Origin of the sequence: Leptospira sanjuanensis (assembly GCF_022267325.1) — a bacterium.
GTDB lineage: Bacteria > Spirochaetota > Leptospiria > Leptospirales > Leptospiraceae > Leptospira > Leptospira sanjuanensis.
The window spans coordinates 690,725-748,395 of record NZ_JAIZBG010000001.1 but is presented as its reverse complement, the minus strand read 5'-3'; the positions used below and the strand labels follow the sequence as shown (position 1 = coordinate 748,395).

Here is a 57,671-nt window from a genome sequence, read left to right as displayed (position 1 = left end):
ATGCTAACTGAGGATTATAACTCAAGTCTATTTCTCTTAAATTCTGGAGTTCCCCAATTGCGACAGGTAAATTTGTAAGTTGATTTTGACTCAAGTTTAATACCTGCAAACTCTTTAGTTGCCCTATTTCCTCTGGAATATCGGTTAATTTATTCTGAAAAATGCTCAACTCCTGAAGGTTTTGAAGTTGCTTAATTTCACTCGGAAGAGTTACAAGTTCATTATTATCTAAAATGAGTTTCTGTAAATTTTGAAGTTTTCCAATCTCTCCCGAAAGGATTGATAGGTCATTACCTTGTAGACTCAAATATGTTAGATTTTTTAATCGTGAGATTTCTGATGGAAGATCTTTGAGTTTATTTCCACTAAAATTAAATTCAACCAAACCTGTAAGTTGTTCGATCTCTTTGGGGAAGGCTACGAAGGGATTTAAACCCAAATTCAAAGTTCTTAAATTTTTGAGTTGTCCAATTTCAATCGGAAGGGTTTCTATATTGTTTTTAAATAAATTTAACGATCTTAAGTTTTGAAGTTTTTCGATATCTCTGGGTAAAGTTGCCAACTCCTGCCAACTTAAATTCAATTCTCGGACTTTTAGAGGATTGTCTAATGCTTTAGTTAAATCCGAGTAGCATCCCACCGTAGTCGCTTCCGCTTGTAGCTCGGGAAGAAGACAAAGAAAGACTAAGATTAAAATGCTTTGAAATAAATGTATGAGGGTTAAAAGAATACTTCGATGATTTATCGAAGAAAAAGTAATTAAAATCACAAGATCTCCTTTTCGAAACTAATGTTGTTTCAGTAAAAGGGTGTCCTGATTGAGTTGTTTTATTGCAAATTAAGTAGAAAAGAAAGAGTTATAAACGGAATTATTCGATCTGTAAATAAAGCCCGAGAGTAAAGATTACTTTCTCGCTTTCTATCAACCTAATCTCAACCGAATTAGAAGAGTTGATATTAGGAAGAAACAACTGACGGTTTGTTAGATTCTCAATACGATCAGAGATTACCCCGTCTACGAACAATTCCGCCGTAACCCCTTCGTTCTTTGTTAAACTTAACGATAATAGCTGTTCTTCAGGGTGATCGCTTGGAAGAACCGTTAAAGTCAATTCACGATCCAGTATTTTTCTGCTGATGCTTACTGGTCCCTGTTTACTCGGATCTCCACTCATGATAATACTCCTAAAATCAAGAGCGTTTTGATCTGAAGTTGTGACTACCACCTGATCGCCTTTAAATCGAACCAGGATACGCAAATAGTTAGATTCTTTTTTAGGAAGAATCGAAGATATTAAACGATCTTCTACTTCCTTAGGGATCTTTTGTCCTTTTGATTCCAAAAATAATGCCTCTTTCAGAGATACGTATTTCAAGAATGTTTCTTTCGATTCCCGTAATGAATATTCAACTAGTTCGCGGTCTTCAGCAGAAAGTTTGTTTTCGATATAGTTTCGAAGAAACTCTTCTGTAATTCGCTCGTGATCTTCTGGAGAGGTTCCCATTTAGTTCTTATTATTGCAGAGTGTCAGAATTTTCTATTAGTGTTTTGATCTTTTTCACGGCTCGACTGTGCATCGATAGAACTGTGTTTTGATTGATCTTTAACATTTCGGAAATTTCTCTGAATTTTAGTCCTCGAAAGCGAAAATAAATAATCTCTCGGGAGGTTAAATCCAAATTTGATATCAAGTCTTCAAAATTAGAGAACATCTCCTGGTAGAGCCTGTCAGCTTCGGATTTTTCCCATGCCTCCCAGGATTTCCGGATCATTGCTTGATCCATTTCCTCGTTTTCTATGAAGGATGCTTCTCTACGTCGCTGATTGCTTTTATATTCGTTTCTAAGGGTGTTTTTAGCTATCTGGATGATATAACTTCTAAATTCGGCTTCTGTTGATCCCTTAAAATTCCTTAGAAGACGATATTCCTCTTCGACCAATTTGATTAAGACTTTTTGAAAAATATCTTCCGAGTCATCCTTTCCATTTAGATTAACGATAGTTCCAGTCAGGATGCGATCGTATCTTTGGATAAACTCACGCCACGAAGATTCGTTTGATAAAATACAACCATCGATTATTCTACGGAATTCCTCGTTACTTCTATTCGTCAAAATCTACCTCTCAATATTAGAATTGTCAGAAGTGAGTTAAAAGCGGAATATATCAGTCAAAACGGAAATTGTCAAGCATAACTTGAGATCTAAATCTCTATATAGAAATTCAAATAAACTCGGAATTAAAAAACGAGGTAGGATGCATCAATGCGTTTTAAAGGTATTCCATTGCGCTTTGAATTTACAAGCTACGTACGCTTCAAGAATATGAAGGTGAAAGTTATCCGATTCTTGTATGAATGAAATTCTCCAATCTTTTCTCATTCTTTTTTGAACAGAAATTCCCAACGGATCAAAGTCTAATGTTTTTCGTTGCCCGATATGATTGTTTTCTTTTGCTGCAATTAGATAGGCCAGGCTTGCCGAAAAATGATTAGTCGAAAGAAAATGCTGTTTTATTCTAACAAGAACATTCTTTGAAATACCGACATATTGTACTTTATTACGAAAAGACAAAATATATAGTCCTTTAAAATCGATATTCTCTTTTTTCCCTTTAGAAACATCGAGCTCAACATCTGGAATCGTTAGATTTTTATTGAGAACATACTTACCTTTACTTTCTGAATAGGAATAAATATCAGAAAATTTAAAAGAAGCTGTCCTCGCTCTATTCGCTTTCTTTTTCGCAATATCAACTATGTCTTTAAAATCTGGAATTTCTTCATTTAAAAAATTTTTAGCCACCATTTCCCAAACCTATTTAGACTCATTATTATCAAATTTTATAAATTCATAATACTCTTTAGCTTTTTTCATACGATCATATGAGTAAACAGAAGGATGGGGCAAATTAAATATTGCTCCGTTATCAAAGAATCTTTTCATCCGATTCTTGACTTCATTGCCCCAAGAGATAATTCGATAATTTAAAAAACCTTCCTTGACCTTATTAATAATAGAGACAAGGCTTTCTGCCTTTTCTTCATACAATCTGTTCTCCAAAAAACTCCCGGACTGCCAACTATATGGAAACCTGTATCCAGGAATTAAATTAAACATTAATACAAGATTTTTTTCACAATCGAAATCTAACAAACATTGATTGTACTTTATACCTTCCTTAGTCATTGGATAGATTTGAAATATCGAATTAAACTCATATCCATTTCCGACAAGTGGATACCAATCATGGCCGATTATTATTAAAAGATTTGAAAGCGTTTTATTTCCATTCCAATTAAGGATTAAATCATCTGAGAATTTATTTAAACCTATTGTGGTACCAATCTCGGTCTCTCGAACCAATTTATTTAATGCATCAATTTCAGAAAACTCTTTCCAGTTTGCATTATTTATCTCTCCAGCAGCGTTAATTTTATTCAACTTATCCCTTAAACTTTTTACCTTTATTTCATTTTCGCAATACTTCTCTATCGGCTGCATAAAGTCAGATGTTATAAAAGGTAGATATCCGAGACTTTCATAGTTTCAATTTTTTATATCCGCGTATGCGTTATATTCATTAATGCATTCCCTAAATATTAATTTATAACGATCCAGAATAAGCTTAACTTGTTCCTCTGAATAAAATCCTTCTACTGTCATAAAATATCCTTACTTTTCAATTTTTAATAAATTCCGTTCCAACCTAGACTCTTCCAAAATGAGAAATTCTTTCGTTGAAAGATCGCAGCTTTTACAAAGAACTCGGAAATACCAAGAATGGACTGCCTTATCAAACCTTTTTGTAAAATCTAATCCGTACCGGTGATTACAGTTAGGACACACTTTCAAAGGGATTCCATTTGTTAAAAACTTAGTCATAATATTCTCTGAATTCGATTTATAATACTCAGACTTTCTACTGAGAAAGGATAACGGATATAATTTCATACTTTCCTTTGTAAAAATCATTTTCGAAATCCGTTACAAAGTACCAACCAAGACTTGGAAAATAATAACCACGACTTTTACTTCCTGGCGTTCCTTCTAACTTTGTCTTACAGGTAATCATAATCGCATTACCAGGGATGTTTTTATGAATTTCACTTGCTTGCATGACCTTTCCAGTCTTACAAGTGGATAAATATTCTGCATAATGGTTCTCTGATTTGATTTCAGTTCGATACTTTTCCCTGAAAGAAAATATTGTGTTGGGTCTTTCTAAATTACTCAGATTAGGAAGATTCACCTCCACTAACACTCGTTTATGCAATCCAGCGTTCGAAAGTTGCCACAATTGAAAAAAACCTAACAGGCTGAGTTCCTTAGCGCCATCTTGCCCCTCTTTCAAAATGTAGAGAGTATCAACACTTTTAAAATAATGCACTTCAATTTTAGGAAGATCCTTCTTTCCTTGAAATTCAGATTGAATCTGCACTACCATAGATTGTATTTTTAGTTTTGGAACTTGAAAGCTTTCAACACTTTTGCGAAGCTCCTCTTTCACAGAATTCGAAACTTCTGGATCACGATTTGTTGAATGTTTAAGTAAAATCGCCGTTGCAGAAGCAAACAGAAATGCGGCAAATAGTAGTTTAATTTTATTTGATTTGATTTGATTTGATTTGATTTCATTCACTCTACTAGGAAACCAAATTGTTTAATGTAAAGTTTTTTCTGAATCATATAAAATACAAATCATAATTCCGTAGAAAGCGAACCCTTTAAATATTGAATTGATTTAGGGATTTCTTGCAACTTTTCTATTCATCTTCCTCACCGAAACATCGCAAGCCTCATCCCAACTTTTCTGGTATCGATCAGGAAATTTACTTCTCGCAATTATCATTACTTTATTCCAATTTAAAAGATCTTGATTCCCTGGCTTTCTTAGATACCGTTTTCTTAACCTATCAAGTTGCTTTGCGATTTTATACTTTTCAACTTTAAAGTTAGGCTCTTGATTTTGATTTCTTCTTCCTTTTAACTTCTGCACTTGCATCCGGGAAGCATGAATCCAGAGTCCGTCTTTGATCTTAATGAACTTCCCTTGATTCATCTTTTTCAAAATCCGCGATTCAGTTTCTTGCCAAGCCGTATAAATATCATAGCTAAATTTAAGTTTTACTTTCTGTAATCTAAGATAACCTTTCCAAGGATCGACGTTTCTTTCACTTTTCTCTTTTAAAAATAACTGAAACAATTTGATCTTATTTCTGTTAAGACATTGGGACCACGTTCGTTCTCTTACATCTTCCCTAACCCTATACCAAGCCCATTTAATCCTTTGACAATGTCTGATTCGAACGGAATCGACAATATTTCGAATCCAATGATTAGGAAACTGATTTTCAGCCTTCCGATTTTTCAACTCCTTACCTTCTTCATTTTCTTTTCAGAGACAGAGTATCCTTTTTCAAATCCTCTAAAACGAATGATCTCAGCCGCTATTTCTATAATCTCTTCCTCGGAAATATGACGAGCAAGATAGGAAATTGTTTTGTCCACAAGGTAGTGGTTTTCCTTTTCAGAAATTCCGACTTTCTTAAACGGTTCTCTCAGTTCTATTTCAGCAGTCAACGGTGTTAATATTCGACCCGTTAACGCACACTTACGATCATATTTTTCGAGAAGTTCGTAAAAATCATTTGCAGTAAATTTAAACGTAGCTTTCGGTTTTATGTTCTTTTCTGTCTTAGCCATTCAGATCTCCTAATAATTCCATTCTTCGTTTCTTATTGATTCCGTATTTATTCCTTCCGCCAAAGGTAGGGTTCTCAAAAACAATATCGATGTTTTCCTCTACTTTTTCGTTGTTCTCATATTTGTCCCTATCAAACGTATAAAGGACATCAGGTAATTCAGAGATGAGTTTCTTAAGTATGAACTGTTTCCTCTCGTATTTGTTCTTTCCAACTTGTTTGATATCCGCGATTCCGAGTTTGGCCCACCTTTGGATAATTCGAAAGACCGGCATGTGCGTTGCTAATTCTTTAAAGTCGTGTTGCAATAGATTGTAATCACTTTCATAACTCATTTGATTCCAAATCGAATACGCAATGGAGTTATAGAACTTTTCTTTTTGTTTTCGAAGAATCGGACCTGATTCCATAAAATCCAAATAATCAATGTGAGCCTGTTTGAGTGGAAAGAAATGATTCTCATCGAACAAGAATCGGAATTTTTTACTGATACTTTTCCTGCTTCGACTGTGATCCGAATGAATTCTCGTGAAGGTCGTCGGCGATGAATAAAGTAGATTTTGTCTCTTTTTAAGAAGATTTATGGGTTCCTTGCCAGTTACACGGGTTTTGTTAGAAATCCTATACTTACTCCCTACATTCCGCAATATTCCTAACTTCTTCTTACCAACGAGCCTTTCTAAACCATAGACTCGAATCCCTTTCAAAGCCGAATATTCATTCAGATAAAGAATACTATTCTCTGGTCGTATATAACTGTAAGACGCTAAAAAAGAATACTTAATCGATCGCTGAGTTCCTTCAGCCACTTGAGTATGAATTCCATTCTCAGACCAGCGATTCTTTCCCCAGACATTTCTCTTTGTATCCTTAGCTCTTTTAGAATGATTGATACTTCTAAAGTTCTTGTTGTATCGTTCCATCCAAGGAATACCTTCATCCGCGAACAAAGGAACATCTTCAGGTAAGAAATCAAACAAAGGTTGAAGTGTTTTCTGCTTTTGATCAGGGACAGAGGATAGTATTACTGGACCACCTTTAATCGCAATCGTATGACAAAGAGTTCCGATCTGATATTTACCTCTCTCTTCAGCTACTGAATCTGTTAAATAGATAGAAGCTGTCTGACCTTTATGCTTAAATCTCTTCCGATATCCATTGGCTCTTTGAGAAGCTGAGAATAAGGCAAGCGTATCTGTATGAACAACTGGCTTGCCTTCAATAAAAGGCTTTAAATCCCCTGTTTCTGGCAGTTTTTTACCCTTCCAAGCTTTCTTTAGATCCTTGACCATTTCTTCCTTAATCAAAGGAATCAAATCGCTACAGAAGATCTGAAGCCTTCTTTTCAACAACGTTCCGGTATTCTTTGAAACTGATAACCTTCTACAGATTGCTGAAGCTGATAGACCTAATGGAAAGAGTTCAATTGACTCAATCAGTAAATAGCTAAATACCCATAATGGAAGTTTCAAATGTTCTAAAGGAGTTCCAGAAGTCCTTGATTCTAAATAATTACACTTAGGACAACGAATCACATTCTCTCTGGTAGAAACTTCTTTGCTAAGTGGAATTTTACACTGTGGGCAACTTTTAGGATAGAGAGTGGATAATAGATTCTTAGTGATTTGAGTATAATAGTCAGTATTTAAGTGAGGGAACTTTTGAGAAAAGCGATCTTTGGCCGACAGTGATTTAGATGGTTTAAAAGCGGAATGCGAAGGAGACTGGATATATTGTAGTGATTCTTTTCTTACAAAAGCTGTGGAAATCTCGGCTCCGAGGACGTTTCGCAGAAACGGGTTGGAGGTGGGATTTGGTGTTGTGCGAAATGTAAGAAAAGAATAACTACAATATATCCACAGTCAAGTAAGTCAGGTCGTCCGGGATCTTAGAAGAGGAAAAAGATTTCACCGTGGAAAGAATTTCTTCGTTCAAATTCCGGGGATTTCGGGAGAAATTATTCTTTAAAACTTCCAAAAGTCTGCGCTCTCCGAAAATTTCCCGTTGCGGACTCAAAGCTTCCGTAATCCCGTCCGTATAAAAAAAGAATCGATCTCCCGTTTTCAATGCGATCGTATAGGTTTCGGGTTCGATCGTTTTCATCATCCCGAGTATCATTCCTCTTCCTTTTAAAAACTCCGGCTCGGCCGGTTCTTCCCGAATCAAAACGGGGGGAGGATGACCCGCGATCGAATAGCGAAATTCGTCCCGTTCGAGATCGTACAAACATACGAGAGCGGAGATGAAATTTTTTTCCAAAACCTGAAACATCCGGTTGTTGAGTTCGGAAAGAATCTTGGAAGGTTCATCCAGTTTTCTGCTGAGTTCCAAAAACGAAACCTTGAGCATCGACGAAACCAAAGCGGACGCAACCCCGTGTCCGAGAACGTCGCAAAGAATGAACATTACCTTTTTCTCATCAAGAATATGATAGTCCAAGAAGTCGCCTCCAATCTGATCGACCGGAATATAAACCGAATTTACGGAAAGACGATGAATTCTTCCGTCGAGCTGCGGAATCAAACGCGTCTGAAGATTGGCGGCCATTTCCAATTCCTCGTGGAGAATCCGATTCTGCCTTCTGAGTTCGGCCGTTCTTTGTTCCACCTTTCCTTCGAGATTGGCGTTGAGTTTTTTGAGTTCGGCGTGCGCCCTTGCGTTTTGATACGAAATACTCACCGCGCCCGAAATCAAAAGAGCGAAAAATCCGTACTGCGATAAGAACATATTTCTTCCCGTAAGATTGTCGAGAACTACGTCGATGATCGCAAAGAGCGCGAGTAGTCCGACCCCGCCTACCATAATCAAGGCTTCCATCACCTTCTTTCTCAGTTCTTCGTAGAACATGGGAATCAAAAGAACGGCCATGAACACGAGAAGTCCCTGCCACGCATAAACGAGAAGCGCCCTTTGTGTTCCGTCGAGTTCGAGTAAATGCAGCGAACCGATCACAAGACTGGACTTCATTACGATCTTGGCCGCGGTCCCCGTTTTTTTACGGAACAACGCATACAAAAAATATAATATACAAGCCGGGAAAACGCTCTGCGAAGAAAAGAAGGATCTTGTCAAAAGCCCGAAGGGAACTTCGGCGTAGTGCATTTTGTGCAGAAGAGGAATTCTCCAGAAGACGAACAAAAACGCGGACAAGGAAAGAAAGATGCTCGCTCTCGAATGCCTGTTCAACGAATACGAAATCGACTGTTGCAGAAAAACTCCGAGAAACAAAACGATCAGCACGAGCTGCAGAGCGTCTTCCTGAATCAACGCATCCTTGAGTTCGTCAAAGTCGCCTAACTTGGGTATGCTGCGGAAGATCCCGCAGTGAAATCCTAATTCTCTGCATTCGATCTCGACTCGGATCGTATTCGGTTTTCCTTTTTCGATCCATTCCAAAGGAATCTTATACAATCGGCTTCGAAACCACGCCGCTGCATACGGATCGATTTCTCCCGTCTTTCCGATGAGCTTATCGTTGAAATAAACCTTGTCCGCGGATTGAATCCGATCCAGAAAAATTCCCTGGGAACCCGCGGGAGACATTAGCGGATATTCCACTCGAACTCTGTAAACGCCTTTGATCGGAATCTCGAAACCTTGATTCGTCAAACCGACTCCGGGAAGAATCATCTGAAAATTCTCTTTGCCTTCGTGTTTGAATTCCCAACCTTCGTTGAGAGGTTGTACTTTTTCAGGATCGATCGGGTTCGAGTATACGTCGAAAGCGATCAGACATAATAGGAAATATCCGAAGAGAATCGGTTTCATAGGGAAGGAGGCATCAACCTATTCCCGCGCGGATGGATGTAAAGTGAAATTTAGATCGAAGGAATCAAATCAAGCGCGTCGTTCGGAATCTCGCTCACCGCTTTCGACAAAAGATCGCTCGTATAATTCGAATACATGTTCTCCGTAAGAATTCTTCGGAAACTGCGCGCTCCTTTTTCTCCGTGAAACAAACCGAGCATGTGACGAAGCGCGTGATGCGGTTTTCCGCCCTGCTTCTCTTTGAGAATCACTTCTTCAATGTATTCCTGCATGCGTTCCACGACTTCCCTTCTGCTCAAGGAAGGTTTGTCGTCTCCGTAAAACAGAGAATCGATTTCGGAAAATAGATACGGAGTTTCGTAGGCCGCGCGGCCGATCATCACGCCGTCGTTCCACCGAAGTCGTTCCTTCATTTCGGATAGCGTTCGGATTCCTCCGTTGATCTCGATCAAAAGATCGGGGAATTCTTTCTTTAAGGTTTCTACGTCCGCATAACGCAGAGGAGGAACTTGACGGTTTTGCGCCGGTGAAAGTCCGCCTAAGATCGCGATTCTTGCGTGCACGATAAATCGCCTGACGCCCGCTTGGCGAACACAATCGATAAATCGAACTAAATCCTCGTAGGATTCTTTACCGGGAATTCCGATTCTGCATTTCACCGTTACCGGAATCGAAGTAACCGCGTCCATCGCGGATACGAGTTCCGCGACCCGTTCGGGTGTTTCCATCAAACACGCACCGAAGTTTCCTTCCCGAACCCGATCGCTCGGACAACCCACGTTCAGATTGATTTCGGAATACCCGTAATCTTCGCAAATTTTAGAAGATTCCGCGAGTGAGTTTGCGTCGTCACCGCCCAACTGAACCGCAAGAGGAAGTTCTTGCGCGCTGTACGACAAAAAGCGATTCCGATCTCCCCGCAGGATCGCGCCAGTGTGAATCATCTCCGTATAAAGAAACGTATGTCTGGAAATCAGTCTTAAGAAATATCGGAAATGACGATCCGTCCAATCCATCATCGGCGCCAAAGAAACAGGGGTTGGCTTCGGAATTTTAGAAGTCGGAACGATCATGTAAGAGCTCGCTACCAGAATTTTTTTGCAAGCCGCTTCGGTCAAGGAACCTCCTCGGCAATTACGGCTTGGAAATCGGAAAGAATCGGAAAAGAATGTCCTGACCGATGGATTTTCTCCGGACGAAACGCAAACGAATCACATACAAGCGATGGATTTTCCTATCGCTCGCAGGATTCTGTCTCGGATGTCTTTCATCCTGCAAAACCTTAGAATCCTTTTTCGAATCGATCATTTTGACCGGAGGCGTGGACTCCACCCAATTGAATTTTTTCGCGAAATACAATCCCTTGGAAGAATGGATTCGTTCCAACGGAGGACTTAAGGTTCCGGAACGGGACGTCCGCCCCGTAAATCACGATCCTCCGAAATCGGTTCCATTTTACACGATCGGTTCCATCCCGAGAAGACTTCCCGGCGCGCCCTATTCCGGTTATTTAGCCGTCTTCAATTACTTCGCGTACGGTTTTACCGTGACATCCCCGAGAACGTTCCGAGGAGATCTTTTGAACTTTCCGGACGACGGGAGAATTTCTTCCAATCTGTTGGAACAGACATTTTTCGGATTGTATCCGCTTCCCGATCCTTTCGGAAGAAAGGCGGAATATCTCTATATGGATTACCAAGCCTATGCGACCTTTTATCTCGGTTTTATCGCTTCGCAAAACTGGAACTTCGGAATCGGCGTCAACCTGGGTTACAGCGTTTACGATTTCGACATATTAGAAAAAGGTTATAGAGTTTCTACGGCGAGAAATCAGACCAGGGCCATCGCCGGGTTCAAATTGTTATACGAATACAATATCGGCCGGTTTTTCGAGGATACGATCTTTTATAACGTCTATCTTTATTTGGAAGCTTCGACCATCGGGAACATCGAGAACAGCGATCGGGACTCGTTCCATATAGGAAACTTCGGGAAAACTCCGATCACACAAACCATTCCCGCCTCCAATGCGGAAGGGTATCACGATCTTTATCTGACCATGTCCACGCTTCGAATCGGAGTCCGCAAAGAAATCCAGTTATCCAGACCGACTATGGACGATCTTCTCCGCAAAGACAGAGAACCCCCCAAAGAATCCGTTCCTCCGAAAGAAACACAACCTCTGCCTCCGAGAATTTAATGCTTTCCTGGAAAGAAAATTTAACCCCCGTATCTGCCGAGTTCGACGACATTTACTTTTCCCCGGAAAACGGACTGAAGGAAACCGAACACGTCTTCATTCAGGGAAACGATCTTCCCGAAAGATGGAAGAATTCGAATATTCAAAATTCGTTTAGCATCTTGGAGCTAGGGTTCGGAACTGGGCTGAACTTTTTTACGACCTGGAAAGAATATCTCGAATACAAGGACCGGTTCCGCCTCCATTTTTTATCGATCGAAAAATTTCCTCTTAAAAAGGAAGAGATCACCAAGGCCCTTTCCGTTTTTCCGGAATTGAAGGAAATCACGGACGAATTTCTGAATTCGTATCGAGACTTGATACCCGGAATGAATTACTTTCGTTTTTTGAACGGGAGAATCCATCTTACCCTGTTTCTGGGCGACGTTACCGATGCGTTACGCGAAATTTCCGGCAAAGCGGACGCGATATTTTTAGACGGGTTCGCTCCTTCCAAAAACCCGGATATGTGGCAAATCGAAACTCTACAAAATCTCAAAAACTTCTGCAAAATCGGGACCACGGTTTCCACGTTTACGGTCGCCAGAATCGTTCGAGATTCCTTGTCGGCCGCCGGTTTCACCTTGGAAAAACGTCCCGGCTTCGGGAGAAAACGGGAAATGTTGACCGGAAAAATCACGGAAGACGCATTCGAAAATTATAATATACCTCCGAACGAATCGGAAACGTTCCGTCAAACGTCTTCCCCGAACGAACTTGAATCAAAAATTGACGGTCAAGATCGAAAGAATTTCTTTTCCGAAACGGCCGAGCTTACCCCCTCGGAAAAACCCTGGTGCGTTCGGAATTATCCGAAAACGAAAATCGAAACCGCCGTGATCATCGGAGCGGGAATTGCGGGATCCGCTCTCGCCTATTCCTTATCCCAGCGCGGAATCAGAGTGACTTTGATCGATCCGTCCGGAATCGCCAACGAAGCATCGGGAATTCCCAGCGCGATCTCGCATCCGCACCTTACGAAAATTCCCGGAGCCGTCAGCTCATTCACGTTACGCGCCTTTCGATACGCGCTTCAGTTCCTTTCTTCGTTTGCAAACGAGAATGAATTCAAACCTTGTGGACTCTTTCACGGAGTCACGGAAGAAATGAATTCGGAACGATTTCGAAACGGCATAACAAATCATCGCCTCTCAGAAGAGATCGTATCCTGGATTTCGAAACATCAAGATCAGTCGAACGTCAAAAAGGACGATCCGACCAAAATCCGAAGCGCACCGCTGACCGAGGAGATTGGAGAAGGAATTTTTTTCCCGAAAGGATTCTGGACCCAACCCGCGGCGATCGCGAAAAAATGCGCAAAACAACCCGGAATCGAATTCATACAAGCGGCTGTGACCGAGGTCGTTCGGTCGACTCCGACATCGCCGGGCAATTCGGAACGTCCTTCCTGGAAACTCAAACTCCAAAATACCGACCGGGAAGTACATTCTGATTCTATAATATTCTGTAATTCTCATTCGATCGGAGAACTGCTCGCGCCCCTATTCGACGGAAAAGAACCCTTCCCGATCAAAAAAGTCCGCGGACAACTTCTCGTTTTGAAAGAAACGAAAACTTCCTCCGAATTGGAGCACATTCTCTGCGCCGAACACTACTTTACGCCGTCCATTCACGGAGAACACGTCTTGGGTTCCACCTTTGACGAATTCGATCTAGACCGGAATCCGCGCCCCAAAGACACGGAACAATTGCTCGAATATCTTCGGAACAAATATCCGAGTTTACACTGGGATCAAGGCTCCGTTCTTTCCGAGCGGGTCGGATTCCGCGCGCAAACACCGGACCGTTTTCCCGTATTGGGACCGGTCTTTGATCCGAGAACCTTTGCGACAATCTACAAGGAAATCGAACTTCCCCGCAACCGATCCAAAAAATATCCTCGTTTACAACCGATCCCCGGCCTCTATGTTTTCGGAGGATTGGGCTCCCGAGGAATTTTAAGTTCTTTTTTGGGTGCGGAGATTCTCGCATCCTTGATACTGGGAGAACCCGCTCCCGTCGAATCGTCCCTACTGGAATTTTTGCATCCCGCTCGGTTCCTCTATCGGAAGGTTCGCAAATGACATGAGTTCGCGGTAACTTAATTCGATGAATTCGCCGGAAAACAATCACATTCAAAATTTAGAATCTTCTTTGAAGGAAGTATGGGGGCTGCCCCGTTTCCGCAAAGGTCAAAGAGAAGCGATCGAATCCGTTCTAGTCGGGAACGATACGTTGGTCATTCTTCCCACCGGAGGAGGAAAATCGCTGATCTATCAATTGCCCGCGGTTCTAGACGAATCGACTTTAACGCTCGTCATTTCTCCGTTGATCGCGTTGATGAAGGATCAAGTCGATTCCCTCAAAGCGAAAGGGATCGCCGCCGAATACTGCAACTCGACGCAGGACGATCTCGAACAATTGAGAATTTTGAGCCGCGCCGCCACGGGTAAAATCCGCATCCTTTATCTTTCCCCCGAAAAAGCGCTGAGCAGACAAGTATTCGAAATTCTTCCCAAACTTCCTTTGGGAAGAATCGCGGTCGACGAAGCGCATTGCGTTTCCCAATGGGGGCACGACTTCCGGCCGGAATACCGCAAACTCTACGAACTGAGAAATAAATTTCCGAAAAAGATTCCAATCATCGCGTTAACCGCCACAGCGACGTCCCGAGTCGTCAAAGACATATCGGATTCTCTCGGTTTAAAAGAACCGAATCTGATCAAAGGAAGTTTTTATCGCGAAAATCTCAACTTCTCGATCCGATTTCCGCAAAACGAAACCTCGAGAGAAAGCGAACTTCTCAAACTTCTCATCCAAGGGAACTTTCAAAAAACCGCGAGCGGAAGAGCGATCATCTACTGCGCGACAAGACAAAAGGTGGAATCGGTTTACGAATTTCTAAAGAAGAACGGATTCAAAGTCGGAAAGTATCACGCGGGAAGAACGGATTCCAGCAGGGAAAAAACGCAGGACGGTTACAGCGCGGGGAAGACGAACGTGCTCGTCGCAACGAACGCGTTCGGAATGGGACTCGACAGTCCCGATGTCCGCCTTGTGGTCCACTATCAATCTCCCGCGTCTTTGGAAAGTTATTATCAGGAAGCGGGACGAGCGGGACGGGACGGAAAGTCCTCGGATTGTATCCTCTTTTATCACCCGTCCGATCTCGTGACGCAGAGTTTTATCATCGGAAAGGAAAGCAACCGTAAGGGTGGAGAAACTCTTCTTTCTTTCGTGAAAGAATATGCAATTTCCGGCAAGTGCCGTCAGCAGATTCTTTGTTCGTATTTCGGAGAGGAAATTTCCGCTTGCGAAACCTGCGACATCTGTTTGGAAAAGGAAACTCCGAATTCTTCTGCGGAAAACGGAAGAGAACGATTCCTAAAACGCGAAGAGGATAAAAAACAAAAAAGGGAAGAAAAGGAACGATACGATTTTTCGGACGAAGAATTGAATACGATCGAGGAAGTTCTCGAACAAATCCCCGGCAAATTCGGCAAACGAATGATCGCGGGAGTTCTGCGCGGCTCGAGATCGAACGAAATTCTCAGAAAGAAATTGGATCGTTTATCCCAATACGGATCGCTGCGATCCGTTCCGGAAGAAGCGATCTTAAAGACTCTCGACGAATGGATCGCGGAAAAAAAAGTCAGAATCGTCGGAGATAAATATCCGAAACTCATTCTCGCATCGACCGTAATCGTTAGAACTCCGCGCAAAAAAAAGGATCCGAACGAACAAACCGACGCCGAAAAAAAATCCCTTCCCGCAAAAAACGTAATCCAGGAATTAAAGAATTATCGGGATCGAGAAGCAAGGCGCAGAAAGTGGAAGAAGTTTATGGTGCTTCAAAATCCGGTCATCGTTCAGATCGCAAAAGCCATGCCCGAAACGACGGAAGAACTTTCCCTCATCAAAGGAATGGGTTCCGCCAAGGTTGAAAAATTCGGAAACGATATTCTACGTATATTAGAAAAGTGGAAATAAATTCGGGCAACATTTCCGCGGTTCGATTGTATTTTTAGACCGGATTCGTGGTAGTTCCCACAACGCGGACCTTGTTACGGCTGATTCTACCGTTTTAGAACAATTTGTGGTAGTTCCCACATTTTTCAATTTTCTTCACAGTGGACGAGCTTCCAATCTATCGTCGCGACCGGTAAGCCGCCGCTCAACATCCGGAGTTCCGACTTTTTTCAAAAAAGCTTCTCTTTTTAAGTTTATACAGTTATAACTTGAACTGTACGCAAACATCACTTTCACATTGTTACCAAAACCGAAGAAAGCTTTTTCTCAAATCCTGTCTCAGTCGTCTTGGAACCTCTCTATATTTCTTTCGTGATTTCATTGGAGGTTTTACACGATGAAACAAAATAAAAAGAAACATAACGGAAGAATGATACAGGTTACGGCTTTTGTAACCGCATTGTTGTTCACGATCACGAGTTGCAAGAAGGATAAAAAGGACGATACCTTGGAGCTGTTGTTGGCCGCTTCGGTTTTAAACGGACCGAACGGAACGGCGACATTTAATTTTTCCAATACAAACGGTTTGCTCGCGGCAAGAACTCAAGATTCTTCCCATTTTTTAACTCTTCCGAACTCGATCGGAGTAGGTTCCGGATTTCTAACGGATTTGGGCGGGGAAGATCCGCAAACGTACGGAGACGGGGCCGGTGATGGATTCAATGATAAGTTTTTAACCCCCGAAGCAGTGGGAATTCAAGTCTGCAAAATCGTAGCCTATAAATCCGTCGCGAAAGGCGGTCCCGAAAGAGGAAAAGAGACATTAGAAAATGCTAATTTTGTTTCCTTTGACATCGCGGGAATGCTTGGAATACTCAATCTCATGATGCCGAACGTCGGTCCTTGTCCTGGATTTTTTCCTGCGGGAATTACTCAGATCGAAAAAGCAAATCCGATCTCAATTCCAATTCGACAAATTCCTGAGAGTGAAAGAGGAGACTATGATCGAGTCGGCGTCGTAGCAAGAGCGTTTACATATTATTTTAAATCCGCCGACGTCACCGAAAATTCCTATCGATATGTGGATCTAGTATTGAATAACCCGAAAATCGAAGGAATCACACCGCCTGCGGGAAGTCCCGGCGCTTCCGGCGTCGTTTGGGGAAATGCGGAAAGAGGCGATGTCGTTTCTCCGATCTTTACGAAAGACTGTTACGCGTCTTACATGACGAGTCCAAGTTTTATATTCCAGGATCTCGCAACCGTCGAGGAAAAAAGAACGCCGCGTATGGGCTGTAATTTTCTCGAAGGATTCGTAGATTCTGGAAGCGGTTCTTTTATCAACGGGATCGGGTCACAGGAACAATTTACAAGACCGAACGACTTCCTAAACGCACCGATCGGTAGTGTCGCGACTACGGATAAGTCGAAAAAACTGAAATTTAGAACTCCTGCATCCGCGGCCTCCTTGGGGACAAACGATCCTTACATTCTTGTAGTCGACCTTGACGCTTCGAAAGGAACGAGCGGAAGCCTTCTGTTCAACGTCTCCGTAGATAAAGTCCTCTTCTGGGACTCCGCAGCCGGAGACAACGTATTTTCTCCGCAATCGGACGCGGCGGACAGACCGAACGCAACGAGCGGATCGGATAACCTGACAAACACCGCGAGAAAAAACCTGATCTTTCGCTTACCGACGATCCTAAGTCAGACGAAGTGAAAGAAGTCCGAACATTTCGGAACCTATGAAATCCGGAAAGGATCCGATCTTTCCCGCAAGCAGAACACAGAAAGGAGCGTTACGCCCCTTTCTGTGTTCTTATTTTAAATTCTCAATGAAAATCAATGTCATGTTCAATATGCAAATTATAAAATATTTTCTTTTGCAATATCAAAATGCCACAGGAAAGAATTTCTTCTTCTCAAAAGATAAAGTAGAGGATTCCGAAAAATTTATGCCTCGATCTAAATCGTATTCTATTTCCATCATGCAAAAAATGAAATTATCCTCGGTCGACTTCCGATCGGAGCTGTGTTTCCTATTTGTATCCAACGGGTTAAAATGAAGTTAAGTCAAGATCACGATTTTTCCCTGTTTTATCGAAACTACAAAGATTCCATCTATAAGGTGATTCGATTTCTCGCTTCGGATCCGGAAGAAGTGGAAGACATCGCTCAGGAAGTTTTTTTGAATCTTTACAAAGCATTTCCTAATTTCACTCCCGAAAGAGGAAGCTTTTATACTTGGGCGGCTGCGATCGCAAAAAATACTTACTTTACGTATAGAAAAAATCGGAAGAAAGATCTGTTATTACAGGGAGACGGACCGATCGAGACCTTTCGAGTGGAAGACGACTTTATCAAAAACGTCGAGGCGAAAATCGTAGAGGAAGAATTGAGAGAGGTAATCTCTTCTCTTCCCGAACCCGAAAAAAGCATTATTTTGTTAAAAGAAATCAACAACTACACTTTGGAGAAAACATCACAGGCGTTAAACATTTCAACGAGGACCGTCAGCAGAAAACTGTTAAAAGCGTTGGATCTGCTCAGAGAAGAATTAGAAAGAAGAAAAGTGGCTTTGTAATTATGGAAAGAAAAGATCTACACGAAGAATTCGAAGAACTGATGTCTTTATTTCTCTTCGGCGAAACGACACAAGAGGAGAATCGGAAATTAAACGAAATCATCGATCTCGATCCGGAACTCAAACGAAGATACGAAAACTACATTCGAACACAAGCCGGTTTGAAAGAACACAAACTCGAACTCGAAAAACTTCTTTTCGAAAACGCGAAACAATCCGGTAAAACAAGACTCCTTCAAGCAAACTATAGAAATCCGTTTTTAGCCGCCGCGGCGTTGGTCTTTCTAGTGGTCTCTCTGACTTTGATTTTCAGAACAAAAACGACACAATCTACGGAAGGGATTCCGATGGAAGTCTCGGGGAACTGCGCTCGGGAAAAACTTCTTTCGGATTGGATTCAAACCGATCCAAACTCCTTTTGCGATGTAAAGATCGACGGAGCGGCAGGAAGCGTCCATTTCAGAATCTTTCCGAACTCGAAGATTCGAGTTTTAAATCTGGCAAAATCGATCGAAGAAAGTAAAACGGAAGGATATAAACTTTCCCTCTTTCTGCAAAAAGGAAATCTTTTGTTAAACGAAGTCATTTCCGATCCGCAAGGAAAGACGACTCTCTACATCGACGGAACCTCGATCCGATTGACCGGAACCAAGGTGTGGATTCAAAAGGAAGAAGGAGGATTCAAGATCGATGTTTGGGACGGGGCTGCGGAAATCCGTTCGGGAGTTCGATATCTGCTTCCTTTCGTGCTTAATGCGGGTTTGGAAACGTCCATACGCGAATCGGAAGCAACGATGATCAAAAACGATCCGAAATTGAAACTACCGCTCGAAGAAGTATTTAAAGACGTGTTTCAAACGAGAATCTCGAACGCATCGCTGGAAACCGATTCGCTCTCGTTTACGAACGATTCTTCCGAAGACTCGCTTTCCATTTTAGAAAAAACGAATATGGATCCGCGGAAAACTTCTCTTCTTCTGGAAAAAATCCAAAAGAAAATCGAAACCGATTTATCCGGCAAGAAACCGACCGTCCTAAGCAAGGAACACATTCAAAATTTGGAACGTTTTTCGGAGCGATCGGAAAATTCAAAGTCCGCCGATATCGAACTTCCTCCGAAAATCGAAAAGAAACCGGAAACATTCTCGATTTCTAAATTTCCAGAGTCGACCGAACGCCTATCCGAAACCAAAAAAGAAGAACCAGCACAACCCGTGCGTTTAGGAAACAAAACGATTCGACTCAAGGACGGGACGGAACTCAAAGGAAGCGTAACTCAATACGGTGACAAATACGTCGTCGAAATCGAAGGCAGAAAAAAAACGGTCTCATCCAAAGAAGTTGAGTCGATCTCGTTTTGAACGATTCGGAGCAAATGCGGTTTAAGAATTCCATCGGAAAAATTACGGCTCTTTTTCCGGGCCTTTGTTGTCTTTATTTCTTACTACATGCGGGAAAAATCGAAGCCGACACGATTCTTTTAAAGGACGGAAGAACGCTAGAAAACGTGAAAACTTCCCTACGCGAAGATCACGTCTTAGTGGAAGAAGAAACCGGTAAAACGGAAAAAATCGATTTAACGGCGGTCGAAAAAATTCTCATTGCCGAAGTCAAAAAATCCGAACCGCCGAAGGAAGAACTTAAGAATATTAAAAAGTTCTACTTTTCCATCGGATTTTCCGAATGGAGAGCGAATGTCGCGGATAAACCCGACGTCAGCCGAGGTTACAATGTCTTGGATTTTTTCACCACAGTCGTAAATATCGATCCCTACTTAGAGAAAAAATATACGGTCGAAGTCCGAACGATTTCCGTTTCCGGAGAATATCGCAAAACCAGAAATCTCGGTTTTTCTCTCGGTTTGGAACAAAGCTCGTTTTCCTTTCCGGATCGAAGCCTATCTCCGTTTCTCGGCATTCTTTCGAGCGCCAATCTCAATTCTTTGCCGGAATATCAAAATCTTGCGGGACTTGCAAATTTCGGAGTTTGGACCGATCCGCATTTCGGCGATTTCAAACGGAATCGGCAGGCAGGTAGTCCGTTTCGAATCGAAACCCTTTCCCTTTTGCCGAGCGCAAAATACTACGTTCCGATTTCCGATTCGTTGTTTTGGTTCGTACAAACCGGATTCGGAATCGGAAAAAGTTATCAGAGCGGAATCTATTCCGGCTCCGTTCTACAAACGGTTTTGTTTGCGGGAACCGGATTCCAATGGGAATCCGATTCTTATTTTTTGAATGCGAATGTCCAATACAGACAAACGGAATTGATCGCGTCCGCGCGTTCGTATCGATTCAGCGAACCGGCCTTCGCGATCAACTTCGGATTCAAGCTCTGATCGATACGATCAGAGCGTTTTTAATATTCCGACCGTAAATGCAGGCAATCGAAACGATTTTCGGTCGGTCAAAAACGGATCATTCTAAATTTAGAATATTATAATTCCGGAAATAAACTCGGTTCGTCTTCGGCTGCGCTCGGATGAGAAAGGCTGATTCCCAAAAGTCGAATCGCCTTAATCGCGGTTTGTCTTCCGTCCTTGGTTTCGAAAAATTCCTCGAAAAGTTCCGATGCTACGGAAAAAAGTTCCTCCGTCGTATAGATCGTCTCGGGCAAGGTTTTGGATCTTGTCTTTAAACTGAAATCGTGGAATTTGATCTTTAAGGTCAAAGTCCTTCCGGAAAAATCCCTTTTTTTCAATCTTCGCTCCACCTCGACGGCGACTTGTTTCAATTGATAGAGCAAATCCTCCTTATCGATTCGATCCTGCTCGAACGTATTTTCGGCTCCGAGAGATTTTCTTTCGCGGGAGGACTGGACTTCACGATCGTCTTCTCCTCTGGAAATCTTATAATAGTAGATTCCCATCTTTCCGAAGTGACGGATAAGTTCGTCTATGTTTCTGTCACGCAGATCTTTCCCCGTGCGGATTCCGAGTTCTTCCATCTTTTGAGCCGTGACTTTCCCGACTCCGTGAAAACTCGCAACCGGAAGAGGATCGATAAACGAAATCACTTCTTCTGGACGAACGACCATAAGACCGTTCGGTTTGTTTTTTTCGGAAGCGAGTTTTGCGATGAACTTGGAATTTCCGACTCCGGCTGAGGCGGTCAGGTTGGTACGTTTAAAAATTTCGGCTCGGATTTCCTTTGCGATCGTCACCGCAAACGGTATATTCTTTTTATTGAATGTAACGTCCAGATATCCTTCGTCGAGAGAAAGCATCTCCACACGATCCGTGTATTCCAAAAAGATTTCGCGGATCTGCCTCGAAACCTCCTTATACACTTCAAAACGCGGAAATACGAAAATGGCTTGAGGTGCGAGTTGCGCCGCTCGGGAACTGGGCATCGCAGACCGAACTCCGAACTTTCTCGCCTCGTACGATGCGGCGGCGACGACGGATCTGCTCGTGGGAGGTCCGCCTACGATCAAAGGTTTTCCCTTGTATTCCGGGAAATCCCTTTGTTCTACGGAAGCATAAAACGCATCCATATCCACATGAATGATTTTGCGCGGCTCCATACGGTTTCGGTCAGACTATAAACTGCTAAACATTTGTAACGTCTTTTTTCAAAAGCCGTTCCTTTCCTTCCGTTCGGATCAAAGTCAAAATTCGAACGGAACAGGCTCCGTTGGAGATCAGAATTCTCGCGATTTCATTTGCGGACGCACCCGTCGTAAAGACGTCGTCGATCACGAGATAGTCTCCGTTCAACTTACCCTTATACTCTTCTTTGATTCGAAATGCAAGCCTTGCGTGAATAAAACGATCGGCAAAACTTTTGCCGGCTTGTTTTTCCAAACTGATCTTTTCGATCGGCACGATTCGAGGGATGGAAAGAATTTTCCCGATTCTTCCGATCGCAAAGTCGCAGGATTCGAAACTTCTCTTTTTGTTCGGGGAATACCATTTCGTCTTTGTGGAAGGCATTGCGACAAGTCCCGTAAAGTTTACGTTTTTCCAAGATCTCAGTTCTTTTTTTAATCCGACACAGAGATAAACGGAAAGAAGATAGGCGGACCTCAATTTGATCGAATTGATCGCCTTTGCCAAAAAGGGAGTTCGGCTGTGCAGAAATTTCAATTCCTCAAAGAACACGTTCCTCGAAAAACAGAAGGCGCATTCTCCGTTTGCCGAAGGTTCTTTACAAATTTTGCATAAACTTTGTCGATCGATCGGATGCGTTGCCTGTTCGCGGTGACAAGATTTGCAGATTCCGATCTTTGAGGAAAAGAAATCGTATCTTCCACAGAACTCGCAGCAAACGGGAAGAAAAAAATCCAAGATGAAAAATCGATTCATACTTGTCGCAGTTCCGCAACTCGTCGCGAGAGAATAAAAAAGCCCGGAAAATCCGGGCTTTTTTCAATTCAGTAAATTTGAAATTCTTACTTTTTAGGAGTGGATGGTTTTGTAGGAGCGGGCGCTGGAGCCGGTGCGGGAGCCGCAGACTCTGCTGGTTTACTTCCGTTGGATCCGGCTTCCACCTTACGAATTTGAGTTGTCGGAGGATTTACGTCCACCGCAAAGCTGACTCGTTTCGTTTCGCTTTCGTTTCCTACGTTATCGATCGCTTTCGCTTCGATCGTGTGTTCGCCTTGAGCGTCGATCGTGATCGGTTCCGCGTAAGGAACGAAGTCAGGCGCGTTATCCACTTTGATCAGAATTCTTTTGATTCCGGATTGTCCGTCCAACGCTTTGATCGTGAAAGAGTTTCCTTTTCTGGAATACGTTTTTCCGTCGATGATTACCAGAGGAGTGTTTCCTTGGATTTCCACTTCGGGTTTTACATCGTCCAGAGTCACAACGAGAATCGCCTCGGAAGAAGAGTTTCCCGAGTTGTCCACCGCGGAATACTTAATCAGGTTCACACCCGCTTTTTCCAATTTGATCGGCTGATTGTCGTATGGTCTCAAATCTCCGCCGTTGATGGAGTATTTTACTTCCTTCACTCCGGAAAGAGCGTCGGTTGCGGTAATGGTATAGGTTACGTTTTTGGATCCGAAGTTGTATCCTTCGAGATTGTAAAGAATTTCGCTTGGAGCGATCTTCACGGTCGGAGCGGTGTTGTCCACAACGACTACGAGAGCCTTAGCCGGTTCTTTGTTTCCCGCTTTATCGACCGCTCTGTAAGTAAGACGGTTTACGCCTTCTTTAAGAATGGTGATCGGAGAAGTATATTTTGCATAGTCGGCTTCGCCGATTTTGTATTCGATATAATCCACCGTGCTGGAATCGTCTTTTGCGGAAATTTCAAAAGAGCTTTTGGAGTTCACATAAAGATCTGCGTTCTTTACTTCGTCTCCTTGAGACGTTCCACCGGAGTTCTTAGCGGTTGTAGTCGGAGGCGCTGAGCTTCCGGATTGTCCTTGTGTATTTGCTTGAGGCGCTGAGCCTTCGTCCAGATCTTCCTGGGCAATGAGCGCCACGGACATGGACATTAAAAAAGCGATTGCGAGTCTTACGAGAGAAGAACCCTTCATTTTGCACTCCTGTGATTGGATAAATTAGTTTTTTGACGATATTCGGATAGTGGAAACCTTTGGAAGGAGCGTGTCAACCGATTCTATGAAAAAAAAATCCTTCTCTCGCGTTCCTTGGACCCGGAAACAAAATCACTTGTTAGTCGCGGCACTTCTTTTGATCCGATTGTCCGTTCCCTTGCATGCGGAAGAAAAATCTTCGGCGGAAATTTGGAAACAAGTTGTGGTGGAAGATTTTGAAACGAAGGAATGGAGTTCCAAGAATCTGAAGACCCGTCTTCCCGCGGAATATTTTCCGGACATACGAACTTCTTCTCTTTTGCTGAGTCCCGAAAGAAACTCTTCCCGAAGTCTTCTCTTGGAAGTTCCCGCTGAAAAGAATCAGTCCTTCGAAATTCTTTGGGAACAATCCTGGAAGACGAAAGGATTCGTTCAGGAATTTCAATTTCATATCTACTCTTCCGGTTCGGGAGCTTCTCTTTATATTCTTCTGCGCGATTCTACTTTAGAAGTTAAGAAAATTCTAATTACTCATCTCAGCTTTGAAGGTTGGAAAAAGATTCGGCTCAACGTGATCCGAAAGATCAGACAGGAAGATATCGTTTTTACGAAACAGAATCCGGTCGAATTTTTGGGTTTGTTGTACGAGGCGCCTTTCGAAATGAAACGAGGCACGAGGGATTTGTTTGCGATCGACGACATTCTCGCGATCGTTCGCGACAAGAATCGAATGTTTCAAGGCGATAAGACTTTGGTTAAGTAATCGGCAAACGGACAAAAAACGTGGTTCCCGAGGAAGAAGTCTCGAAGCGGATCGTTCCTCCGTGGGTTTCGATGATCCGTCTTGCGATGTCCAAACCGAGTCCCGATCCTTCTCCGGGAGCCTTGGTCGTAAAGAACGGCTCGAAAATTCTTTCCTGAACCAAGACCGGAATTCCCGGGCCCGTATCCGTTACGGAGATTTCCACGTCGTTATCTCCTTTGAGCGCGATTCCGATCGTCAAACTTCCCTTAAAGGACATCGCTTGAGCCGCGTTATAAACCAGATTCGTCCAGACGTGAATCAGATCGTCCGCATAACCTTGAATAGGCGGAACGTTCTCGTATTCCCTATGTATCTCCACTCCCACTTTGAGTTGATTCTGATAGATCGTAAGAACCGTTTCTATGCTTTCCGCTAGAACGACCGGGGTTTTGACTCCCTCACCACTCCAGTGCGTGAACTTTCGGAGCGCGTAAACGACCTTGGAAGTCCGATTCACGGACATGTCGATCAGCTTGGAACTTTGGGCCGCTTGGATTTCCTCGATTGCAAAGTGCAGGAGGGTTTGCGCGTTCTTGTCCGAAAACAGATTCGGAAATTCGTCGGGAGAATTCTCCAATCCGGATTCCACCAAATCCTGAGCCGAAGAATGCGGATTTTCGAATCCTTTCGTTTTGAGTTTGATTTCCAATTCCTTGATTCTTACCCGCGCCTCTTTCGGCGAAACGATCTCCCGATCCTCTTTTCCCTTTTTCAGAAAAAGATAAAGTTCGTCTAACACCGATTTGTTTAAGTCGCGGAGAATTCCCGAAACACGGGTCATTCGATCCGTGGAACGTTCGAAGTAATTCTGGATCGAGTCGTTTGCCGCCTTGATGACTCCGATCGGATTGTTGATCTCGTGCGCGATCCCGGCGACTAACTGTCCTAAGGCGGCCATCTTCTCCGAGATGATCAATTGGTTCTGCGTTTTTTTTAAGTCCCGGAGAATTCCCTCGAGTTCCTGTTTTTGTTTTTCGATCAGCTCGTTTTGATCGGAAATTTCCCGGTTCAATCTTCGAAGAGATTCCGCTTCCTTCTTTTCCGAAAGATCTTTTACGAGATTGATCGCGCAGAGTTTTCCGTTGATCTCCGCAAACGCGCTGTAACATTCAGTGTGAACGACCTTACCATTCTTCCCTTGAAGTATTACTTCCTCGTCGACTACGATTCCCTGCCGGATCATCTTTTCCAAATATTGTTTTCTTAGGATCGGATCGGGCCAAATTTTCAAGTCCACACTCGTCTTACCGATCACTTCCTCTCTCGTATAACCGAAAAGTTTTAAGAAGCTGTCGTTGACTTCGAGATATTTGCCGTCGTCCGCGGTGGAAATGGAAGTAGCGATCGGACTCAGAGTAAACACTTTCGAATAGATTTCCTGCGTGGGCCGGAGCGCTTCTTCCGCGAGATGTTTTTCGGTGATGTCCTGCGCCGTTCCGAATGCGACTATGGAATCGCGAAATTTTCCCTGAACGGAAAGAAAACGATTCTCCCCTTCTCTTCTTCGAATTTGATACGTCAGTTCGACCGAAAAATCGGGCTCGTCCTTTTTCTTTAAACTTTCGGAAAGCGCAGTGAGAATCCTCGTCTTATCCTCTTCGGTTGCAACGTACGTATTCATATACGCCGATAGAGGCATCGACTTGGATTCTTTCGCCTCTTCGTATCCCAAAAGAAATTGATATTCTTTCGTAAGTGTGAGTTCGAGAGTTTTCGTATCCAAACTCCAGCCTCCCAATTTCGCATAACGTTGAATTTCGGACGATTCGGATTTTATCTTTCTAAATCCGTCCAAAGTATATCGCATCAGAATCGCTACGAGCAGAAAGGCGGAAATTTCCCCGAGGATCGCGGACCAAGGACCGCCCGGCGACTCGGGAGGTTTGACGGTTCCGTTTTGCACGAGATACGTGATCGCAACGCTGAAGACAATGGACAAAAACGTATAAACATACGCGGCCCGCATTCCCAAAAGCAAGGCCGAGCTCAGGATTAAAATCAGACAAAAGGGGAAGGCGACGGTTTGTGTCGCGCCTTCCCGAAGCATCAGGGAAAACGCCGCGATCCATTCGATCCCGACCAGAACGTGAGACGCCAAAAGAATTCTTCCGCTTTTCGCGATCATGTGACAGATCACGACAGCCACGCTGATCAAAAACGGAGCGATATATACGGCCTTCGGTTTTTCCGCTAAAATCGGATGCAAGACCCGATAACCCAAAGCGATCGTCAAACAAGCCAGCATGATTCCGTAGAGCAAACGTACGGAGAAGTCTTTCTCGGCATCCGAAACAACCGGAATCTTTAAAAAGTTGGGTATTTTAAAACGCATTCTTTTCGTTGAAATCGGGCTCCCATTTGATCTTCCGGCATCGGGATTGCAAAGCCTGATTTGAAATAAAAATTATTTTTTTCCGGACCGTTTTCGCTTCGCATCCCCTCGAGTTCGGCCGCGTCGATCGGTTAGGCTCCGGTCTCGAAAAAGTAGATTCGATTTTTTGAATATTCTTCGTTTCTGTTCGCGGATATTATTCCGAATTCCCGTCCGACTTCGCTTTCACACAATCCTAAGAATCGAAAACCCTGATTGTAAGACGGAATTCTTCCTTGTTTTACCGGAGCGAACCTCCTTTATTTTGACATAAAAATTGCAAAAGGGCCAAAAGAAACGGTTCGCGCGGTTTCCCATGAAATTTTACCGGTCATTCGTTCCGGTCGTGAAACGCGATTTCAGGACATTTTGAATTTTAATTTGACTTGGAATTTTTTTATCAATTTATTGAGTCCTTCATTCTAAATAAGAACATCTTGAATTCGACGCTTATGTCATCCCTTTTGGAACAAGAACTTTACGAATGGATCCGTGCGGATCTCGACGTCTTTCGATTCATGCAAAACCGCGCGATCGAAGGACTTTGGATTTTCAATTTGGAATCTCCGGGAGAAGTTTGGTACAATCCGAAATTTCTTTCCACGATGGGTTTTCATCAATCCGATATCGAAAAATGGAAGAACAACCCGACCTTGATTCCGGACGCAACCGTCCGAAAATTCCGAACGTTCGCGGAGAAGTCGGTAAAAGGCGGAACCGCGGAAGAAGATGCCGTTCTTTCTTTCGACTCAAAAGGCGGGATCAGGGATTTCAATTCCCATATAAGACTCATTCTTAATGCGGACGGAATTCCGATTCGTATTTTAGGCGGAATCGAATCCGCCGATCGAAACGCCCGCGAAAACGGTTCGGCCTCTGGTCCGTTGGAAACACTGCTCAACGAAATTCTCAATAATCTTCCCTCTTTGATCGCATACTGGGATAAGGATCTGATCAATCGGTTTGCGAACGAAGAATATTATCATTGGTTCGGAATCAAACCCAAAGACTTACTCGGAAAAACGTTAAAGGAACTTCTCGGGGAAAAACTATATTCGGAAAATATTCCGTACATCGAAGGCGCATTGCGCGGCGAAGAACAGAGCTTTGAAAGAAAGATCATTATGCCCGACGGGAAATCGTACAAGGATACTCTCGCGCACTATATACCGAACGTACAAAACGGAATCCGCAACGGTTTTTACGTAATCGTAAACGATATAACACCCATTAAAGAGACCACCGAACTACTTCGAAAGAGCGACATTGAATTGAACACGTTATTCGAAGCGCTTCCGGTCGGCGTGACTTTGATCGACAGAAACGACAAGATCGTCAAAATCAATCCGATGCTCGAAAAGATTCTCGATCTCAGCAAAGAAGATCTGAAGAGCGGTCTCCATAAAAATAGAACGTATGTAAACTCGGACGGACGCCCCGTTGCAACCAAAGACCTGCCGAGTCAGCGGGCAAAACAGGAAGGAAAAATCGTAAAAGATACCGTCGGGATCATCAAAGAAGACGGTTCGATCATCTGGACTAAGGTAACGGCGCTTCCCGTTGATCTACCCGATTATTCGGTGATGGTGATCACCCATGATATTACGGAAAGTAAAAATTTCGAAAGCGAGTTGATCCAAGCAAAGGCGCTTCTCGAACAAACGAGCAAACTCGTACGGATCGGAGCCTGGGACGCGGACTTGACGACCGGATTCGGAACTTGGTCGATGGTGACAAAAGAAATGCACGAGGTCGAACCGGACTACGTCCCTTCGATTCAAACCGGTCTTCAATTCATAAAGGAGGGAGAAAGCCGTAACAAGGTCACCGAGGCGCTCAATCGACTCATTCACGACGGAACTCCGTACGATATCGAAATGCAAATCGTTACCGCAAAGGGCAACGAACTTTGGGTTCGATCCGTCGCAAGCGCGGAATTTGAAAACGGAGTCTGTAAACGAATCTACGGCGCGTTATACGACATCGATCAACGCAAGAAAATGGAGATAGAGCTTTTCAAGGAACGATCCAGACTTCTCGCGTTCGTGGAGCACGCGCCGGCCGCGGTGGCCATGTTCGACACGGAAATCAAATACATCGCCGTCAGCGAACGGTGGTTAGCCGAATATCATCTCCGGGGAAAATCGATCATAGGATTATCGCACTACGAAGTGTTTCCGAACATATCCGAAGAATGGAAGGAGATTCACCAGCGGTGTTTAAAAGGTGAAATCCTGAAAAACGAAGAGGACGTATGGAGACCGTCGGGCTGGGAACACGATCAATATCTGCGTTGGGAAGTACGGCCTTGGTATCAACTCGACGGGGCCGTGGGCGGAATTATGATGTTCACTCAGGACATCACGGAAAGTTGTCTTCAAAGAGAAGAATTAAAACGATCCAAAGCGATCGCGGAACGCGCCAACGTCGCCAAGTCGGAATTTTTGGCGAACATGAGCCACGAGATCAGAACCCCTCTCAACGGAATCATAGGTTTTTCGGATCTTCTGCTGAGAACTCCTTTGGATTCGACCCAACATCAATATATGAGCACGGTTTTCCAATCCGCGAACTCACTGCTCGAGATCATCAACGACATATTAGATTTTTCTAAAATTGAAGCCGGAAAACTCGAGCTCGTCTACGTGCCCACCGACATTCTCGAACTCGGAAGCCAAATCATCAACATGATCAAATTCCAGGCGCATAAAAAGGATCTGGAAGTTCTGGTCAACATTTCTCCTTCAGTACCGAAGCTCGTCAGTGCGGACAGCGTTCGTTTGAAACAGATCATCGTAAATCTGATCGGGAATGCGGTAAAATTCACGGAAGAAGGCGAGATAGAATTCAAAATAGAAACGATGGAACGAAGGTCCGAAAATCTCGTCATTCTTCGGTTCTCGGTGCGGGATACCGGAATCGGAATCGCTCCCGAAAATCGAAAGCGTATCTTCGACGCGTTCTCCCAGGAAGACGCCTCGACTACGAGAAGATTCGGCGGAACTGGCCTCGGACTTACGATTTCCAGTCAGCTTCTCTCGATGATGGGAAGCAAACTATATCTTGAAAGCGAATTAGGAAAAGGAAGCACTTTCTATTTCGATCTTAACGCGGAAGTAATCGCGGATCAGACGGAAGAGTGGCCCAAAACCGAATCCATCCGAAATCTGCTCGTCGTGGACGACAACGACAACAACAGAAAAATTCTCGAAGGTATGTTACAATTACGGAATATACCCTGCGAATGCGTGAAATCCGGAACCGAAGTAATAGAAAGATTATCGACCGGAAAACGATATGATATGATTCTAATGGACTATCACATGCCGTTTATGGACGGATTAGAAACGGCGCAGATCGTCCGCGAAAAATTAAAAATTTCGCCCGAAGAACAGCCGATCGTCCTATTGAGCAGCGCATCCGACGATTCCGACACGATCGAAGCGTCGCAAAAAAACGGAATTCAGGAGGTCATCACCAAGCCGATTTATATTCGGCAGCTTTACGATTTGCTGGGAAGAAGTCAAATTCTTCAGAAACCGAACGTAACTGCAAAGCCGAACGAAAAAGGAGAACAAGCCCCCTCCCTTCAAAAACTCGCGAAGATCCTGATCGCGGAAGACAATCCGGTCAATATGCTTCTTACCAAAAGCATCGTTGCGAGAATTCTCCCTTCCGCCAAGATTATAGAAGCGAAAAACGGACTGGAAGCTATCGAACAAAATCTGCGCTGGATTCCCGATCTCGTTTTTATGGACATCCAAATGCCGGACTTAAACGGATACGAGGCTACCAAGGCGATTCGGGGTTTGGAAATGGGAAGAAGAGTTCCGATCATCGCGCTTACCGCGGGAATCGTTACCGGAGAACGGGAGAAATGTATCGAAGCGGGAATGGACGATTACGTCAGTAAGCCGGCCGTTCAAGCCGATTTCACGAAAGTGATTTTAAAGTGGCTCGCATAAAGAAAGAATTCAAACTTTCTGATTTTTGAATATTCTTTTTTTTGCAACCGTTCTGAGACCCTTGATAAGTGTTTTCCATTCCGGAATCCCCAGATTGGATACGACTTGATCGTGCGCCTCCTTCCAAATCGGGTATGCAAGCCGAAGAGCATCCCAACCCGCGGCGGTCAACGCGACTTTACGCGCGCGTTTGTTGTCCGAAGGAATATCCTCCACATACCCCAAATTTTCCAGAGGTTCGAGATTACGGAGCAAAGTCGTTCGATCCATCACGAGGAGTTCGGCCATCGGAGCGAGTTCCATTCCGTCCGTGGTGCCTAACGTCATGAGAATATTAAAACGCGGAGAAGTCAGGCCGACTTGATCCAAAACGTGATCGAAGTATTGCGCGATGGCTCGGGATGCCCGTTTCAAGTTGAAGTTCAAACATCCCAAACCTACGGTCAGCAATTCTTCCCTTGTGGGATTGGAAGATTCCCCTTCGGAATTCTTTTTAGCAACCCTTTGTTCCGATTTTCTGACCATAACGACCTCTGAAGTTTTTAAGCGGGGATCGCTTCCACCCCGGGAGCCATTGTACGTCTCATCTCCCGAACGCGCTCGTCAAAATTTCCGTTTTCAAGCCCGGAATCCCGATAAAGAACCGAATCGAAAAACAAGGACAGTTCTTCTCCGTGACGAACCGGTCTTCCCCGTTTCAAATCGATGAACGCGAAGTCGATCCAAGCCATCGCCTTGAGTTTTTTCCCGGCGGTGTCATACATTAGATCTTCGTTGCGAATGGTCCCGTCGCTCTTTGCGGTCAAACGAGTTACGATTCTTACCAGATCGTTTTGTTTAGCCGGTTCCAGATAAGCAGTCTGCGCGCGGGTCACGACCCAAGACTTTCCTTCTCTCGAAGCGTGTTCGAACAGATCGAAATCGTAAAAATCCCTGAGATGATCGTCCCTCGCCTCCATAAAATAATCCATATAACGCGCGTTGTTCAAATGACCGAAGGGATCACAATCCTGAAAGCGAATCCGATAAAGACCGGAGGGAGAAAATTCCAGCTCCTTTTTTTCCAGCACGGAAAGCATAAGCGCCTCCTTTGTTTTAGTGTGTATCTACATACATGCATATACACATGTGTAACTGCACACTGGATTCTTTAAACTGTCAACCGCTTTTTTTGGGAATTTTTCGGTAAAACGTTCCTCCAAGGACAAAAAACTTCGGCGGAAAAACTGCGCTGGTTCGCTTCGAATCGTTTCTTCCCAAAAGAGCAAATCTTTTTCGTGTGGATCGGTTTGTCGGAACAAATGAATACGGCTATAAATAAGAATGGACTTAAAGAATATTGACAGTCAACGGCGCCGAGGCTTATAAATTTTCGTATTTCAAGATCGTTCTCATCCGATGGATTCCATTACTTCCAAAAAAGAAATCAAAGCCCGACTCGACCGCAGTTTCGAATCTTCAAAAGGAAAAACGAATGCGATCGGCGAAGAAATTCTATCCGAACTTTTAACCAAAAAGATCAAATTTCCTTTGCTGGAATTCGCCGCAAAAGAACTTCACGGAAGAATCGCAGACGAAGAGCAGATCGCCTTTCTCGATCGGATCATCGCTCGAAAAACGATGGGAGGAAACGTGATCGCAGGCATGATGCTTCAGCTTCGTTCGGAAAAATACTTCCAAACTTCCTGGAAGAAGGCCGTGGAATACATGATCCTCGGAGACGAATGGTATGTCTGCGATATCGTAGGGGAAAGAGTCATGGGACATTCTCTCTTGAAAAACCCGGAAGACTCCTTACCGATGTTGAAAAAATTTCTGAATCACGAAAACGCATGGGTCGTTCGTTCCGTCGGAGTCGCTTCTCATTACGCGGTGAAAAAAGGTCTCGGAAAAAAATACGTCGAAGATACGTTTCAACTTCTCCTAACAAAAGCGGATACGAAAGATTTCCATACCAAGAAAGGAATCGGATGGGCGATCAAAACGATCGCAAAATTTCATCCGGACATCGTTCGTAAATTCGAATCAAGACTGAAAACGGACGAAACGATATCTTCTTTCGTTAAGACGAAAATCCAAATCGGTTTGAGCCGATCCTCCAAATATGCCTCGAAGTATTCGGATTAAAACGATCCTGAACAAAACCAAGAGAAGAGATCCTTGGTTTTTGGACGAATACACGATCAATCCGTACAGCGGATGTTCCTTTCGTTGTTTGTATTGTTACGTCGGCGGAAGCAAATACGGTTTGAACACCGAGGATAAACTTTCCGTTAAGGAGAATGCGGTCGAAGTTTTGGATCGACAGCTTTGGAACCGTGCCAAGAAGAATCAATACGGGATCATCGTATTGTCCTCGGCGACCGATCCGTATCTGCCATCCGAAAAAGAAATAGGACTCACCCGTGAACTACTTCAGATTATTTTAAAGTATCGATTCCCGGTTCATATTCTCACGAAATCGGACTTGGTTCTCCGGGATTTGGATCTGCTCTTTGAAATCGAAAAAGCCGCGATTCTTCCTCTTGATTTGCGAGATCGGCTTTCCTCGAAATCGTTTCTTACGTTTTCGTTTTCCACGTTGGACGACGGGGTTGCGAGAATTTTCGAACCGGGCGCGACACCGCCGAGCCTGCGTCTTTCCGCATTGAAAGAAACTCTCCGACAAGGATTTTACAGCGGAGTTAGTTTGATGCCTTTGCTTCCGCATATCAGCGATACGGGTGAAAACTTGGAATTTCTTTTTCAAACATTTCGAGACGCGGGCATTCGTTATCTCTTCCCGGCAACCTTAACCTTGTTCGGAGGACCGGATTCTTCCGATAGCAAGGCTTTGGTTTTTCAGGCCCTCGAACGGCATTATCCTCATCTCATCGAAAAATATTCGAGATTCTTTGCGAACGGCAGCGAAATGCCGGCTAAGTATCGAAACGCACTTCGCATTAAAACGAAGGAACTCAGCGACCGATTCGGTTTACAAAGAGGAATTCTCCCTTTTGATTCTTGACGAAAGTTCGGATTCGAATCCAATCGCTGTATGCCTGAACTACCGGACTTAGTCGTCATTCGGGAACGATTGATCCCCGAGCTTATCGGTAAGACCGCCCAATCCGTAGAGATCGTCGATCCGGTGGTCGTACGAAATCTCACCGGCGGTTCCGTGGAAGAAACCTTTTCCGGAGTTTCGTTCCAATCCATCGAACGAAACGGTCCGTTTTTGAATTTCGTATTCGAAAAATGGAATATGATTATTCACCCGATGTTGTCCGGTAGGTTTTCGCTCGAATCGAAATACAAAAAAAAGGATCTGTGTGTTCGGATCGTTACGAACGGTCCGATTCTGAATTACGCGGACGACACAAGAATGGGAAAGGTTTATTTTTTAAAACCGGAAGACATCTCTCAAATTCCCAAATACGAAAATCAGGGAGTAAATCTCCTTTCGGATGAATTCACCGAAGCGGTTTTTTTCAAGCTTACGGAAAAAGCTCGCCAGCAGACCCGAGTGTTTCTGATGGATCAAACCAAGCTGAGTGCATTAGGAAACGCTTATGCGGACGAGGTTCTGTTTGCGGCAAAGATCCATCCTAAGACTCCCGTTCACAAACTTTCTCCCGAAGAGAAATCGCTTTTATACAAAAGCATCAAAGTAGTTCTCACGAGTTCGATCGAATACATCCGCAACAAACACGCCCCCCTCGAAGTCAAGGTGCGCGATCACGTGAAAGTGCGAAACCGAAAGAACGAACCTTGTCCCGTCTGCGGAACGACGATCCGAAGAGCGAACGTCTTAGGTTATGATTCCTTCTTTTGTCCAAACTGCCAACCCGCCAAGGGAGAGCAGTTCATCAATTGGGGAACGGGAGATTCGTAGAACGTAAATTCTCCATAAGGCAAATTTTATAGATACATAGAATCGATAAGGTCTCTGTATTTTTCCGAGATTACGTGACGTTTGACTGACATTTTTGCCGAGAGTTCATCGCCAACTTCAAACGCCTTCGGTAGCAGACGAATGTCTCCCACCTTTTCAAAACTCTTAAATCCGTTTTCAAAATTCATCGTGTCTTTTACTTCGCGCAGGATTTTTTCACGCACGATCGGATTGGTTGCGAGTTCTTCATACGTCCTTCCGTATTCTTGAAATCTATCGAGGACCGGCAACACTAAAGCTCCTAAAAATTTTTGATCCTGTCCGACGACCATGATCTGATCGATCAACGGAGATTGTGCGAGTTTGTTTTCGATCGGAACCGGTTCGATATTCTCTCCATTGAGTAAAACGACGGTCTCTTTTGTTCTGCCCACGATCTTGAGCGTGTTGTTATACGTTATCATCCCGAGATCGCCGGTGTTAAACCAACCGTCCTTGGTGAGGACTTTGGCGGTAACATCCGGACGTTTATAGTAACCTTTCATAATCTGGGGACCGCGTACGTGAATCTCACCCTTCACGCCTTTTTGAGGCGGGTATAATATTTTTCCGCTTTCCACGTCTTTTAAAAGAATTTCCACTTCCGGAAAAAGCGGTCCCACGCTTCCGATCACCAAATGACCGGGAGTACGAAAGGCAAGACCGGGAGAAGTTTCGGTCAAACCGTATCCTTCGAACAGAGGGATTCCGATCGCATTAAAAAATTCATCGATATGAAGAGGCAGCGATCCTCCGCCGGAAACCGTACCGCGCAATTTCCCTCCCGTTGCCTGTCGAATTTTTTTTAGAACGATCGTGTCCAGAAGTAGATAAGGAATCGTGAATACGACGAGGGACAGAATCGACCGAAGGCCCATCCATAAGGATTGTTGAATATTCCGTCCTTTTAAATCGAGACGATTCCCTTTAAAAAAATGCAAAGACCGTTGAACCTTTAGAGCGGAAACATAAGCGCTTTTGAATAGGATTCTTTTGATTGCCGATCCGGATTGGATTTTCGATTGAATCCCGTGATAGATATTTTCCCACAATCGGGGCGCCGACGCCATAAACGTAGGTTTTACGATCGTTAAATCTTCCTTAATATTTCGAATATTGGTGTAATATTGCCCGGCTCCCGTAGCGATCGTTCCCATTTGAAACACCCGTTCGAAGCTGTGCCAGACGGGCAGAATCGAAAGGAATCGATCTTTAGGGCCGATGTCGATCGGAATGTTGCGCAATTGCGAGATCATATTGGCGTGTGTCAACATGACGCCTTTCGGTTCTCCCGTCGTACCGGAAGTATAGATGATGGTAAAAAGATCGTCCGGTAGAATCGCGGCGACTCGTTCTTCCACTTTGCGATCTCCGGAGGCTCGTAATTTTTTTCCGCTCGCGACGACGTCCGCCATTCGGATTATTTTTTTATCGGTAAAATCCGCCGCTCCTTCCATTAGGACGATATGAGTTACGTTCGGCAGATGGCTTAAATTATTCCTCACCTTCCGCAACAGGGATTCGTTTTCCACGAATACGATCTTCGCGTCTGAATGAGAGACGATATAGCGAATATCACCGTCCGTCACGTCCGCGCCGCGCGGAACGTCGGCTGCGCCGCTCAACAGGATTCCGTAATTTGCAAGAATCCATTCTTGTCTATTTTCCGATAAGATAGCCACGTGTTCGCGGGCTTTCAGTCCCAAGTCGACGATCAACCCCGTTGCAAGCGCGACACCCGTCTCATAAACTTCTCGAAACGTAATCGTAACGAATTCTTTGTTTTTATTTCTTGTTCCGAATGCAGGTTGATCCGCATATTTTTGAGCCGTATCGAAATACAACTCAGCCAAGTTTCTCGCGGTGATTTTTGAACTCATTTTCCCTCTCTCCAATATCGAAACGATATTCAATTTCGGGAAAATCGTCTTGAACGCAGCGGCTATTTTGAAAAGAAGATCGCGCGAAACGGTTCTTCTTTTTTCGTAAAGTCCGAGGGACTCACTCCGAAAGAACGGCGAAAGATGCGCGTAAAATGGGATTGATCCGCGAATCCTCCTTCATGCGCCGCGTCGAGCAAGTGAGGACGACTTCCCATATGATCGACTGCCTTTTTCGTTTTTAACCATAGACGATACGCGGAAAACGGAACGCCGGTTTCCTGTCTGAAAAGATGACGAAACCGTTCGACGGACAATCGAGCGTCAAACGCCAAACGGGCAAGAGAGAAATCCTCCAGTTCCGCATTGGAAATACTTTTTTGAATGCGCTCGTCCAATTCTCCTTTCGTTCTCATCGGAAAATCCTTGTTTAGAATTTCAAGAAGTTGAGAGCGTGCGTCCGCATCGGACGTTTGAACGATGGACGCGATCCGATCCTTTCTTTGATCCGTAAATATATCTCCGACTTCGAATGCGGAGTGATTGGCGGCCAGACTTCTTTCGTAAAAAAGATGATAGCCCGTGGTCAAAGGATCTAAAAACAACAACGTCAAATTGCCTTCCACTTTCCGCATTTCGTGGCTCACACCCGACGGAATAAAAACCGCGTTGTATGTCTTCCATTCCCCGTCGCGATTGCGCAATTGAACGCGACCGGAATCGGGTAAACTTATCTGAATGTAAAAATGGCTGTGACGCAGGGTTGAAAATCCATCTCCGCGATAAGTAGCGAAATCGTTCCAAATCAAAAATTGCTTCATATTTCCGGAATCCCGCTATAAAGAAAATTCTGTTTTTGTTCCGACAACATTCCTCTCAAACCAAACCCCAATCCAAACGGATCGGATAGGAATTTCTTCTTCTTTCGAAATATCCCCGGTCGCCGTTGCGCCAAGAATCGCGCAAGAGGGCGTCTTCTTCCTTTAAAAAGGTCGAAGTTTTAAATTCTCCGGAAGTCTGTAAAAAGGATTCCAAGGGAGGCAAAGGGCGATCTTGATACAAAATCGATAATTTTTCGGCGACACGATACGTTCCGCTGATTCTCCCCAACTGACTGTAACCGGCGATATGCGGAGTAAAAACGGATTGGGTAGTTTCCGCAAGAATCCTGCCGGTTTCTTCGGCGGGAGGTTCCGGATCAAACACATCTAATATTTTGAATATATCATTTCTTGCAATCAGTCGTTCGAACGCCTTCGGAGAAAGAATTTCTCCCCGACTCGTGTTGATAAAGACGGTTCCCGGTCGCAGGGAATCGATCAGGGCTTCGGAAACGAACCGAAACGTGGGTTCGAACCCGTCCTTGGTCAAGGGAACGTGATAACTCAACACGGAACTCCGCAGAACTTCTTCGAGAGGCGCGGACTCGGCCTTGTAAAACGGATCGTAAAAAACGGAGTCGATCCCTTTCGATATTAGAATTTTATGAAATTCTTTTCCCGTATTTCCGTGACCGATCATTCCGACCGTTTTGGTTTTCAGTTCGGATTCGGAAAACCGACCCGTCAATCCCGCATAACAGTATTCGGCGACGGAACCCGCGTTGCATCCGGGGGCGTTGAGAAAGATCTTACCGGATTCTTTCAGAGAATTGAAGTCCACGTGATCGGTGCCCGAACTTACGGTCGCGAAAATTCTCACCGAAGGAAACTTGCGGACGTTTTCCGCATTCACTTTCAACCGTGTATTCGCGATCAAAACTTCCGGATTTTCCGAAACCAATTCTCCGATCCGTTCGATCGGATACGATCGCACTTCCAATTTCGTAAATCCGGAAAAAATTTTCTCGGCTCCCGTGGTTCCTTGAGGGTAATAAAGAATCGGTCTTTTCTGTTGCACTTCATTGTCATTTCATCCGAACGCATTCTCGGAAAAAACAAAAAAGGTTTGCCTTGAGAAAGAATTTTTTAAGAATCACAGGTCCATGAAATCTCTCCAGGAAAGAATTACATTCCCCATAGTCGTCGGTTTAATCGGCGTGATCGTCATCGCATTGGTCTGGTTCGTCTTTTTCAGCGGAGGCAAAGGTCCCGGCGGCTCTTCGGCCGGAGAGGACGCCGAGTTCACGCTGCAGCGCAACGAATCGGGAGAATGGGTTTTAAACCAAGCGGTCGTCGACACTTCGAGAAGGATCTTCGATGAAAACGGAAACTGGCTTTCCTTCGACGATCTCATCCAATATGCGACTACGGGAGAAGTCAATCTTGTCTCGGAACTTTGGGGATTGCGAAGACAATGCCCCGAAAACGTCGTCTACGAACAGTGCAACGAAATCATCCGGGCCTTCATCGCGGATCATTACTCCGGCAAAGACGCGGAATATCTGATGAAACTGTTTTCCGGTTATCTGCGTTACGAAACGACGATGCGCGAATTCGAACTTTCGGACAAACTCAGCCGCGCCGAAAAATACGAACTCGTTAAGAAGAAGAGAAGGGAATTCTTTTCCGAAAACGACGCAAAACTTATCTTCGGTATGGAAGAAGCGGAGGAAACCTACCGGGATTCCCTCGGCGGTTTTCTGAAGGACACCGAATCCCTAAACGGCGATCAACGGATGCAGAAATACGAAGAATATCGAAAAAATGTCTACGGGCAATATTACAATACCGTAAAGACGAGAGAGCCGAAATACAATACATACGAAACCGAAATGTTCTTACGGGACAAAGAACTGACGAAGATGAGTTCGTCCGATCGCAGCGGCAAAACGAGAAGTATTCGCGAAAAATACTTCGGCAAGGACGGAGCCGATCGTATGGACGCGGTTTATAAGGAAATCGAAGAACGGGAAAAGAAGGAAAAACAAACCCAAAACGAAGAAGCCGACTGGGCTCAAAAAAATTCGAACGTAAAGGGAGAAGCGAGAGAAAAGGCTCTGATGGAAATTCGGATTAAAAATTTAGGCAAAGAAGAAGCGGAAGAATATTCAAGAAGACTGAAATACGAAGAGGAGATGAAGAAAAACCAAAATTGAACCTGCAGAGTTTTATCCCGAAAGATTCCATCCAATACCGGCTCCTACTTTGTCTCGGAGTCGGATTCGGAACCCTTTTGGGACTTTCCCCTTTTTCATTCTTAACCGCGGGAATTCTTGCATCGATCTCCTGTCTGTTCTTATTCCTTTCCCTCGACAAGGAACCGTTTTGGAAGGCGTCGCTTTGGCTCTTGATTCTTTCCCAAATTTTAAACTACACGACCTTTCCTTGGATTCCGGGCGCGGTTTCAAGAATCGCGGGAACGGGTCCGGTCGTTTCCATTCTGTTCTTTTTGTTTTACGGAATCATTTCGCATCTTAAGTTTTTTCCGTTCTATATTCTATTCCGATTTTCTAAATTAGGATCGATCGAAAATCCCTGGGTATTGCTCGTATTTCCGGCGGCGGGCGCTCTCGCGGACCTGCTCACCTATCAGATATTCCCCTGGTATTGGGGAAATTTGGTTTCCGGTTCGATCGTGTTCGAACAATTCGCTTCGATCGCGGGCGTCTACGGTTTGAGTTTTCTTTTGCTCTTTCTATCTTCCGTTTTTCTAATATTATTATCGTCGATCCGAAAAAGAGATACGAAAGAATTTCGAATCTCCGCCGCAGGCGCCGTCGGAATCGTTTTCATTTACGCATACGGTCTTTACAGAATCGGCTACGCGGTTGCGTCGTTAAACGAAGTGCAACCGAAGGAACTTTCCGTGGTCGTCATACAACCGGACACTTCTCCCGGCACCAAGGATCTCAAGGCGGATTCGGGTTTTTTAAGCGCGACGATGAGTAAGGTTCTTTCCTTGGCTTTGCAGGGAAGCATGTCCTCGGAACGTACTCCGTCCTTGATCGTGATCCCAGAATCCTCGATTCCCTTTCACGGAACGATCGATTCGGAAGAGAACCGCAAAGATCATATCTATTCTTCCACGATGGAAGGGTTGATTTTGTATCTTTCCAGACAGACCGGAGCCGACGTTCTCTATAACGAACTCAACATGGATCACGGAAAACTAAGAAACCAGATTTCCCTTTTCAAAAATTCGGATGGGAGCGTGGAACGGTATAACAAAAGAAGACTTCTCGCGTTCGGAGAATATCTTCCGCTGGAAGAACAACTTCCGTTTTTACGTTCCGTCTTTCGGGAAACTTCCCGTTATGTTCCCGGCGAAACTCCGAGAATGTTAATCGGAAATCCGATCCGGAGAACAAAACCGATCGCCGCTCCCGAACCGGAGGATATTTCCCGTATGGACGATCCGAACCGATTCCGATCCTCGTTCGCCTCGGAAACCGCACAACTAGAGAAGATTCAAAATTCAGAATATTCGTATTCCATTCTTCCTTTGCTGTGTTACGAAGCGATGTTCACCGAACTCGTTTTGGATTACTTCAAAGCCGGGGAAAAACCGGAAATTCTCGTCAACATCACGAACGATTCGTGGTTCGATTCCGAATTGGAAGCCCATCAACATTCGGGAACCGTCCGTTTACGGGCGATCGAAACCGGCCTTCCTCTCATCCGCTCGACTGTTTCGGGAATTACGGAAGTTTGGGATGCGAGGGGAATTGCGCTGATTCATCCGATCGGTTTTCACGAAACGTCGATCCGAACGTTTTCGATCCGCCTCGATTCGTCCGTCTCGACCGTTTATACGAAGATCGGAAACGCCGGGATTTGGATTCTCTGTATTCTGGCGATCGGATTTCGTCTAACGTTCATCCTGGGAAATAAAGGGAAAGTCTGAATGTTGGAGCATACGTTCTGCCATCTTCCGGGAATCGATTCCGTCGAGGAAAAAAACCTTTGGCAAAAGGGAATCTACGATTGGAAGGATCTCAAAGTCTATCTCAAGGACGAATCCATTCCGATCCGTAATCTCATCTTAGACGCATTGGAATTTTCCAAAAAAGAATTGGAACGGGAGAACTTCTTTTATTTCTTCCACGTTCTTTCCGCAAAACATCACTGGAGACTTTTTCCGAAGATCCGTAAAAAACTTTTGTATCTCGATATCGAAACGACCGGACTCGGAAGCGACGACCGTACGACCGTCATCGGAACCTACGACGGGGAAGAATACCGTTCTTACGTGAGGGGCTTCAACTTGGATTTCTTCTTGGACAATCTGAGACAGGATCAAATTTTCGTTTCCTACAACGGAATCGGCTTCGACGTCCCCTTTTTGGAAAAGGAATTCAACGTGCGTTTTCGAAACAATCATATCGATATTATGTTTTTCTTAAGATCTCTCGGAATCAAAGGCGGACTCAAAGGCTGCGAAAAAGCCCTGGGAATTCACAGACCGGAAGAGGCTGCGATCAACGGAATCGAAGCGGTTCGGCTGTGGAAACAATACGTCGATTACGACGACACGGACGCTCTGAAAATTCTGGAAGGTTATAACCGGGAAGACACCGTAAATCTTGAAATCCTTTTCGTAAAAGGCTATAATCTGAAAATCAAAGAAACCCCGTTTTACGGAGAAATCATACAAGAACCCGAAAGACGCGGATAATCTTCGATTTCGTTTCGTCAATGATACGATCCTGAAACCTCAATCCCCGCCGATCCATCTGTATTTTTCATAAGGAGGATCGATTTCCAATACCTGCACTTGCCCCTGATCGATCAGCTTTCGAATCAAAGAATGGAGAATCGCAAGCGCCGTGTTGTAATATCCGCTGTTTGCGACCTTCTCTCCCATCGCTTCGAGAACCAACGTGGAAAGATCCTGATCGTTCTCTTTCAGACGACGCACGACTCCCCGTTCCAAAAGGTTTAGAGTTTTTGAAAGTAATTTGATCGCCCTTTGCGGATCCTCCGGTTCGGCTCCGTGCGCGGGAAGAAGTCTCCGGATCGGAAGTTTGGAAAGACGATCCAAAGATTGATGATAGTCGTATAAATTCCCGTCGATCTCCGCATAAATCGAAGAGATGTTCTGCAATACGAGATCGCCCGTAAAGTAGATCTTTTCGCCGAGTATATAGGGCGTTAAATGCCAGCGGTTGTGTCCGGGCGTATGGAGAATTCCGATTTCCCTTCCGCCGGCTTTGATGACGTCCCCTTCCACGAGTTCCACGTCGAAGTCGAGATACGGATCGACCCGTTCGGAGTTGTTCAGCGCATCATTAAATTCGAATATACCCGTATCTACCCGTTTAAGCTCCGTCGCTCTCGTCGCGTTGTCATGATGTCCCTTGTATACGAGCCTTCTCATCGCCCGTTGAAAAACCTGGACGAATTCGACGTAGTTGCCGATCTCCGCCGCCATCCCTGTCATCGCGTATAATTTCGCATCCGTATAATAACGAAGCGTAAGCGCTGCGCTCATATGATCGAGATGATTGTGCGTGTAGATGATATGTTTGATTTTGCTGAGGGAAAGGCCGATCGTCTTTAGAGCGCGCTGAAGCATCCCGAGATTTTCGATATAACCCGAATCGATGATGGTCGGTTCGCCGTCGGGAAGAATGTAAATGTTGTTAGGTGCGTAGAAAGGTTGGGGGATTTCGGTTTTAAAGATTCCGTCTCCGATATCCTTTACTTCCGGAATAGAGTTATATCGGTGGACTTTCATTCGATTCTCCCAAAGAGTCGCCGTCTTTTGATTACAAGGTCTTGGGACTTGAGGAGGGCTGCAATTGAAATTTCAAAGGTTCGATTCTTCCGCTCAAAACGATGTCGAATTAATTTCGATTACAACAAACCTTCACCGCGTCCGCGAGTTGTTTCGGGTCCCAAGGTTTCGGAAGAACCGCATATGTGCCCGCTTCTTTTTTGACTCGTTCCACGGCGGCTTCGTCCACATGACCCGTAATCAATATGGACTGGATATCGGGATATTTTTGATGAACCAAAATTAAGAATTCGTCTCCCTTGATTCCGGGCATACGCCAATCGGAAAGAATGAGAATCACGTTGATTCCGTTTCCGACGAGTTCGTCCACGACCTCCAACGCCTCGTTCGCATTGATCGCTGTCTCGTATTGAAACTCGTTCCCGAATTGTTTTTTTAGTTCCTGCTTTAACGCGATCAAAATGATCGGTTCGTCGTCCACACAAAGAATCGCGTTATTTTTTAAAGTATCATTCAAAAGATCTTCTCCATTTTTCCTAACGTGCGGATTTCAACCACACGCTGAACTTTGTTCTTCCTGGAACGCTCTCAAACTCTATTTTACCGCCCATCTTCTCTATGATCTTTTTACAGATATCCAATCCTAATCCGATCCCCTCCCCCTGTTTTTTCGTGGTGAAAAACGGTTCGAAGATCTTGTCCTTAACTTCTTCCGGGATTCCGGCTCCCGAATCGGTAAAGGAAGTTACAATCCATGAATCTTGTTCTTCGAGGCGGATTTCAATCTTCCCTTGGTAATTCATGGATTGCAAACCATTATTTAAGAGATTGATCCAAACCTGATTGAGCTTGTTGCCGTTTCCGAGACAAATCCCGTCCGAACGATAATCCTTCACGATCTCCACGCCGTATTTGATTTTTGTATGATATAGGGTAAGAATCGTTTCGATTTCCGACTTTATATCTACGGGAAAAATATCCTCTTCCTGATCGCTTCCGCCCGGATTCAAATAATTTTTCAGAGCTTCGACCACGTGCGAAGCTTTTCCGCTCGCCACGGATATAACATTGCTCAGTCGAACGATCGTGGACAGAGAACCCACGGCCGTTAAGACGCTCATCCTTTTTTCGGACTGTAGAAGATCGACCAACCTTTCACCCAATCGATACACTCCGATATCCAGAACGGCCGAGGTTACGTCTTCGTAATCCTTGAATCCGGCGTTCTTAAACATCTGGTTGAATTGTTTTTTCAAACTTCGATCGGGAATGACTTCGGATTGAATCGCGTCTTTGAGACTTTCCTCCAATAGAAAATTGAAACTCTCCGATTCCGTTTTGTTCAGCGCCGCGAGAATCTGCGGAATTTCCCTTAAATCTTTTTGCAGAATTTCCAAAACGGCGCGGTTGGAAGAAGTGATCGCTCCGAGAGGCGTGTTGAGTTCGTGCGTCATTCCCGCCGCAAGCTGACCGATCGCCGCGAGTTTTTCCGAAAGCAAAAGCTGATCCTGAGCGCCTTTCAATTCCTTCATGATCCGTTCCAGATTTTCAACGGCATCCCGAAGATCCGCGTTGGATTTGCGGAGTTCCTTCGTTCTAAGATCGATCTTCCGTTCCAGATTCGCGTTCAGATCGAGAATCGTCTCTTCCGCTTCCTTGCTCTTCGTTATATCGTAGATAATGCCGAAGATCTGCTTCGGACCGCCGTTTCGGTTTCTGTGATAGATCAGTTCGCGCGAAACGAGCCAGCGCAGCTTTCCGTCGCTGTGCATCATCCTATATTCATGTTCTATAATATCTTTATCGCTCGCATTTTGATAACGGGGAAGAATCTCCGTCACGTATCTCTGAAAATCCTCCGCGGGCATCAATGTGGGAAGAATTTTGTCGCCCATCTCCTGTATTTCCGCGACCGTATATCCGAGAACGACTTCGATCCCGTTATTGCTGTATACGTTCCTTTTTTCTTCTATATCATAAATATATAATATATCCGGAGTAATGTCGAGGATCGATTCGATGAACTGATTCCTCTCGACGAGTTTCTCTTCGGTCTGTTTTTTTTCGGTGACGTCCACCATCACGCCCCGAAGCCACTTCGGCTGATCGTTTTTTACGATCACCTTTACGATGTCCCGAAGCCAAACGACGCTTCCGTCCTTCTTCATAAATCTGTATTCGAAATCGTGGGCTTCCATTCTTCCCGTACAGCGCACGCAGAATTCAACGGCCCATTCCCGATCGTCCGGATGAAGATGTTCCGCCCAAAATCCGGGCTGTTTCCATTCCTCGGTTTGATATCCGAGCATATCCACAACTTGCTGGCTCACGAACGTGAACGTAAACGTGGCGGCGTCCGCTTCCCATACGATTCCGGGCGTCGTATCAACAAGGTCGCGGAACTGTTCCTCGCTTGCCTTGGTTCTTCGAAAGGATTCCTGCAATTGTTCGGCCATGTGATTGAAGGTTAACGATAAGGATCCTAATTCCTCCAATCGGCTCGCAGGAACCCGTTGTGCAAAATCCCCCCTTGCCATCGCACGGCTGGCGTTCGAAATTCTCCGTATGGGAGCGGTTACGAATCCGGCTAAAAACGCCGCGATCAAAAGCGAAGAAGTCAACGCCACCGCAAACACCATCGCCGATTGACTGCTTCCGATCCGAACCCCTTCCAAATAATAAGCCGAAGGAATCGCGGTGATCAAAATCCAATTCAGATTTCCGCCGTTGTCCTCGTACGGAGTCGCCTGCGTCATCCACGTTTCCAACGCCAAGGGTTTCGCGGTCACGACGTCGAACTGAAACTGAAGCGGCTTGCGAAGTTCATTCAAATTTCCTAATTGATCCCGCAGTTTCTGAATCGCGTTTTGAATCACGGGATCCTCGTCCGAGCTCGGAGAAGTTTCCCGTTTTCGATACGACTTAGAGGAACCGATCACTTGTCCGAAACGATCCACGATGATCGCTCTTCCGTGGGCGGCTACGTTCGTCGTTTTCAACAGATCGTTGATTCCGCTCAGAAGAACGACCTCCTTCTCCCGTTGTTTTTTTTCGAGAAATTGATCCAACTGGAGATTGATGTTTTCCGAAATTTCCTGATGCAGTCTTCCCGCAAGTTTATCCGCGGCCATCTCGGAACTTTTGAGATTCAAATACGCGGTCGCTCCGACCATCACCAATACCAAAAGAATGAACGGAGCGACGAGAAGCATACGAATCGGCAAACCTTCGATCGTGGTCGTCTCGTCCGTAAATCGACTTTCCTTTCTTTCCCAACGGAACGTTTTAAAATTAAAATCGGATTCGCGGACATGACCGGGAATCTCCGCCCAAAACATTCCGTATTTGCGGGCCAAAGGAAGAGCGATCATCATCGCAAACGGAGCGATGACCCAAGTGATCGAAGTGGTAAAGAACAACGCCGGCGTGATGTTTCGATAGGAAATCGAAGGGGAGAATTGTTTGGAACAGATATAACCCCATAACTGCGGTTCGACGACCATAAAGACGGCGACAAAAAGAAGATAACGAAGCCAAGTTCTCCATCTCGTAAAATCGGGATTCCTACCGATCAATCGATACGCGATCCAAAAACATGCAGGATTGATAAAGTATCCCACCAACCAATCGAAAAGAAAATGAGGAGGAACTCCTTCGATCAAATCGGAAAGGCCGTAGGCGAACGGAACCGCGATCAGCGCGGGATAACCGAACAGCAGCATGCAAAGAAAAACGGAAAGATCTTTTAGCGATTCGAACGTCTGCGCTCCGGGAACCAAAACGATAAAGGAGCCTAAATAACCGGTGACGAAAATCAAAACGAACGTAAACGGAATGCTCAACAGAGCCTGCGTATTCCAGGATTGTCTTTCTCGTTTCAAGGTCCAACCGCCTGCGAACCTTACGCTCACTCCGGAAAACGCGGAGATCATAAAAGCGAATCCTAATATGAATCCGACGCGCCCCCAGATTTCAAGAATCGGAAGCGGAATCGATTCGAAAATGGATTCAAGCCACTGAATGACAACGAGCATTCTTACCTCATTCAAACAATCGTTTTCGAAACGAAATTCGCCTCGAAAGGCGGACGGGAAGATCGGAAAAAAATCTTAGAGGATCATTAGACAGACTGTAAATCAAATTCCCAACGACGGAATTCATTTTTGAATCTTCTAATCGAGCCTTGCGAGAATTCTCGCGTTTTCCAAATCGCCGTCGTTGATCGCGTCCGCCAATTTCTGCACCCAAATCAAACGTTCCTCGGCGTCCTTGCCGAAAACGAGAGGAAGATGTTTTCTCTCGAAAGAGGAGATCTTACCGTCAAAGCAGCAGGTAACACTCAGAATTTTTAAACAGAAATCCTTCTCCGTTTGATCCAAACCGTTCAGGATTTTTTCGAAGGATTCCCATTCATCCAGACGAAACCGATAATCCTCGATCTGAAACGCCTTGTGAAGTTTGATCAGAATGTATTCGAGATTCGGATGGAACCTCTGCGTGAACACGACCGAATTTCCGATCGCGGTCATACAACCGATCATCGCTTCCTTACTGAGTTTGTCTTTTCTGGAAAGAATCTCCTCGACGAGTTCCTTGGAAATGATCCGAGTCAAAAGACGCGTTCTCAACTCCTTTAGAATAATGTAAAGTACGATCGCGTCCCAAAGCGCCGTAATCGGAGCGGCGACGAAATCCGCGTAAACTCGAAAGGAATTTCGCGCGAGAATTTTCCGAATGATGATCTTAGCGACGAGATTGGAAAGAAACACTTTCGCTTTGTAAAGAAGAGTGGTGAGAAAAAGACTTTGTTTATTGGTAAGCCGATACGGATCGATTCCCAAAAGTTTCAGATCGGGATCGGGAATTTCCAAAGCGAGTCTCGAAAGAAGGTTGGTGACTCCCGTAATCAAATCGGGATCTTCTTGAAGATCCAAACCCGCGAGACGCGTCATCTGATATACGGAGACAAGTCCGATCCGATACAGAAGATAAAATTCCAAAACGGTTCCGAGCAAAAGCGCGAGTCCCGTCCAAGTCCATTTTTCCAGAAAGACGGAAGACCAGAGTTCGGGATTTTCGGGGAAGAATTTTTCGACTAGAATGATCGCGAACGTCGTCCAGAATCCGGTCTGAAGCGACCAGAACACCGTCCATCGGATGATCCTTTTGGAACCCGATCCGAATTCCTGAGAATCCCAACTTCCCAAGGATCTTTTGTCTCTTTTCGCGAGATCGTTCAAAATCCCGATTCCCCATCGCTCGAGAATTCCGGGTTTATATTCTTCTGAAGGAGAACCGATTTTCATCGCCGGGGGAGTTCATTCCATTTTTCCGAACTGTCAAACCATTCTTTCAAATTTTGTTTCAGAATTATAGGTTCGGGGAACGATCTTTTAGGAAAGAGGTCGAAACCAGAAAGCGGCGTTTCGATTTCATCCTTGACCTCGATCCGCTTTTCGATCAGTATGAATTCTAAAGGCAAATCATGAAACGTTCTTATTCCTTATTCTTTACTTCCATCCTCGCTTCGGCTGTTCTTTTTGGCTGCGCCAATTCGAAAGATTCAAATAACGTCGACCTCAAGGTTTTGCTCGCCGACGGAAACGTAATTTTCATCAACGGAGAAGTAGATCCCGATAAAATCTCCTCATGCGGAGTAGCCGTCCCCGGAACCACTTCCACGGGAACTACCGGTACTACGGGAACCACAGGCACCACGGGAACCACAGGTACAAGTAACACCCGTTATACGATTACAAGCCAATTGATCATGAAAACGACCGGAGAGTCTCTTGTCCTCCGGTTTCAATTTGACTCGGCCCAGTATCAAGGATCCGTGGATCCGCAACAGGGCTTCAGTTATTCCGGCGGGGCTTTCGCAAAAACGGTTACTGGTAACGTCGGTAAGGTGGAATGGGGATCATCCGGAATTCCCGTATATGCGAGCAGCAGCGGCGCGGCTCAACAACAAACGCTTCAATACATGGAGATCGATATTTCCCTGACGGGAAAACTTCTCAGCAGTTCCACCAGCACGGGAATTCTCAATCAGTGTTACACATCCGACAACGTAAATTGTACTTCCGTGACGACTACACAACAGTGTTTTACGCAGGACAACCAAACCTGCGTTTCCACGGCTTCGGCTTCAGGGACGTCCGTAACGATTACGGGAAGCATTCACTGTAACGCAAAGAACGTAATTCCGAGCGGCGGCACGACTACTACTCAGTAAGAAGAAATATTCTTAAAATTTCGTTTTTTGAATATACTCGACGAGCTGATTCAAAACGGTTCCCCAACCTTCGTGGAATCCCATCTCTTCGTGCTTTTTGCGGTTGACCACGTTGCCGTGAATCGCGGTCGCCCTGTATTTTGTTCCGCCGTTTCCGTGCGGCTCCAAGGTCAGAATCGCCGTAAAAAATCCGAATGGATGCGCCGGATCGGGCGAGGGACGAAAGCCCGGTTGAAGCGCATCGGTCCAAGAAAATTTTTGATTTTCGATGACTTCGAGTATACAACCTATATTTGGAAAGTTCTCTCCTTCCGGAGATTGCATCGTAGAACGAAAAATTCCTCCGGGTCTTAGGTCGATTTCACAATCGATCGTTTTCCAAGGATGGGGAGTGAACCAATGAACGAGATGTTTCGGTTGGGTCCAAGCGGCCCAAACCAACTCGCGAGGAACGTCGATGGTTCTTTCCAAAACGAGATCCAGATTCGGATCGGGGGTCGGATACAGTTGAGCGGACATCTTCTTTCTCCTATTGAGAGAACAAGGATCGTCAGGCTCGAACGAAATGCAAACCTATTCTATTCCTCAAGGAGTTTTAGAATCTGTTCCTTCAAAAGATTGCGGATGGAGGATTCCTCGAAACTATTTAAGAATTTCATTAAGTTGTCCGCGATGGCTTGAAACTCGGTGTCCATCCGTTCGCGGATTTGATAACGGGAAAGAAGACTCAAAATCACGACTCCGTCCCCTTGCGAACGCTCCTCTTTTGCGAAGAGGGAATGAATCAGCTTTTTGTCGTTCTTATCCGCTTTTTCCAATAAAAGAAGAATCGGATACGTATACAAACCGTTGTAGAAATCCTTGAGCGGAACCTTGCCGCTTTTGCTTGCGGGAGTGAAGTAATCGATCGCGTCGTCTTTTTTCTGAAAGAAGGAACCGAGATCGATTCCGAATTGCCGAAGCTTCTTCTTTTCCTTTTCGTTCTTTTCGGAGAGAACTCCGGCGGAAGCGCTGACTGCGCCGAACAAGGAAGCGGTTTTACCGTAAACAACTCTATTATAAATTTCTAAAGTGATTTTGGGGTTTTTCTCCCATTCCATCTGGATGAGTTCGGAAACGGCAAGATCCTTGATGACCTGAGTGAAAATGTCCATCAGCTCGGGATAACCGAGACCGTTCAGATGATCGATTCCGCATGCGAGAAGATAATCTCCGGCGAGGATCGCGGTCTTGTTTCCGAACTTGGACCCGACGCTCTGAAGTCCCCTTCTCGTTTCAGCCTCGTCCACGACGTCGTCGTGCAAAAGACTCGCGGCGTGGATCAACTCGGCGATGGCGCCGACGTCCAGCCAATGTTTGCCCGGATAACCTAAAAGCTGACAAAGGCAGTAATGAAGAATCGGGCGAATCCGTTTTCCCCCGGATTGGATCGTATAAGATTTGATCTCGGCCAAAATTTTGAGATCTTCCCGAATGATCGCTTCGAGTTTTTTATCGAATTTTCGAACCAGAGAATCTTTGAATACGGACGCTTTCACTACCCCTTCCCGTGGGGCCAGTATTCAAAACAACGGTACAGGCTCAAGCAAGAACCTTTCCGGAAGTTCAGGCTTTGAGTTTGTTTTCGAGAATCAAGAGCTGACGCGCGAGAATATCCTCCATATCCCGAAACTGTTCCTTACGGTATATGTGGATCAAATTGCGGTACATCCGTTTGATGATGGAAAGAGTGCTGGCTCTCGTGAAATATCTTTCACTCGGGGTAAAACTGTTCGCCTCCAAAAAGCGGATGCAAGTGGACTTATCGAGAAGAACCCCTCCGTGAAACGGATCGATGAAGGTTTCGTAATCGGGAGAATCGAAATGAAGAAGGAAGTGCAAAGGCATGTTCACCCCGTACAACGGAAGCGAAAGTCTGCGGGCTACGAGCAGATAAATCGCCGAAAGGGAAATCGGGATTCCCTTGCGCGTACGAACGATGCGGGTAACGAAAGAATTGTTCGGATCGTCGTATTGATCGTTGTTACCCTGAAAATTCTCCTCCGAAGAAAGAACTCTCGTCAAAAAATGAACCTTTAATTCTTCCGAAACGTATTCCGGATTTAGATCGCAGAGTTCCTCCACTCGAAGGGCGAGTTGATCCAGATAGATTTTGAATTCGTGATAGGACGCGTCCGGATCGCCGACGCTCGAAAGAAGAAAGACGGCCTCCTCCAAATCGGAATAATCATTCACGTGTCCTTTGTCCGCAAGGATCGCATAACGCGCGTTAATACGTTCGAGATGAACTACGGAAGAAATAGAACGCGCAAAAACGCGGAGCGTGGGATCCTTGAACTCCTCCACGAAATCGCTGATCTTAAATTGCCACGGAACCATGTCCGCGATCTCCCGAATCACTTGGATTTTTTCGTCGCTTCCGGCAAACTCAAGCTGATAAAATTTTTCTTCCAGCTTATCGGGAGGGAAAGAGAGAGAATCATGATAAGAATCGGATGAGGGCATAAACATTATCTTTTTACGAAAAACGAAATGAGTCAATTCAGAATGAAATTTGCCATCGGAAAAAATGAAATGAGAATTATAAAAACCTCATCGCAAAAGAGACAGAACCGAAGTGCTTAGGAGAAATTGTAAATTACTATGTCTTACGGTGTAAGGCCGAAGTACTAAAAAAACCGAATGAAAAAGTTTGGAAAAAAATTGCAAAAAAAGGAAACGCTCCCCGCGAAGACGGCGGGGAGAGATTTTTTAAACGGTAAGAGCGGATAATTCTTCGAGAGCTTTCTTTTCTTCTTCCGGTTTCGGAGGAGTTCCGTGCCAACCCGGATTATTCTCCATAAAAGAAACGCCCTTTCCCAATACCGTATTGAACAGAATGATGGTAGGAGATCCTTTGTGCTGCTGCGCCTTCTCGAACGCGGAGATGATCTGTTCGATATTGTGGCCATCAGCTTCCAACACGTTCCAACCGAAGGCAAGAAATTTCTCGTTGAGAGGTTCGAGGTTCATAACGTCTTTCGTAAAACCGTCGATTTGAATTCCGTTCTTGTCCATAAACACGATCAGATTGTCGAGTTTGTAATGCGCCGCGGATTGAGCCGCTTCCCAAGTCATACCTTCACCGCATTCTCCGTCGGAGATACAAGTGTAGATTCTATGATTCTGTTTTTTCAGTCTGGCGCCGAGTGCAAGACCGACGGAAACGGAAAGACCTTGTCCCAAAGAACCGGACGCGCTTTCGATTCCGTTCATATAACGCGTGGAAGGATGACCTTGCAGTTTGCTTCCGAGTTTGCGGAACGTCAGAAGTTCTTCGACCGGAAAATAACCGGAGTGAGCCATGGCCGCATAACGGATCGCACACACGTGACCGTTGGAAAGAATCAGACGATCGCGTTCTTCCCAATCCGGATCGGACGGTTTGTGGTTTAGAATTTTCTTATATAAAACCGCGTAGATATCCGCGAGACCCAAAGGTCCGCCCGGGTGACCGGAATTCGCCGCGGTCACCATTCGGATCACGCTTTTTCTGAGTTCGTTAGCAAAACTCTTGAGTTCTTTGATATCGTTCATATTCTTCCTAAGCGAATGAGATGCTGATTTCCAACCTCGAGACGAGGTGCCGAAAGAAGGTCAGTTCGCGGAACGAAACAGAACCAGCCCGGAAAGGAAAATGACAGTGTATAGAGGAAGAAAAATATAGTGTAGCTTTCTGTGGAATTCTTTTTTTCGAGTTATTCCCGACCAGACCATCAGGAGCATTAAAACCAAGGTGAGAATCGCGAACATGCGATGTGTGTCGATGATCCATCGATCGACCGCGGGTAAAATTCCGGCGTTCTCCAAACCTCCCCCCAAATATTTTACGTAGAGAAGGGAAAATGCCGTCGTTAAGTTGAAAGACGCCCCCGCAAGATTGAAAATCCGATGCAGAAGATTCTTTCTAAAGCGAAAATAATAACCCGTGTAAAAACACAGAACCGAAAGAGTCATTCCGACGTGAATCAGGGTTAGAATCATCTCTTCCATTTTCGGTCATAGGCCGCTCATCCATACAAATTTTTCGAAAAGGATTCGGAGAAACCGAAAAACGAGTTCGGAAATATCGGCAAACGCCTTCCTTGGATTTTTTATTTGACCGAGGAAATCAGCCCGAAATACTGGTTCCATAGTAAATTGCTGCCTTAGCTCAATTGGTAGAGCATCTGATTTGTAATCAGACGGTTGTGGGTTCGATTCCTATAGGCAGCTTTTTCTCTTCGGGTAGGTACTCAAGTGGCCAACGAGGGCAGACTGTAAATCTGCTGACTATGTCTTCGAAGGTTCGAATCCTTCCCTGCCCAATTTCATTTCTACTCTTCCTCGCAATCAAATTTTAACAATCAAAAGAATCCTGGAAGATAGATTCTGACCCGTAGGGAAGAATCTGCTGAGTTAAACATCGCGACCCATAGGAAGCGATGCGAGACAGGAAGTCGAGCAAGCATTGCGACGAGCCTACGCGAGCGAGGCAGGATTGCCCGAGCGAAGGGGAGGCGAATCCTTCCCTGCCCAATTTCATTTCTACTCTTCCTCGCAATCAAATTTTAACAATCAAAAGAATCCGGAAGATAGATTCTGACCCGTAGGGAAGAATCTGCTGAGTTTCCTTCGAAGCTTTCACGTGAGAGTATTTCAAGCGACCCGTAGGGAGCAATTTGCTGAGTTTCCTTCGTAAGCGCCTAAACAACCGCACCTTTTTCTAATCGTATAAATGTTGTAAACTGTCTTTGATGAAAAAAACGAAAATAGATTGGCCCAAAGAGTTTGATGACTTTTCAAAGAGTGGACTTTCCCAGCCTCAGTATTGTAAAGAAAGACACCTCAAATACACGACGTTTCGATATCATTGGGAGAGACGTTCTAAGCATTCAGAGAAGAACGACTTTGTAGAAATTCCTCCTTCCTCGACAAATTCTCAGTCATTGGTAGAAGCCGAATTTTTGACCCTAAAGATAGATACGTCGGGGAAGGCATCGCTCCAAGTAAACGTTCAGTTTAGTTTAGGACGATGGAGTTAAATCCCGGAAACAGAAAAGTGTATCTTCGACCTGGGGCGACGGATTTAAGGAAATCGATCAATACGCTCTCTGTAATCGTAGAAGGAAAGATGAAAAAAGATCCGTATTCGGCGAGCGTCTTTCTCTTCTGCAATCGCAAGAAAGATAAACTGAAGATGCTCTACTGGGATAAGAGCGGGTTTTGCCTTTGGCAGAAGAGACTGGAAGAGAGTAAATTCCCGTGGCCGAACTCAGAGGAGGAAGTGCATAAAATACCCGTTGAAAGGTTTCATTGGCTATTGAATGGGATCGATTTTTTCAAAGAGCACAAGAAACTAAAATACAAGAATGTCAGTTGAAAATGTTTGACTCAAGAAAAGAAAGTATTAAGACTGAATCCGAATGTCTTTGGATCTAAACTCTCTTCCTGATGATGTAGAAGAACTAAAAAGAATCATTATATTAGAGAATAATAAATATCAGGAAGAATTACGACTCCAAAAACAGAAAGAATCCGAACATTTGGATCAGATCGAGAGATTGAAGATCCAGCTTTTCGGGAGAAAGACTGAGAAATGGAGTCAGATCGAAAAAGATCAAGGATTTCTTTTTAACGAAATAGAAAGCTCCTTGCAAGAAGATTCTCCTGAACCCGAAGAAGAAAGTCTTTTTAGTCCTGTTAAAAGCCATACAAGAAAGAAGACGGGAAGAAAACCTTTCCCGGACTACTTTCCAAGAATCGAAATCCTACATGATATTCCTGAAATTGATAAAACCTGTTCTTGTGGTCACGAGCTTACTCGTATCGGAGAAGACAAGTCCGAGAAGTTAGATATTATCCCGGCTAAAATACAAGTCGAAGTTCATATTCGCCCTAAGTATGCGTGTAAGCATTGTGAAGGAACTTCTGATGAAACTCTACCTGTCGTAAGAATCGCGCCGGTTCCCCATCAGATCGCTGAGAAGAGTATGCTTTCTTCCGGATTCTTAGCTCACACGCTTACTCAAAAGTTTGCGGATGCTCTTCCGTTTTACAGACAAGCCGGGATTCTCCAGAGATCGGGAGTGGATATTTCAAGGAGCACCCTTTCCAATACCGCAATTCAAGTTTTTGAAAAACTTTCTCCGATGATCGAGGATGTGAGAAGGGAACTTTTCAAATCGAAGTATTTGCAGATCGATGAGACGATTCTTCAAGTGTTAAACGAAGAAGGAAAGTTGAATACATCCAAATCGTATATGTGGGTGATCCGAGGGTTCATCAGAGAAAAGCCCGTTGTTCTCTATCATTATGAGCCGAGTCGGAGCGCTAAGTTTTTAGAAGAATGGATCCAGGGATTTGAAGGAATCATCCAAACGGACGGTTTTGAATCTTACGATTCTTTGTTGAAAGTTAAATCTAAGATTCTTCACGCGGGATGTTGGAATCATGCGAGGAGGAGATTTTTCGAAATTCTAAAAATCGATTCTAAGAATGTGCAAGCAGAATGGATCGTAAAGAAAATCGGTAAGCTTTATACAATCGAGTCAAAAGCTAAGGTAGAAAGTTTAAGTTCTGAAGAACATCTGAAACTCAGGCAATCCGAATCTAAGCCTATCGTTGATGAGATTCGTTCTTGGATGAACAAACGGATCGTCGAAGTTGCTCCCAAATCTTCTATGGGAAAAGCGCTCTCTTATCTTTCTGGCCAGTGGGAAAAACTGCTTCTCTTTTTGGATCATCCGGAATTGCAATTAGATACGAATCTCGTTGAGAACGACATTCGTCCTTTTGTGATCGGTAGAAAAAACTGGCTCTTCTCCGGTTGTCCACAAGGGGCAACTGCGAGCGCGGGATTCTATTCGTTAATTCAAAATGCAAAGATCTCAGGTATCGATCCTTACGCTTATTTACGAGATCTTTTTAAGTCTTGGGAAACGATACCGAGAAGTCTTTCTTGCGAGGATCTGCCAAAAAACGGTGGGCTTGTGGTTCGTTAGGCGGTTACTTTCCTTCGAAGCTTTCACGTGAGAGCATTTTGAGCGGACCCGTAGGGAGTGAAGAAATGCGACGCGAATCCATGGTAGGTTTCGACCCATAGGGAGAAACCTGCTGAGTTTCTGGCGAAGCGCACGTGAAAGACGCCGTGGAGCCCAATCGAGCAGGATGCGAGATTGCGGCCCTTGCTGACAGATTTTTGGAAGGTCCGGATATCCGGACTTTCCAATTTAGCTTTCACAGAGAAGGTGCACCTTGTATTCGTCCCACTTCGCCATCAACTTCTCAGGCTGAGCTTTCGTCATGTCGATGTTACCGTCCTTGTCGCGGGGAAGATATGTGTCTACCTCCGACTGCGTAAACAACGGCTTCTCCATCTTCGTCCCCAAACTCACTTCCTTGTATGCAAGCTCCATCGAAGTACGCTCATGGTTCTTCTGCGCATTCTCTGCAGCTAACCCCTGGTTGAATTCGTTCTGAAAGTTGTAATTGAGTTCTAAAGGTTTAAACCCGTGTGTGTTTGTATCATATGTGATTGACGCAACTGTCGCTCCCTGCATCTGACCGCTCGCAGTAAAGTTACCTTGATCGTTAAACGTTAGGCTTCCTCCGTGTCCTCTAAACTGCGGTGGAATCTTCTCGTTGCCGTAGTTGTAGTATGCTCCCACATCTGCGTGGCCGTCGCTACGAGCGGACATACTCACCCCTACGTGGTGAAGGCCGTTTTCACTCTTGTGCAAGTCTAAGCTCGCGTTCAAGCCATACGAACGATCCTTGAAGTTGTAGTCCCCTCCGACACCTAATCCTTTGTTACCGCTTCCTACGGTGTAGTTCAAGGAGGCGTTGACTCCAAGACCGCTGTCGCGGTTGTAACTCGCTCCGATGTTAAAACCTTGAGCTTTCAGGACTTCTTTGATAAAGCCGCCCTCTTTCCCTAACGCGTTCCAACTCACGCCGCCGCCCCAGCCGCCTTTGATTTCCTGTTGGCCGGTGATGATGTTTGCGTTCTGGTGCTTGTTGTAGCTCACGAAGCCTGTAAAGCTCGAACCCATTCCTAATGTCGCCGTTGAGATCACTCCGTTCACAAGGGCGGCCGCTTGGGGCGAGTTCGC

49 protein-coding genes and 2 tRNA genes (2 of these 51 running past the window's edge) are annotated in these 57,671 nt (G+C 44.8%); 21 read left to right on the top strand and 30 right to left on the bottom strand.

The annotated features are described in order from the left end of the window. The 11 genes from LFX25_RS03465 to dusA all read right to left on the bottom strand — a co-directional run. Positions 1-769, bottom strand: the 5' portion of a protein-coding gene (locus LFX25_RS03465; RefSeq protein WP_319936822.1) for a leucine-rich repeat domain-containing protein. Its footprint begins 266 nt before the window's first position; the window shows 769 of its 1,035 coding nt (coding positions 1-769); its start codon is at positions 767-769; the stop codon falls past the left edge of the window. 100 nt (positions 770-869) lie between these two features. Beyond that, a complete protein-coding gene (locus LFX25_RS03460) occupies positions 870-1,505 on the bottom strand; it encodes a hypothetical protein (RefSeq protein ID WP_238728928.1) in 636 nt (211 codons plus the stop codon). Positions 1,506-1,515: 10 nt separating this feature from the next. Further along, entirely contained in the window at positions 1,516-2,115 is a 600-nt protein-coding gene (locus LFX25_RS03455) for an RNA polymerase sigma factor (protein ID WP_238728927.1), read from the bottom strand. A gap of 147 nt (positions 2,116-2,262) precedes the next feature. Next, entirely contained in the window at positions 2,263-2,808 is a 546-nt protein-coding gene (locus LFX25_RS03450) for a GIY-YIG nuclease family protein (RefSeq protein ID WP_238728926.1), read from the bottom strand. A gap of 9 nt (positions 2,809-2,817) precedes the next feature. After that, positions 2,818-3,504, bottom strand: coding sequence for a hypothetical protein (locus LFX25_RS03445; RefSeq protein ID WP_238728925.1), 687 nt, complete (start codon positions 3,502-3,504; stop codon positions 2,818-2,820). Between the two features lie 418 nt (positions 3,505-3,922). Continuing rightward, positions 3,923-4,642: a hypothetical protein gene (locus LFX25_RS03440; protein ID WP_238728924.1), complete on the bottom strand. Its 720-nt coding sequence runs from the start codon at positions 4,640-4,642 to the stop codon at positions 3,923-3,925. A 102-nt stretch (positions 4,643-4,744) separates the two neighbouring features. After that, entirely contained in the window at positions 4,745-5,206 is a 462-nt protein-coding gene (locus LFX25_RS03435) for a hypothetical protein (protein WP_238728923.1), read from the bottom strand. Positions 5,207-5,370: 164 nt separating this feature from the next. Beyond that, entirely contained in the window at positions 5,371-5,706 is a 336-nt protein-coding gene (locus LFX25_RS03430; RefSeq protein ID WP_238728922.1) for a hypothetical protein, read from the bottom strand. Continuing rightward, positions 5,699-7,177, bottom strand: a complete 1,479-nt coding sequence (locus tag LFX25_RS03425; protein ID WP_238728921.1) for a hypothetical protein — start codon at positions 7,175-7,177, stop codon at positions 5,699-5,701. The genes LFX25_RS03430 and LFX25_RS03425 overlap by 8 nt, the downstream gene beginning before the upstream one ends. 373 nt (positions 7,178-7,550) lie before the next feature. Further along, positions 7,551-9,473, bottom strand: a complete 1,923-nt coding sequence (locus LFX25_RS03420) for a PP2C family protein-serine/threonine phosphatase (RefSeq protein WP_238728920.1) — start codon at positions 9,471-9,473, stop codon at positions 7,551-7,553. Between the two features lie 50 nt (positions 9,474-9,523). Continuing rightward, complete coding sequence (gene dusA / locus LFX25_RS03415; RefSeq protein WP_238731493.1) at positions 9,524-10,546, bottom strand: tRNA dihydrouridine(20/20a) synthase DusA; 1,023 nt, start codon at positions 10,544-10,546, stop codon at positions 9,524-9,526. Positions 10,547-10,653: 107 nt separating this feature from the next. Here dusA and LFX25_RS03410 point away from each other — a divergent pair, with 107 nt between their 5' ends. From LFX25_RS03410 to LFX25_RS03380, 7 genes are all read left to right on the top strand, one after another. Further along, entirely contained in the window at positions 10,654-11,673 is a 1,020-nt protein-coding gene (locus LFX25_RS03410; protein ID WP_238728919.1) for an LIC10647 family lipoprotein, read from the top strand. Then, a complete protein-coding gene (mnmC, locus tag LFX25_RS03405; RefSeq protein WP_238728918.1) occupies positions 11,673-13,796 on the top strand; it encodes an FAD-dependent 5-carboxymethylaminomethyl-2-thiouridine(34) oxidoreductase MnmC in 2,124 nt (707 codons plus the stop codon). The genes LFX25_RS03410 and mnmC overlap by 1 nt, the downstream gene beginning before the upstream one ends. 25 nt (positions 13,797-13,821) lie before the next feature. Further along, positions 13,822-15,702: a RecQ family ATP-dependent DNA helicase gene (locus LFX25_RS03400; RefSeq protein WP_238728917.1), complete on the top strand. Its 1,881-nt coding sequence runs from the start codon at positions 13,822-13,824 to the stop codon at positions 15,700-15,702. 376 nt (positions 15,703-16,078) lie between these two features. Beyond that, positions 16,079-17,401 carry a sigma factor sigX-regulated lipoprotein SrpA gene (gene srpA, locus LFX25_RS03395; RefSeq protein ID WP_238728916.1) on the top strand — a complete coding sequence of 441 codons (1,323 nt, stop codon included), beginning with the start codon at positions 16,079-16,081 and terminating at the stop codon, positions 17,399-17,401. A 342-nt stretch (positions 17,402-17,743) separates the two neighbouring features. After that, the gene (locus LFX25_RS03390) at positions 17,744-18,265 is read left to right on the top strand and encodes an RNA polymerase sigma factor (RefSeq protein WP_238728915.1); all 522 of its coding nucleotides are present in this window, start codon (positions 17,744-17,746) and stop codon (positions 18,263-18,265) included. 2 nt (positions 18,266-18,267) lie between these two features. Then, positions 18,268-19,626 carry a FecR family protein gene (locus tag LFX25_RS03385; protein WP_238728914.1) on the top strand — a complete coding sequence of 453 codons (1,359 nt, stop codon included), beginning with the start codon at positions 18,268-18,270 and terminating at the stop codon, positions 19,624-19,626. A gap of 14 nt (positions 19,627-19,640) precedes the next feature. Continuing rightward, positions 19,641-20,603, top strand: coding sequence for an LA_0442/LA_0875 N-terminal domain-containing protein (locus LFX25_RS03380; protein ID WP_238728913.1), 963 nt, complete (start codon positions 19,641-19,643; stop codon positions 20,601-20,603). A gap of 98 nt (positions 20,604-20,701) precedes the next feature. Here the strand turns inward: LFX25_RS03380 and dinB are convergent, their stop codons facing one another. The 3 genes from dinB to ompL47 form a co-directional block, all read right to left on the bottom strand. Further along, on the bottom strand, positions 20,702-21,790 hold the full coding sequence (gene dinB, locus LFX25_RS03375; RefSeq protein ID WP_238728912.1) for a DNA polymerase IV: 1,089 nt from the start codon (positions 21,788-21,790) through the stop codon (positions 20,702-20,704). Between the two features lie 25 nt (positions 21,791-21,815). After that, positions 21,816-22,571, bottom strand: coding sequence for a ComF family protein (locus tag LFX25_RS03370; protein WP_238728911.1), 756 nt, complete (start codon positions 22,569-22,571; stop codon positions 21,816-21,818). An 86-nt stretch (positions 22,572-22,657) separates the two neighbouring features. Then, entirely contained in the window at positions 22,658-23,752 is a 1,095-nt protein-coding gene (gene ompL47, locus LFX25_RS03365) for a multi-beta-barrel domain surface protein OmpL47 (RefSeq protein WP_238728910.1), read from the bottom strand. 85 nt (positions 23,753-23,837) lie between these two features. On the opposite strand from ompL47, the gene LFX25_RS03360 reads away from it, so the two are divergent. Beyond that, the gene (locus LFX25_RS03360; RefSeq protein ID WP_238728909.1) at positions 23,838-24,515 is read left to right on the top strand and encodes a flagellar filament outer layer protein FlaA; all 678 of its coding nucleotides are present in this window, start codon (positions 23,838-23,840) and stop codon (positions 24,513-24,515) included. Here the strand turns inward: LFX25_RS03360 and LFX25_RS03355 are convergent. Further along, the gene (locus tag LFX25_RS03355; RefSeq protein WP_238731492.1) at positions 24,508-26,859 is read right to left on the bottom strand and encodes a PAS domain-containing sensor histidine kinase; all 2,352 of its coding nucleotides are present in this window, start codon (positions 26,857-26,859) and stop codon (positions 24,508-24,510) included. The genes LFX25_RS03360 and LFX25_RS03355 overlap by 8 nt on opposite strands. A 521-nt stretch (positions 26,860-27,380) precedes the next feature. Between LFX25_RS03355 and LFX25_RS03350 the strand changes: the two genes are divergently transcribed. Then, a complete protein-coding gene (locus LFX25_RS03350) occupies positions 27,381-30,893 on the top strand; it encodes a PAS domain-containing hybrid sensor histidine kinase/response regulator (protein ID WP_238728908.1) in 3,513 nt (1,170 codons plus the stop codon). A 9-nt stretch (positions 30,894-30,902) separates the two neighbouring features. Here the strand turns inward: LFX25_RS03350 and LFX25_RS03345 are convergent, their stop codons facing one another. Both LFX25_RS03345 and LFX25_RS03340 read right to left on the bottom strand, forming a co-directional pair. Then, positions 30,903-31,418, bottom strand: a complete 516-nt coding sequence (locus LFX25_RS03345) for a MarR family winged helix-turn-helix transcriptional regulator (protein ID WP_238728907.1) — start codon at positions 31,416-31,418, stop codon at positions 30,903-30,905. Between the two features lie 17 nt (positions 31,419-31,435). Beyond that, positions 31,436-31,972 (bottom strand): acyl-CoA thioesterase, encoded by a 537-nt coding sequence (locus tag LFX25_RS03340; RefSeq protein WP_118957507.1) that lies wholly within the window; start codon positions 31,970-31,972, stop codon positions 31,436-31,438. Between the two features lie 319 nt (positions 31,973-32,291). Here LFX25_RS03340 and LFX25_RS03335 point away from each other — a divergent pair, with 319 nt between their 5' ends. Genes LFX25_RS03335 through LFX25_RS03325 form a run of 3 tightly spaced genes read left to right on the top strand, consistent with a single transcriptional unit; the run spans position 32,292 to position 34,767 of the window. Beyond that, the gene (locus LFX25_RS03335) at positions 32,292-33,020 is read left to right on the top strand and encodes a DNA alkylation repair protein (protein WP_238728906.1); all 729 of its coding nucleotides are present in this window, start codon (positions 32,292-32,294) and stop codon (positions 33,018-33,020) included. Further along, the gene (locus tag LFX25_RS03330; RefSeq protein ID WP_238728905.1) at positions 32,998-33,900 is read left to right on the top strand and encodes an SPL family radical SAM protein; all 903 of its coding nucleotides are present in this window, start codon (positions 32,998-33,000) and stop codon (positions 33,898-33,900) included. Before LFX25_RS03335 ends, LFX25_RS03330 begins: the two co-directional genes overlap by 23 nt. 30 nt (positions 33,901-33,930) lie before the next feature. Continuing rightward, positions 33,931-34,767 (top strand): Fpg/Nei family DNA glycosylase, encoded by an 837-nt coding sequence (locus LFX25_RS03325; protein ID WP_238728904.1) that lies wholly within the window; start codon positions 33,931-33,933, stop codon positions 34,765-34,767. A gap of 26 nt (positions 34,768-34,793) precedes the next feature. Here the strand turns inward: LFX25_RS03325 and LFX25_RS03320 are convergent, their stop codons facing one another. From LFX25_RS03320 to LFX25_RS03310, 3 genes are all read right to left on the bottom strand, one after another. Next, positions 34,794-36,686: an AMP-dependent synthetase/ligase gene (locus tag LFX25_RS03320; RefSeq protein WP_238728903.1), complete on the bottom strand. Its 1,893-nt coding sequence runs from the start codon at positions 36,684-36,686 to the stop codon at positions 34,794-34,796. Positions 36,687-36,748: 62 nt separating this feature from the next. After that, positions 36,749-37,507, bottom strand: a complete 759-nt coding sequence (locus LFX25_RS03315; protein ID WP_238728902.1) for a helix-turn-helix domain-containing protein — start codon at positions 37,505-37,507, stop codon at positions 36,749-36,751. A 55-nt stretch (positions 37,508-37,562) separates the two neighbouring features. Further along, the gene (locus tag LFX25_RS03310) at positions 37,563-38,585 is read right to left on the bottom strand and encodes an NAD(P)-dependent oxidoreductase (protein WP_238728901.1); all 1,023 of its coding nucleotides are present in this window, start codon (positions 38,583-38,585) and stop codon (positions 37,563-37,565) included. Positions 38,586-38,670: 85 nt separating this feature from the next. On the opposite strand from LFX25_RS03310, the gene LFX25_RS03305 reads away from it, so the two are divergent. The 3 genes from LFX25_RS03305 to LFX25_RS03295 are packed head-to-tail and all read left to right on the top strand — an operon-like array spanning position 38,671 to position 42,242. Further along, positions 38,671-39,723 carry a lipase chaperone gene (locus LFX25_RS03305; RefSeq protein WP_238728900.1) on the top strand — a complete coding sequence of 351 codons (1,053 nt, stop codon included), beginning with the start codon at positions 38,671-38,673 and terminating at the stop codon, positions 39,721-39,723. Positions 39,724-39,725: 2 nt separating this feature from the next. Next, the gene (locus LFX25_RS03300; protein WP_238731491.1) at positions 39,726-41,471 is read left to right on the top strand and encodes an apolipoprotein N-acyltransferase; all 1,746 of its coding nucleotides are present in this window, start codon (positions 39,726-39,728) and stop codon (positions 41,469-41,471) included. Next, the gene (locus LFX25_RS03295; RefSeq protein ID WP_238728899.1) at positions 41,472-42,242 is read left to right on the top strand and encodes a ribonuclease H-like domain-containing protein; all 771 of its coding nucleotides are present in this window, start codon (positions 41,472-41,474) and stop codon (positions 42,240-42,242) included. A gap of 39 nt (positions 42,243-42,281) precedes the next feature. On the opposite strand, the gene LFX25_RS03290 is transcribed toward LFX25_RS03295, so the two are convergent. The 4 genes from LFX25_RS03290 to LFX25_RS03275 form a co-directional block, all read right to left on the bottom strand. Then, positions 42,282-43,304 (bottom strand): MBL fold metallo-hydrolase, encoded by a 1,023-nt coding sequence (locus tag LFX25_RS03290; protein ID WP_238728898.1) that lies wholly within the window; start codon positions 43,302-43,304, stop codon positions 42,282-42,284. 109 nt (positions 43,305-43,413) lie between these two features. Further along, positions 43,414-43,821, bottom strand: coding sequence for a response regulator (locus LFX25_RS03285; protein ID WP_238728897.1), 408 nt, complete (start codon positions 43,819-43,821; stop codon positions 43,414-43,416). Positions 43,822-43,840: 19 nt separating this feature from the next. Further along, the gene (locus tag LFX25_RS03280) at positions 43,841-47,338 is read right to left on the bottom strand and encodes a PAS domain-containing protein (protein ID WP_238731490.1); all 3,498 of its coding nucleotides are present in this window, start codon (positions 47,336-47,338) and stop codon (positions 43,841-43,843) included. A 138-nt stretch (positions 47,339-47,476) separates the two neighbouring features. Beyond that, positions 47,477-48,610 (bottom strand): LBF_2804 family protein, encoded by a 1,134-nt coding sequence (locus tag LFX25_RS03275; protein ID WP_238728896.1) that lies wholly within the window; start codon positions 48,608-48,610, stop codon positions 47,477-47,479. A 179-nt stretch (positions 48,611-48,789) separates the two neighbouring features. Here LFX25_RS03275 and LFX25_RS03270 point away from each other — a divergent pair, with 179 nt between their 5' ends. Beyond that, a complete protein-coding gene (locus LFX25_RS03270; protein ID WP_238728895.1) occupies positions 48,790-49,539 on the top strand; it encodes an LIC10920 family plasminogen-binding lipoprotein in 750 nt (249 codons plus the stop codon). A 12-nt stretch (positions 49,540-49,551) separates the two neighbouring features. Here LFX25_RS03270 and LFX25_RS03265 read toward each other — a convergent pair whose 3' ends face one another. From LFX25_RS03265 to LFX25_RS03245, 5 genes are all read right to left on the bottom strand, one after another. Then, a complete protein-coding gene (locus tag LFX25_RS03265; protein ID WP_238728894.1) occupies positions 49,552-50,058 on the bottom strand; it encodes an SRPBCC family protein in 507 nt (168 codons plus the stop codon). A 59-nt stretch (positions 50,059-50,117) separates the two neighbouring features. After that, positions 50,118-51,077, bottom strand: coding sequence for a polyprenyl synthetase family protein (locus tag LFX25_RS03260; protein WP_238728893.1), 960 nt, complete (start codon positions 51,075-51,077; stop codon positions 50,118-50,120). 67 nt (positions 51,078-51,144) lie between these two features. Continuing rightward, complete coding sequence (locus LFX25_RS03255; RefSeq protein WP_238728892.1) at positions 51,145-52,080, bottom strand: transglutaminase-like domain-containing protein; 936 nt, start codon at positions 52,078-52,080, stop codon at positions 51,145-51,147. A gap of 210 nt (positions 52,081-52,290) precedes the next feature. After that, a complete protein-coding gene (locus tag LFX25_RS03250) occupies positions 52,291-53,115 on the bottom strand; it encodes a transketolase (RefSeq protein WP_238728891.1) in 825 nt (274 codons plus the stop codon). Positions 53,116-53,175: 60 nt separating this feature from the next. Next, positions 53,176-53,562 carry a hypothetical protein gene (locus LFX25_RS03245; RefSeq protein ID WP_238728890.1) on the bottom strand — a complete coding sequence of 129 codons (387 nt, stop codon included), beginning with the start codon at positions 53,560-53,562 and terminating at the stop codon, positions 53,176-53,178. 158 nt (positions 53,563-53,720) lie between these two features. Between LFX25_RS03245 and LFX25_RS03240 the strand changes: the two genes are divergently transcribed. The 5 genes from LFX25_RS03240 to tnpC all read left to right on the top strand — a co-directional run bounded on the left by LFX25_RS03240 (position 53,721) and on the right by tnpC (position 56,561). Continuing rightward, positions 53,721-53,793 (top strand) — tRNA-Thr (locus tag LFX25_RS03240). Between the two features lie 10 nt (positions 53,794-53,803). After that, positions 53,804-53,885: transfer RNA gene (locus LFX25_RS03235), tRNA-Tyr, on the top strand. A gap of 429 nt (positions 53,886-54,314) precedes the next feature. Beyond that, positions 54,315-54,602, top strand: coding sequence for an IS66 family insertion sequence element accessory protein TnpA (gene tnpA, locus LFX25_RS03230; RefSeq protein ID WP_118966454.1), 288 nt, complete (start codon positions 54,315-54,317; stop codon positions 54,600-54,602). Then, positions 54,593-54,940 (top strand): IS66 family insertion sequence element accessory protein TnpB, encoded by a 348-nt coding sequence (gene tnpB, locus LFX25_RS03225; RefSeq protein WP_118966397.1) that lies wholly within the window; start codon positions 54,593-54,595, stop codon positions 54,938-54,940. The genes tnpA and tnpB overlap by 10 nt, the downstream gene beginning before the upstream one ends. 43 nt (positions 54,941-54,983) lie before the next feature. Continuing rightward, entirely contained in the window at positions 54,984-56,561 is a 1,578-nt protein-coding gene (tnpC, locus tag LFX25_RS03220) for an IS66 family transposase (protein ID WP_118966396.1), read from the top strand. 228 nt (positions 56,562-56,789) lie between these two features. Here the strand turns inward: tnpC and LFX25_RS03215 are convergent, their stop codons facing one another. Beyond that, on the bottom strand, positions 56,790-57,671 hold the 3' portion of the coding sequence (locus LFX25_RS03215; RefSeq protein ID WP_238728889.1) for a TIGR04388 family protein. 33 nt of this gene lie beyond the right edge of the window; 882 of the gene's 915 nt are visible here — the last part of the coding sequence; its start codon lies beyond the right edge, outside the window — the gene reads right to left on this strand; the stop codon is at positions 56,790-56,792.

Excerpts from the sequence above, each read along its gene's own strand:
- LFX25_RS03410 (WP_238728919.1), top strand. The coding sequence starts at position 10,654 with ATGGATTTTCTCCGGACGAAACGCAAACGAATCACATACAAGCGATGG.
- LFX25_RS03290 (WP_238728898.1), bottom strand. The coding sequence starts at position 43,304 with ATGAAAGTCCACCGATATAACTCTATTCCGGAAGTAAAGGATATCGGA.
- LFX25_RS03330 (WP_238728905.1), top strand. The coding sequence starts at position 32,998 with ATGCCTCGAAGTATTCGGATTAAAACGATCCTGAACAAAACCAAGAGA.
- tnpB (WP_118966397.1), top strand. The coding sequence starts at position 54,593 with ATGGAGTTAAATCCCGGAAACAGAAAAGTGTATCTTCGACCTGGGGCG.
- LFX25_RS03295 (WP_238728899.1), top strand. The coding sequence starts at position 41,472 with ATGTTGGAGCATACGTTCTGCCATCTTCCGGGAATCGATTCCGTCGAG.
- LFX25_RS03335 (WP_238728906.1), top strand. The coding sequence starts at position 32,292 with ATGGATTCCATTACTTCCAAAAAAGAAATCAAAGCCCGACTCGACCGC.
- LFX25_RS03245 (WP_238728890.1), bottom strand. The coding sequence starts at position 53,562 with ATGATTCTAACCCTGATTCACGTCGGAATGACTCTTTCGGTTCTGTGT.
- LFX25_RS03270 (WP_238728895.1), top strand. The coding sequence starts at position 48,790 with ATGAAACGTTCTTATTCCTTATTCTTTACTTCCATCCTCGCTTCGGCT.
- LFX25_RS03340 (WP_118957507.1), bottom strand. The coding sequence starts at position 31,972 with ATGCTTTCCGTGCTGGAAAAAAAGGAGCTGGAATTTTCTCCCTCCGGT.
- LFX25_RS03360 (WP_238728909.1), top strand. The coding sequence starts at position 23,838 with ATGAAAAAAAAATCCTTCTCTCGCGTTCCTTGGACCCGGAAACAAAAT.
- LFX25_RS03450 (WP_238728926.1), bottom strand. The coding sequence starts at position 2,808 with ATGGTGGCTAAAAATTTTTTAAATGAAGAAATTCCAGATTTTAAAGAC.
- LFX25_RS03275 (WP_238728896.1), bottom strand. The coding sequence starts at position 48,610 with ATGAAAATCGGTTCTCCTTCAGAAGAATATAAACCCGGAATTCTCGAG.
- LFX25_RS03460 (WP_238728928.1), bottom strand. The coding sequence starts at position 1,505 with ATGGGAACCTCTCCAGAAGATCACGAGCGAATTACAGAAGAGTTTCTT.
- LFX25_RS03265 (WP_238728894.1), bottom strand. The coding sequence starts at position 50,058 with ATGTCCGCTCAACTGTATCCGACCCCCGATCCGAATCTGGATCTCGTT.
- ompL47 (WP_238728910.1), bottom strand. The coding sequence starts at position 23,752 with ATGAAGGGTTCTTCTCTCGTAAGACTCGCAATCGCTTTTTTAATGTCC.
- LFX25_RS03315 (WP_238728902.1), bottom strand. The coding sequence starts at position 37,507 with ATGAAGCAATTTTTGATTTGGAACGATTTCGCTACTTATCGCGGAGAT.
- LFX25_RS03250 (WP_238728891.1), bottom strand. The coding sequence starts at position 53,115 with ATGAACGATATCAAAGAACTCAAGAGTTTTGCTAACGAACTCAGAAAA.
- srpA (WP_238728916.1), top strand. The coding sequence starts at position 16,079 with ATGAAACAAAATAAAAAGAAACATAACGGAAGAATGATACAGGTTACG.
- LFX25_RS03280 (WP_238731490.1), bottom strand. The coding sequence starts at position 47,338 with ATGCTCGTTGTCATTCAGTGGCTTGAATCCATTTTCGAATCGATTCCG.
- tnpC (WP_118966396.1), top strand. The coding sequence starts at position 54,984 with ATGTCTTTGGATCTAAACTCTCTTCCTGATGATGTAGAAGAACTAAAA.
- dusA (WP_238731493.1), bottom strand. The coding sequence starts at position 10,546 with ATGATCGTTCCGACTTCTAAAATTCCGAAGCCAACCCCTGTTTCTTTG.
- LFX25_RS03445 (WP_238728925.1), bottom strand. The coding sequence starts at position 3,504 with ATGCAGCCGATAGAGAAGTATTGCGAAAATGAAATAAAGGTAAAAAGT.
- LFX25_RS03350 (WP_238728908.1), top strand. The coding sequence starts at position 27,381 with ATGTCATCCCTTTTGGAACAAGAACTTTACGAATGGATCCGTGCGGAT.
- LFX25_RS03430 (WP_238728922.1), bottom strand. The coding sequence starts at position 5,706 with ATGGCTAAGACAGAAAAGAACATAAAACCGAAAGCTACGTTTAAATTT.
- LFX25_RS03320 (WP_238728903.1), bottom strand. The coding sequence starts at position 36,686 with ATGAGTTCAAAAATCACCGCGAGAAACTTGGCTGAGTTGTATTTCGAT.
- LFX25_RS03380 (WP_238728913.1), top strand. The coding sequence starts at position 19,641 with ATGCGGTTTAAGAATTCCATCGGAAAAATTACGGCTCTTTTTCCGGGC.
- mnmC (WP_238728918.1), top strand. The coding sequence starts at position 11,673 with ATGCTTTCCTGGAAAGAAAATTTAACCCCCGTATCTGCCGAGTTCGAC.
- LFX25_RS03305 (WP_238728900.1), top strand. The coding sequence starts at position 38,671 with ATGAAATCTCTCCAGGAAAGAATTACATTCCCCATAGTCGTCGGTTTA.
- dinB (WP_238728912.1), bottom strand. The coding sequence starts at position 21,790 with ATGGAGCCGCGCAAAATCATTCATGTGGATATGGATGCGTTTTATGCT.
- LFX25_RS03400 (WP_238728917.1), top strand. The coding sequence starts at position 13,822 with ATGAATTCGCCGGAAAACAATCACATTCAAAATTTAGAATCTTCTTTG.
- tnpA (WP_118966454.1), top strand. The coding sequence starts at position 54,315 with ATGAAAAAAACGAAAATAGATTGGCCCAAAGAGTTTGATGACTTTTCA.
- LFX25_RS03390 (WP_238728915.1), top strand. The coding sequence starts at position 17,744 with ATGAAGTTAAGTCAAGATCACGATTTTTCCCTGTTTTATCGAAACTAC.
- LFX25_RS03385 (WP_238728914.1), top strand. The coding sequence starts at position 18,268 with ATGGAAAGAAAAGATCTACACGAAGAATTCGAAGAACTGATGTCTTTA.
- LFX25_RS03370 (WP_238728911.1), bottom strand. The coding sequence starts at position 22,571 with ATGAATCGATTTTTCATCTTGGATTTTTTTCTTCCCGTTTGCTGCGAG.
- LFX25_RS03420 (WP_238728920.1), bottom strand. The coding sequence starts at position 9,473 with ATGAAACCGATTCTCTTCGGATATTTCCTATTATGTCTGATCGCTTTC.
- LFX25_RS03325 (WP_238728904.1), top strand. The coding sequence starts at position 33,931 with ATGCCTGAACTACCGGACTTAGTCGTCATTCGGGAACGATTGATCCCC.
- LFX25_RS03345 (WP_238728907.1), bottom strand. The coding sequence starts at position 31,418 with ATGGTCAGAAAATCGGAACAAAGGGTTGCTAAAAAGAATTCCGAAGGG.